Genomic DNA, 56652 nt, shown 5'->3' on the forward strand with positions numbered 1-56652 from the left:
CCAGGGCGGCCGCCGCGCCGTCACCGCCCGACCGGGCGAGCGCCCAGCGCAGGGCGCCCGCCACATGCGGGTCGGACTCCGCCAGCACCGCCTCGGCCAGCAGCTCCGTCGCGCCGTCACCCCCGCCCGCCGGGCCGAGCAGCGTCTGCTGCCGGCGGGCGGGACTGGGCGAGCCGAGGCCCTGCATGAGCGCGACCACGCGCAGCACGTCCCGCCAGTCGTCCGGCTCCGACGCGTCGATCGCGCGGAGCCGGTCGAGCAGTTCCCGCTCCCGCTCCAGGCGGTCCTCCGTCCACCGGATGAGATCACCGACCAGCGCGGACGGCGTGGAGGCCGGGTCCTCCAGCGCCCGCCCGATCTGCTTGAGCGACAGCCCGAGGGACCGCAGGCTCTGCACCTGGAAGAGCCGGCGCACGTCCTCGGCGGAGTACTCGCGGTAGCCGCCGACGGTGCGGCCCGTCGGCCGCACCAGCCCGAGGGCGTCGTAGTGGCGCAGCATCCGGGGGCTCACCCCCGAGTGCCGCGCCACGTCACCGATCAGCATGCCGCGCCTCCGGGGGCAGGGCCCCGGCCTCCGCCGCCGCCCCGCCCGCCCCGGCGGACTTCTCGGCGGCGGCCGCCCGTTCCGGTCCGAGGGCGACGATGCGTTTCGCCTCCTCGACCGCCGCGTCGAACCCCGCCTCCGGGTCCCGCAGGAGCAGCGCGGTCGCACCGGCATGCGTGGCCACCACCGGGTCGGGGTCCGCCGCGGCCTTCTCCAGCGCGGGCCGGATGTCGTCCCCGAGGTCCACCAGGGCCCGGCTCAGGCTCAGCCGCACGTCCCGGTCGCCCCGCCCGAGCTGCTCCACGAGCGCCCCGGTCAGGCGCGCCCGCTCGCCCTCGTCCCACGGCGCGAGAGCCACCGCCGTCCGCCACGCGGTGCGCGCGACCCCGTCGTCGGCGTCGTGCAGCAGCGCACGCGTGATCCAGGCGTACGCCCGCCCGTCCCCGATCTTGGACAGCGTGTGCAGCGCCTGGCCGCGGGCCTGAGCCCGCCCGGAGTCCAGTTCCTCCCGCAGCCGGGGCAGGGTGAGATCCGCCGGGAGGCGGATCAGCGCCCAGGTGAGCATGTCCCGCACGAAGAAGTCCGGTTCCACCGCGCACCGTTCGACGAGCGTCTCCAGCAGCGCCGGGTCCGGTGCCGAACCGGCCGCCATCGCCGCCTGGAGCCGGACCGACGCGGCCTCGGCGCCGAGGGCCGCCGCCACACGGGTTGGCTGCGGGGTTCCGTTGGTCGGATTGATCGAAACCACCTCCAGCACCCAGGGGACACCTTGCCACGATGTCAGGGTCAAGCCGCTCCCGCCTCTGCCCTCACCCGGAGGCCGGGAGCAGGTTTGTTTCCGCAGACACTGTGTCCCCCGCAGGTCGTGTCGCTTTACATGGGGGACGAAGACCTGGCCGGTGTCGCATTCGAACGGTTCACCGTGTCGCTATCTCCAGCACTCCTCGTGACGAACGCCACACTGTAGCGGATTCCGAGGCGCGCCTGGGGTCGATCAGGCGCCTCGGGCTGTGAGTTGGCGTAGCGCGGCTTGGGTGCGGGCGAGGGCGGTGATGCGTTCGTCGATGTGGCGCAGGTGGGCCTCGATGAGTGCGGCGGCGTGGGGACAGGGGGCTTGGCCGCTGTCGCGCAGGGCGAGTACGCCGCGGATCTCGGCGAGGGTGAGTCCGGCGGCTTGGGCGTCGCGGATGAAGGTGAGCCGGGGCTGGGCCTCGGGCGGGTAGTCGCGGTAACCGCCCGCAGTCCGGGGCGGTGCGGGCAGCAGTCCGCTCTGCTCGTAGTAGCGAATGGTCTTGGCGGTCAGGCCGGTGACCGTGGCGAGGGTGCTGATGCGCATGTTTCCAGCCTTGACCTTCCAGCAGGGTAGAAGGTCAAGGCTGGGCGCGATTCAGCAGCAGGACTCCGGGGTCGTCCCGTCGAGGAGGTTTTGGGTGAGGGGGCGGCCGAGCTGGTAGGCGTCGGCGACGGGCAGGACGGTCATGCCGGGGTGGTCGGTGAGCCAGTCCTGGGCGGCGGCTGGGTTGGCGAAGAAGTGGACGTGGTTGCAGAAGGCCGAGCGTACGGAGGTCAGGTCGTCGGGGGTGACGATCGAGACGACGGCGTCGGCCGGGGTGAGGCCGGTAACGCCGTCGGGGGCTGCGGTGAGCCTGATCGGGGTGCCGGTGGCGTGGCAGGGGGATTCGACGTGGGCGGTGCGGCCGAGGACGGCTGGGAAGACGAGGGTGTCCAGGGCACACCAGGTGTACAGCTGCTTGCCGTCGACTTCGAAGCGGTGGGGGGTGGGGCGCTGGGTCAGGCCGCTGCCGATGATGCGGCCGGTCTCGTCGTATTCGGTGTCGGGCATGGCGGCCAGGGCGTGGCGGACGTCGTCTTCGGTGTGGCTGGTGGCGGTGGCGAGCTGGCCGGTGGTGACGGGCCGGCCGGTGGCCAGGAGCTGGAGCAGCGGGCGCCACAGCCAGGGCTGGCCGGTGACGTTTTCGCCGCCGCCCAGGGCGGCGGTCAGGCGGTCGGCGAGCTTCTGGGCGGAGGTGTCCATGGTCGGGATTCCTTGTCGTCGCTTTGCGAAGGTGGCGGGCGGTCGGCCGCCGCGCGTCCGGAGGGGGTGCCTGGTCGACCGTAGGGTCTGCCCCCGGGGACAGAGTCAAGTGCACTGGGCGCACTGCCTCGGATCATCCGCCCACAGGCCGGTTCCGCTGCCTTCGGCGAGTTCGGCCTGGTGGGCGGCTTCGAAGGCGTCGATGCGGCGCCGTGTCTTCTCCAGGTCCGCGATCCTGGTCTCGATGCGCGCCCGGGCGGTGCGCAGGCGTTCGGCCAGCGAGGGGCCGAGGGCCCGGTCGCCGGTTTCCGCGTAGGTGCTGAGGAGGTCGCGGATCTCGGCCAGGGTGAGGCCGAGGCTGCGCAGTTCGCCGATCAGCCGTACGCACCACAGGGCGTCGGAGTCGTACAGGCGGTAGTTGGCCGGGCTGCGGCCCGCAGTGTAGATCAGGCCCCAGTCGGTGTAGGCGCGCAGTGCCTTGACAGTCACGTGGGTGCGCCGGGACAGTTCGCCGATGGTCATCGGCCGTGCGGGCCGCTCGCCGGTCACAGGAACCTCCGGGTTTCTTGCGGTGAGTGTCGGGTGGTGGCCATGCCGATGATTGTCGGGGCGGAGGAGGCGTCACGGCCGCCGGTGGCGCAGGGCCCAGGCGGTCTCGGTGACGGCGGCCACGGCCAGCCCGTAGACGAGGTGGGCGGCGAGGCCGCGCAGGTGCGTGGCGGCGGGGTAGACCCGGTTGGGGGCGGAGAATCCGGCCAGCGGGGTGATGCCCTCGTCCACGATCAGCGACATGGCCGCGCCCGAGGCCAGCCCGGCCGCGACGGGGCTCAGGCCGGTGGTGCGGCGCAGCAGGGCGTAGACCGGTGCCCAGCTGATCGCCAGTCCGTAGTGGAAGGCCAGCCCGGCCCGGTCCAGGGCGCGGTCGCCGGGGTGGATGCCGAGCAGGCGCAGGGTCTTGTCGGCGGCGATCCGGTACGGCGGGCCGGGCCGGGCGGCGTCCTCGCGGGCCCGGTCTGGTTCGGATTCGAGCTGGTAGAGCGTGGTGCTCACCGGCTCCATAGCCTTGGTGGCCAGCCCGCCGGCCACCGGCGCGATGGCGAGGTCCTCGAGCAGGTCCGTGGTCTTTCTTCATCTTCGCGGTACCTCACTCCCAGGGGTGCGGATCGCTGTGCGGTGGTGGGTCAGGAGGCGCAGCAGGACAGTTTGCTCACGTCCCGGGTGTAGGTCTGGGCGGCGAGCTTGAGGCCCTCGGCCATGGTCAGGTACGGGCACCACAGGTCGGCCATCTGGTGCACCGTCATCCGGTTCGCCAGCGCGTAGACGGCGGTGGCGATCACATCACCGGCGCTCTCGGCGATGACATGGGCGCCGAGCAGCCGCCCGGTACCACGTTCGGCGACGAGTTTGATCAGGCCGCGGGTGTCGCGGTTGACCAGTGCCCGGGGTACGTACTCCAGGGGCAGGACGCGGCAGTCGCATGCCATGCCCTGCGCGATGACTTGGGCGTCGGTGAGACCGGCGGCGGCGATGGCCGGGCTGGTGAAGGTGACCCGCGGCAGGTGGTGGTAGTCCAGGGTGCGCTCGGCCCCGTCCAGGGCGTTGTCGGCGACCAGCGTGCCGTGGGCCCCGGCGACATAGACGAACTGCGGATGCCCGGTCACGTCCCCGGCCGCCCAGATCCGTTCGTTGCCGGTGCGCAGGTGCTCGTCCACGACGATCTCGCCGCGCTCCCCGGTCTTGACCCCCACCGTCTGAAGGCCGAGGCCGTCGGTGACCGGGCGGCGGCCGGTGGCGACCAGCAACTGCTCCGCCTTCCGTTCGAAGACGTCGCCCGCGCGGGCGGCGGTGAGCCTGTAGCCGCCGGTGTCGCGGCGCACGGCGGTGATGGTGACGCCGGTGTGCACGCTGATGCCCTCGCCGGTGAAGACGTCCTCGATCATCGCGGAGACCTCGGGCTCCTCGAACGGGGCGAGCCGGTCCAGCGCCTCGACGACGGTGACCTGGGTGCCGAGCCGGGCGAAGAGCTGGCCCTGCTCCAGGCCGATGGCGTTGCCACCCACCACGAGCATCGACTCGGGCAGGCGGTCGAGTTCCATGGCGGTGGTGGAGGTCAGGTAGCCTGCCTCGTCCAGTCCGTCGATGGGCGGTGCCCACGGGGCGGAGCCGGTCGCGATGACGTAGTGGGCGGCCTCGATGGTGGTGGTGCCGCCGTCGCCCAGGGCGACTTCCAGTTCGGGTCCGGGGGCGAAGCGGGCGGTGCCGGCCAGGATCGGCCAGTCGTACTCGGTGGCCAGGTCCTCGTACTTGTCCGCCCGCATCGCCTCCACCATGGCCTGCTTGCCGCTGATCAGGGCGGGGAAGTCCACCGGGCCCGCTTCGGTGCGGATACCGGGGAACGGCTGGGCGAGGGCCACATGGCGGGCCTCGGCGGCGGCCAGCAGCGCCTTGGAGGGCACGCATCCGGTGTTCACACAGGTGCCGCCGGTGGTGCCGCGCTCGACCATCACCACGCTTTTGCCCTTGTTCCGTGCGGCGATCGCGGCGGCGAACGCTGCCCCGCCCGAGCCGATGACCGCCAGATCGAACCGGCTGCGCTGCGTGCTCACAGCCACCACCTCCCTTGGATGGAACGGGTACCGGCCCGCTTTCTATATGCCTTGCCGAATACCCGAACCCCGCCATACTATTCGAGTAGGCGAATAGATGCATGTGGGAGAGGGGCTGTCATGGGCTCCGCACCTGTTCTGGTCCGCACTGAGGCCGCAGCGTCCGCCCGCCAGGCCGACGCCGGGTGTTCGCACACCGACACCGTGGCCCGGTTCTTCCGCGCGCTTGCGGACCCCACCCGGCTGAAGCTGCTGGAGTTCATCCTTCGCGGGGAGCGCACCTGTGCCGAGTGCGTCGGATATGCAGGGGTATCCCAGTCGCGGGTCTCGGTCCATCTGGCCTGTCTGACGGCCTGCGGGTATGTGACCGGCCACCGGGACGGAAGGAGGCTGCGCTACCGCGTCGGCGACCCCCGGGTGGCGGACCTGGTCGTCCTCGCCCGCGCCGTCGCCGCGGACCACGACGGCGTCCCGGACCGCTGCTCTGGTGATCGCGCCCAGCCGGGACCGACTCTCGGAAGGAATCGCCATGCCGACCTCTGACCAGCCCCCACGCCGCGAACAGGACCGGCCCGCCACGGGCGCTGCCCCGGGCATCGGGATCGTCCTGCTGATGATCGTCTGCTGTGCGGGTCCCGTCCTGGTCCTGTCCGGTGCCCTCGCCGGGATCGGCGCCTGGCTCGCCAATCCGTGGGTGATCGCCGCAGCCGTGGTCCTGGCCGTCGCGGCCGTCACCGTCCTCGTACGCCGCCGCGCCCGCCGCGACGACTGCTGCCCGCCCGGGGGCGCCTCCGGCAGCGCCGCAAGGCGACGCCGGGCACCACAGCAGCGAGGCGGCCCGCATGACCGCTGATTCCGACCCCGAGGAGACCGTTATGTATGCCCCTCCCCAGCCCTCACGCCGTCAGCTGCAACGGTCCGGTGACCGCGGTGCCGCAGGCTTCGTCCGGCTGCTGTCGACTGTCCGCGGTGCCGGTCCGTTCCTGCTCGCGGCCGTTGTCCTGGCCGGGATCGGCGCCGTTTTGTCTATCGCGTGGGTGGTCGACGCCGCGGTCGTCCTGGCCATCGCCGCCGTCGTCACCGTGCTCGTGCGCCGCCGCGTCCACAGCGACGCCGCATCCGCGCACGGCCAGGCCGGCCGGCGCCGCAGGCGGTGCTGCTGAACCGCGGGGAGGAATCCACCGATGGCCGCCTGGCTTTGTTCACGAATCGTTTCGAAGGCAGCGGGGGGCTTGCCAGGACGGCATCGGGGCTGCCCCGGAGGCAACGCCAGCCGGGGCAACCCTGAGGAGCTACTGGCCGACCCTGGTCATCTTCTTCCCACAGCAGCAGGTCGGGTTCTGCTGGCCACCACAGGTCGCTGGGGCGCCCTTGGTCACCGTCAGCTCGCACCCACAGTTCTCGTCCGGGCAGCGGTAAACCTCACCCTCACGGAATGGCACCGCGCTCACCTCCTTGTTCTCGCGTTTTTGTCCTACGCGAGCGACGCTAGAACCTGGCCCCTGGGGCAAGGTCAACACTGGAGAGGAGGAAGGGAGCGATCATGGCGTTGCACGGCATGACCATCGGGCAGACTGCCCGCGCTGCAGGACTCACGCGCAAGGCGGTCCGGGTCTATGAGGCCAGGGGCCTGCTGCCTGAGGCAGAGCGCAGCATGGCCGGCTACCGGCTCTACACTCTGGCCGATGTCAAGCTGCTGACCTTCATCCGCCAGGCCCGCGCTCTGGGACTCCACCTTGATGACGTCCGCGAAGTGTTGGAGATTCGCCGCGGTGGCACCCCGCCCTGCGACGCCGTCCGTGACCTCCTCGACGCCCGCATTGCTGAGATCGATGCCACCGTCGTTGATCTCTTGGCCCTGCGGCAGACCCTCACCGAGACTCGCGAGGCCGCTGGCGACCGCCCCACCGGAGAGCCTTCCACGGTCTGCTCGATCATCGAAGAGGCTTGAGGGAGCTGTCACAGACGGCGGGCTGCCCCATGCAGTGAGGTCATTTCTCCTCGTGAACATTCAGGCCGCTGTCGACCGCCAACCGACGCCCGAACCGATGGACAAACGCTGTCGCTTGAAGTGAACGAAGCCAGCCGCCGCCTTGTCCACACCGGCCCGGCAGCGCATAGTGCTGAGCCGGGCCGCTCGGAGACTGCTGGAAGTCACCCTTGCCGGTCTCGGTGCCCTGGCCGCCACGCTGGGCGCGGGGCTGTCGCTGGTCGGCCTCTGCTGTGGCGCTCTGGCCGCGGCGGGTGCGGGCACGGCCGCCACGGGCGCCGCCGTGCTGGGCCCCTGGCCGTGGCTGTTGCTGACGGCCGGGGCCACGCTGATCACTGCCGCGCTGTTCGTGCGGCGTCGGCGGACGGCCCGTCGGGACTACCGCCTGCCGAAGCCCACCCCGCCCGATCACCGCGCCCATGGCGAGGGCGCTATCGGCCAGGATCTCCGCAGACAGGGCGGGCGGGACGCCGGCTGAGTTCAGCCGGCGCAGCAGGAGAGCTTGGCGACGTCCGAGGTGAAGGTCTGGGCGGCCAGTTTGAGGGCTTCGGCCATGGTCAGGTAGGGGTGCCAGGTGTGGGCGAGCTGGTCGACGGTCAGTCCGGCGGTGATGGCGTAGGTCGCGGCGGTGATGATGTCGCCCGCGCCGTCGGCCAGGACGTGGGCGCCCAGCAGCTTTCCGGTGCCGCGTTCGGCTATGAGCTTGACCAGGCCGCGGGTGTCGCGGTTGGCCAGGGCGCGGGGTACGTACTCCAGCGGCAGGGTGCGGCACTGGCAGGCGATCCCGGCCTCGGCCAGCTGGGCGTCGGTCATCCCGACCGACGCGATGGCGGGGCTGGTGAAGGTGACCTTCGGCAGCGCGGTGTAGTCCAGGGTGCGCTCCGCCCCGTCCAGGGCATTGTCGGCGACCAGGGTGCCGTGGGCGGCGGCCACGTACACGAAGTCGGGGTGCCCGGTGACGTCGCCGGCCGCCCAGATGCGGGGGTTGCCGGTGCGCAGGTGCTCATCGACGACGACTTCGCCGCGCTCGCCGGTCTTCACGCCCACCCGCTCCAGGCCGAGGCCGTCGGTGACCGGGCGGCGTCCGGTGGCGATCAGCAGGTGGCTGGCGCGGATCTGCTGCTCGCCGTCGGGGCCGGTGAGGGTGGTGAGAATGCCGTCGCCGTCGCGGTGTACGGCGCTGGCCTGGGTGCGGGTGTGGACGGTGATGCCCTCCTCGCGGAAGACGGCCTCGATGCCGGCGGAGATCTCCGGCTCTTCCTGGGAGGCCAGGCGGGAGCGGACGGCGATGGTGACGCGGCTGCCGAGGCGGGCGAAGAGCTGGGCCTGCTCCAGGCCGACGTAGCCGCCGCCGAGCACCAGCAGGTGCTCGGGGAGCTCATCCAGTTCCATGGCGGAGGTGGAGGTCAGGTAGCCGGCCTCCACCAGTCCGTCGATGGGCGGCGCCCACGGGGCGGAGCCGGTGGCGATCACGTAGTGGGCGGCCTCGATGGTGGCGGTGCCGCCGTCGTTGAGCGCGACCTCCAGGGCGGGGCCGTCGTCGTTCGCCGTGAAGGTGGCGGTGCCGTGCACGATCTGCCAGCCGTACTCGGCGGCCAGATCGGTGTACTTCTCCGCCCGCAACTGCTCCACCAGCGTGTCCTTGCCGCCGATCAGTGCGGGGAAGTCGACCGCGGGCTCGGTGCCCTCCAGGCCGGGGAACCGGCTGGCCGCGCGGGCGCCGTGGCGGGCCTCGGCGGCGGCCAGCAGCGCCTTGGACGGCACACAGCCGACGTTCACGCAGGTGCCGCCGGTGGTGCCGCGCTCGACCATCACCACGCTCCTGCCCTTGCTGCGGGCGGCGATGGCCGCGGCGAACGCGCCACCTCCCGAACCGATGATCGCCAGGTCATAACCGGTGTGTGCCTGAAGCACAGCACTACCTCCCTCAGTGGGGGCCGGACGCTCCCGCCGAACCCGTTTCCTATGCGGCTTGCCGAATGGCAGACGGCCACCATACTATGCGGACAAGCGAATAGCTGCTTGTGGAAAGGCTCTGCCTATGAAAACCCCTGCCCTTGCCGGCTCACCGGACACGGCCGCCGCGGCCGAGGTGCCGTGCATCCATCTGGACACCACAGCCCGGTTCTTCCGCGCGCTCGCGGACCCCACCCGGCTGAAGCTGCTGGAGTTCATCCAGCGCGGCGAGCGCACCTCGGCCGAATGCGTCGAGCACGCCGGGATCTCGCAGCCGAGGGTGTCGGTGCACCTGTCCTGTCTCGTGGACTGCGGCTACGTCACCGCCCGCCGGGACGGCAAGAAACTGCGCTACTCCGTCGGCGACCCCCGCGTCGCGGATCTGATCATGCTGGCCCGGTCCCTGGCCGCCGACAACGCCGCCGCCCTGGACTGCTGCCCCCGCATCCCCGCAAAGGGGGACCCGCGATGACGCGCCCGCCCACCCAGCCCGGCGAGCGCCGAGGCGGTCTGCTCGGCACCCTCGGAATGGTCGGCGTCGTGCTGCTGCCCGTCCTGTGCTGCGCCGGGCCGGTACTGCTGGCCGGCGGCGCTTTGGCCGGACTCGGCGGGGCCCTGGTCAGTCCCTGGCTGCTGGCCCCGGCCGCGGTCCTGCTGGCCGGCGGTCTCCTCTGGTGGCTGCGCCGCCGCCCCACCGGCAGCGGCGATTCCTGCTGCCCGCTGCCCGCCCGCACCGACCAGCACGACCGCGACCTGCTCCGCAAGCCCTGAGCAGGTCGGCGACCGGCACCGCCACGACACGCGTATCCGCCCGCCCGCTCCGCCGCCGACCGGGACAAACTCCCGTCCCGCCTCCGAGGAAGGCCCGCACCACCATGACCTCCCCGTCCCCCACCGCCCGCCGCACCCGCCTGCGCCGCCGCACAGTCCTGGCCCTCGCCGCCGCCACCGCCGCCGTACTCACCCTGTCCGCCTGCGGCACCGCCACCACCGGCTCCACGGCCAAGACTGACACCGTCAGCGGCAGTTCCGCCGCAGCCAAGACGGACACCGTCACCCTCCTCGACGACACCACGCTGGCGGTGCCCGGAAAGAAGCCCGCCGCTCTGTTCTTCTTCTCCGTGGGCTGCGGCGAGTGCGCCGGAGGTGCCAAGTCGCTGGACAAGGCTGCCAAGGCGTTCGGGGACAAGGCCACCTTCCTCGCGGTGGACATGGACCCGAGCGAGTCGAAGACGACCATCATGCAGTTCCTCGACTACATCAAGGCGCCCGGACTGGCCACCACCGTCGACAAGGGCGCCGCCCTGTCCCTGCGCTACCAGGTCTCGGCCCTGTCCACGCTGATCGTCGTCGACCCCCAGGGCAAGGTCACCTACCGGGCCACCGACCCGTCGGCCGACCAGATCCAGGCCGCCTTGAAGAAGGCGGGCGCGTGATGAACGGCCTGCTCACCCTCGCCTTCGCCGCCGGGATGCTCGCCCCGGTCAACCCATGCGGCTTCGCCCTGCTGCCCGCCTGGATCACCTCCGCCCTCGGCGAAAACGACACCTCCCCGCTGCCGGTACGCCTCACCCGCGCCCTGCGCTCCGGCGCCGCCCTCACCCTCGGCTTCGCCGGCACCCTCGCCGCTGCCGGGCTCATCGTCAGCGCCGGGGCCCGCGCCCTGATCCGTGCCGCCCCCTGGCTCGGCCTGGCCACCGGCATCATCCTGCTGCTCCTCGGCGCCTTCATGCTCACCGGCCGCGCGCTCAGCCTGCGGCTGAACCTGCCCACCGGTACCCGCCGGTCGGCGGGCCCGCCGACCGCCCGGCGCATGGTGGTCTTCGGCGCCGGCTACGCCGCCGCGTCCCTGTCCTGCACCTTCGGTGTGCTGCTCGCCGTCATCGCCCAGGCCCAGGCCACCGCCAGCTTCGCCGGGCTCCTCGCGGTCTTCGCCGCCTACGCCGCCGGATCGGCCGCCGTGCTGCTGCTCGTCGCGGTCACCACCGCCGCCGCAGGCGCCGCCCTCACCCGCAAGATCACCGCCTTGGCCCGGCACGGCACCCGCATCACCGCCGCCGTCCTCGTCCTCACCGGCGCCTACCTGGCCTGGTACTGGTACCCCGCCGCCACCGGCGGCCCCGCCACCGCCGCCCCCGGCGGCGGCCTCGCCGCCTGGTCCGCCACCGCGACCGCCTGGATCCAGGGCCACACCACCACCATCGCCGTCACCGCTCTCGTGGTCGTCCTCGCCGTCACCGCCGCCGCCCTGCGCCACCGCAGGCGGCAGGCCGCCCGCAACGCCGCTCCCACCGGGGCAGCCCCCTCTGCCGAGGCGGACTGCTGTGCGCCCCAGCCCGTCCCCACCCCGGCCGCCGCCCCGGACCGCGACAATCCCGGCCACTGCTGCTGACCACGCCCCATCTCTGCGGCCGGGAAACGGATAAAGCCCCGGCCGCAGGCATGCAGAACGGACACTGCTCCATGACCATGCCAGCAGCCCGCGAGACGGCCACCCCAGCCGTGCACAAGAGCAGGCACGCGACGTTCGGCGCCAGCCGGACGCTCGCCCTCCTACTGATCCTGGGCGGCTCCCTCGGCCTGCTCGCCTCGGCCGTGCTCACGCACGACAAGATGGAACTGCTCGCCAACCCGGACTACGTCTCGGCGTGCAGCATCAACCCGGTGCTGTCCTGCAACAACATCATGAAGAGCTGGCAGGCCAGCACCTTCGGCTTCCCCAACCCCTTCATCGGCTGGGCCGCCTTCCCCGCCGTCATCGCCATCGGCGCGGGACTGCTGGCTGGCGCCCGCTACCGGCGCTGGCACTGGCTGGGCCTGCAGGCCGGCACCGTCTTCGGCATCGGCCTCATCACCTGGCTGCAGTACTCCTCGCTGTATGCCATCGGCGCACTGTGCCTGTGGTGCACCCTCGTATGGGCCGTGACGATCCTCATCTTCTGGTACACCACCGTGCACAACATCCAGCACGGGCTCATCCCCGCCCCCGACCGGGTACGCTGCACTGTCGCCGAGTTCCACTGGGCCGTACCCGTCCTGTGGATCGGCATCATCGCGCTGCTGATCCTGACCAGGTGGGGCAGCGCCCTGTGGGCCTGACCCCCAGCCCCCGAAGCCCCGGCCGCCAACCCCCGTGGGAGCCGGGAGGGCGGTCGGCTGCCGCATCCCCCCGAGCGGCAGTCGGCCACACCCTCACCCCTGCCCGCCCCGGCCCCTGGAGTCCAGCCGATGCACACAGCGCCCCCGCCCGGCTACGCCGGGTGCTCGGCCACCTGCTGACGGCCACGCTCGCCGCGCTCGGGGCCCTCGGCACGGCCCTCGGCGCCGGGCTGTCCATGATCGGCCTGTGCTGCACCGGCCCAGCCCTGGCCACCGCCGCCGCAGGCGGTGCAGCCACCGGGGCCGCCGCCTCCGTCACCCCTGTGACCTGGCCCTTCTGGACAGCCGGAGCCGTCCTGCTCACCGCCGCCGCATTGTGGCACCGCCGCCACCGCACCTCCACCTGCCGCAGCCGCCGCATGCCGCCCGGATCACCCGAACAGCCCCGCCCCTCCGGCCCCACCGGCCCGCACGGCTGAGGATCTTCACACGCCCCAGTACGCACCGTCCGCACCGGGCTGGACAGGCAGAGACACAGAAGGAGTCCTCTCATGGCCGAGCGGTACGACACCCTGGTGATCGGCGGCGGCATGGCCGGCCTGCCCCTGGCCCTGCGCGCAGCAAGACACGGCCGGGTCGCCTTCGTGGAGAAGGAGAAACTCGGCGGCACCTGCCTCAACCGCGGCTGCATCCCCACCAAGACGATGATCGCCTCCGCAGCGGTGGCCCACCAGGTGCGCCGGGCCGCCGAGTTCGGCGTCCACGTCCCCGCCCCCAGCGTGGACCTGGCCGCCGTGGTCGCGCGCAAGAACGCGATCGTGGAGACGATCCGCTCCGGCTCATACAAGACGGTCGGCAAGGCCGACCAGATCGACTTCTATCCCGCCGAGGGACGCTTCACCGCGCCCCGGCGGCTGCGCGTGGACCACACCGAGATCGAGGCCGACAAGATCTTCCTGGTCACCGGCCTGCGCACCACCATCCCCGCCATCGACGGCCTGGAGACCACCCCGTACTACACCTCCCGCACCCTGCTCGACCTCACCGACCTGCCCGAGCACCTGATCGTGGTGGGCGGCGGCTACATCGGCTGCGAGTTCGCCCAGATGTTCGCCCGCTTCGGCTCCCGCGTGACGCTCATCCAGCGCGCCGAGCGACTGCTGCCCGCCGAGGACCCCGACATCTCCGCTGCCGTCACCGACGGCTTCACCGCCGACGGCATCACCGTCCTGACCGGCACCACCTGCACCGCCGTCGACGGCCGCCCCGGAAACATCCGGGCCGGCTGCCAGGGCAGCGAGACCGGCGAGATCAACGGCAGCCACCTCCTCATCGCCACCGGCCGCACCCCCAACACCGACATCCTCGGCCTCGAACACCTCGGGCTGGCCCCCGACGAGCGCGGCTTCCTGCCCGTCGACGACCTGCTGCGCACCGCGGCCGAGGACGTGTGGGCGCTCGGCGACATCCGCGGCGGGCCGATGTTCACCCACACCGCCCGCGACGACGCCGACATCGCCTACCGCACCACCTACCGCGGCCAGAACCGCTCCACCAACGGGCGGATCGTGCCGCACGCGGTGTTCACCGACCCCGAGGTCGGCTCCGTCGGACTGACCGAACCCGCCGCCCGCGCCGCCGGACACCAGGTCCTCATCGGCCGCCAGGACTTCACCGGCGTCGTCAAGGCCCGCGCCATCGGCAACACCCGCGGCCTGATCAAATTCGTCGTCGACGCCTCAACCGACAAGATCTTGGGCTGCCACATCGCCGGCCCCGACGGCGGGAACCTCGTCCACGAGGCCGTCATCGCCATGACCTGCGGCGCCACCTACAGCGACATCGCCCGCGCCATCCACATCCACCCCACCCTCGCCGAGGGCGTCAACACCGCCGCCGGCGGCGTCCACCGGGAGATCGGCACCTGACCCTCCGGGCCCGGTGGTGGCAAAAGACCGCCCGCAGCATTGTCAACTGCAAGACCCGTACGGCGCCGGACCACCGCGGGCGGCAGGCAGCCGACGGACGTTGCCGACGGCGGCCGCCTGTTCCCGCAGCCGCTCGATCTCCATCCGCTGGGCGGCGATCTGCGACAGAGCCCGCTCCCTGAAGTCAGTGAGCCCATCGATCTGCGCGTCACGCGCGGCGAGGCGCTCCTTCAGCCCGGAGACCTGTTCTTTGAGGCGCTCGATCTGTGCAGCCCGCGGGTCTGGAATCACGCCCGTTTCCCGAAGCTCGGTCAACCGGCGCTCGAACTCCTCCGCCAGGTGTTGATAGGGACCTGGCCGCGGCGAGCCGTCGCGGTTCTTCTTGGGATAGAAGCCGGTGCGTGCGACCCCGGCTTGGGCCGCGAGGGTCTTGATGTCGCACTTGCTGCCCGCGGGAACGTCACCGGCAAGGAGCCGCTCCATGACGTGCCGAATGGCCGCCTCGTTGTCCCGACGGGTCTCGTCGCTGATGCGGGCCACGTCATGCCCCCGTTCCGGAGCGGGCGTCGATCTCGGCCAGCACCCGTTCATCGCGGGCGAGTTCCGTACCCAGCCGGGCCTTCTCCGTCCGCTGCGCGCGTCCGATGGTGGCGATGAAGACCTTCTTGCTCTCGGCACTGGCCGCCCATACCGGGCGATGCCCGGCATGGTGGGTGGCCTGGGGGCACCGCGCCGAATCGCACATGCCGATCAAGGGCTCTGTCGCCCCGCGGGCGTGGGCCCCTGCGAGCTTGAGGCACAGCGCCTTGGACGGATCGAGGAACCAGCAGTAGTTCGCCGGCCCCAGGTGCAGGGCCTTGGCCCGCTTGGCGAGCAGGTTCGTCATCTCCTGGTCGCTGCGCTTGATGTTCGGCGCCCCGGAGGAATCCAGCTGTTCGTCGACGAACGCGAAGAAGTCCAGGAGGTCACTGGCGCCAGGCCCCGCAGGCCGGATACCGTTCTGGTAGTCGTGGAAAGCGTCGAGGGCGACGCGCAACTTGTGCTCCCGCTCCTCTTGGCCGAACTCGGCCATCAGCACCGACTGGGCCCCACCGGGGCGGTCCGCATAGCCCTCCGTGGTGACCACGGAAATGTGCTTGAGATGGATCTTGGCGGCCAGCAGACCACCGGGCCGGTGCGCCATTTCCACCGCGAGGGTTCTCCGTAGCATCCGCAGACTGACCGGCTCCTCGGGGATCGGCGCCAGCCCAAGGCGACGGCCGTCTGGGCCATTGACCCAGGTCAGGAACCATTCGTACGGGGTGAAGAAGGAGAGCGACTTGAACAGGTGACCGGTGTTCTTCACCGGGTCGGCGAGCGAGGCGGCCACGCCGGCGGTGTCGTACGCCTGCTTGATGGTCACCCACTGATCGTGTTCACCACCCAGCTTCCGGCCCTTGATGACCTTGCCCTTCAGGCGGTAGCGGAGGCGGCCCTCGCCGAGCTGCTCGGGAGGCAGGCGGCAGTCGTGGGTCAGCTCGGCCAGTTCGCTCTTCCGCATCCCCGTCAGTGCGGCGAGCGCGATGACGCACGCTGTGCGGGCCCGGGAGAGCTGCAGTCGGGCCTCGGTGGTGTTCATCGGCAGGGTCCAGGGGACACTGCCCCGTCCGTCCGCGCGTTCGACCAGGGCGGCCGTCCGGCCCCAGCGTTTGGCCAGGCCGACTTCCCGGACGGCCTTCTCCAGGTGGCCGCGCAGGGTGGGCAGCCACCTGGAGTGGAAGGCATGCCGTCCGGTCTCGTGGGCGAGGGAGATCAGATTCACCCGCAGCAGCGGATCGTCCGGATCCCAGCCGTCCGCCAGCCGCTGGGACACGACGTGATCGAGGGCGACATCCAACGGATCGCCCTCTTGTATGTGCCGGTCGATGGCCTGCGCGACCTCGACCCTCCAGTCCGGACGCTCTCGGTTGTTGCGGCCCGGCCGGTTCGGCACCATCTCCTGCAACTGTTGCTGCAGCTCCATGACGTGCGGCGCCAGCACCTCCACCACGTACAGGGCCGCCGCGACGAGCGGTTGGAAGACGTCGTTGCTCAGCGGCGGTGTCGTGTTGCCCGTCCGACGGACCATCCCGGCGACGGAGTACGCCGTGCGTCGCCCCCACGGACGGAAGGCCGACACGTAGCCGTCTGCTGAGAACAATTCCTTGTAGTAGCCCAGCTCCTGGATGACCGCCACTACGTCCATGCGGTAGCCGGGGCTGCTGTCGCGGATCACGACGCCGTGCTTGTCCCGTACCTTCTTGCGAAGCTCCAGGTAGGCAGCACAGTGCTGCTGGGTGACCTCCCCGAGACTGTCCACGCCCTGTTCGGTGAGCCAGTTCAGCCAGCCGGTCAGCACGGTCAGCCGCCCGTGCACCGTGGCAATCAGCACCGGCGTTCGATAGGCGTGAGCAAGTTCCCGCACAGCGCGGTGGTCCGGTGCAAGCCGGGCGAAGACGAACTCCTTCGCGAGTTCCCTCCACTGGGGATTGAGGATCTCGACGAAGGACAAGATCCGCGCGTACCGCGCAAGGTACCGCGGCAGCCCGATGACACCAGTGAAGTCCCAGATTGCGTCGTCGAAGTGAGGATGCGGGCCCGCACCGTGAACCGGCAGACCGGCCGCAGCGCACACGTCTTCACCTCGAAAGACGGAACGCGAAAAGGCAGCCGCGAGGCCCGCGGGCCGGTGCAGGGTGGTCATACGGTGTGCTCCTCAGGTCGCAGGGGAAGCTCGACATCGGAGTCGGTGACCTCGGCAGCGGCTGCCCGCAGCGCGTGCTCGGAGAAGTACCGGTCGGGGGTCAGGATCTCGTCGAGACGGTGGGCGTACGGGCCGAAGACGGGGATGAACTCGGCGGTGGTCATCTGCTCCCACTGACGGGAGAAGAACGCCCGTAGTCGCAGCAGGTTCGGCAGATGGCGGGGGGCGAACAAGGCCAGCGGACACAGCAGGCACACCCACGGACGTGCCGGACAGGGCTTGCCCTTCGGCCCGTGAAGTCCCGACATCTGATCTCCACATGCCGCAGTGAATACGTCGCGCTGCCCGGACAGGAGCTGCGCCAAGGCGTTGTCATCCAGGCCGAGCCGCTTCATGTGCTCGGGATAGTTCTCCACCAGGTCGGCCATTTCAGCGGTGGCCAGCACCAAGGGCGGCAGCGCCCGGCGAACGAGGTCCTCCTGCGCCTGGACGATGATGTCTTCCACCGCCTCACGCTGAGACGGCGTCGTGTTCGTCAGATAGTGATCACCCTCGATGCCGGGGGACCGGTTCGGATCCAGCGTGGACCGGCGGCTGCCGCGCCAGTGCGACCGGTCTTGCAGCGCGTCGTGAGTAGTGCGGATGCGGTGCAGGTGAAGGGCCAGGGGGAGACCGTCGTCACCGGTCATCTGCGCGGGGCGCCCGTCCTCGTCGACGGCCTGGCGCCGCTCCACCCAGGCGCATATGGACAGGCGCGTGGCCGGCTTGGCCAGCCATCGCTCTCCCGCCCATGTGCCACTCGGCGTGAAACGCACCCAGAGCTCGGGGCGCAGTTCCTCGGGCGCGAAGCGGCGGGCCACCGCAGAGTGATCGAGCCACTGCTCCAGCAGGCGAGTGGCCTGACGTGACAGAGCAAGGCTCTCCGCCGCTGTGCGGCCCTTGACGTAGCTGAGGAGGATCTTCTCGTCACCCGCCCACTCGATGTCGTCGAGTCCCAGGTCCGCGATCCCGTCCGGCACGACCCCGGTGTAGGCGCCGAACAGCAGCTGATAGGCGATGATCACGTCCAGGGTCGGGATCAGCGGATCCAGCACCGCGCGAAGACCGACCCCGTATCTCTGCCGGAAGGGGAACGAGCCGCGGTCTGCCATCTCGTTGACGAGCGGGTCGGGCCCGTGGTGAAGCACCAGCCAGTGATGGGCAGTGCGCTCACGGAGCGCAGCCCCTGGCCCGTCAGCTGACGAAGCCTGCTCACGGGCCGCGCAGAACGCGCGGAACGCGCCATCGACCTCGTCGCGGCAGGTACGGATGAGCCGGGCCCATTCGGCCTCGCTGTACGGCTGGTGCGAGCCGTACCGCTCGCCCGTGTTGAACAGCCGGCCATCGACGAACGCGCGCACGTCCGGCGCCAGAATCTGATCCTGGTCGTCGGCGCAACGCAACATCGCCCGCAGCGCGCTCTCCTGGGAGGATCGCACCCCTTGCCGCCAGTACCGGGCGAGGAGCGCGCGCGTCAGGTCGGAGGCCCCGCCGGAGAACCCGAACTCGACCAGCCAGTCGGTGAAGCCGCGGACGGCCGTGAGGTAGAGGTCGATCCCTCCCGCGCTGTCGACCTGCCCGTGCGGATGGACAAGATCCGTAACGCCTTCCAGCAGAGTGCGTGCCAGCCCCGGGAGCTCCACTCGTCGCCGCACACGCAGGGGACGGCGGTACTCCGACCCGTCGCTGAAGACGCAGTGCACACCCAGCGGGTCAAGGGTGACGGTGGCCGGCATCAGACCACCGCCAGTTCGTCGTCGAACTCAGTCTCGAGCTCCAGCTCGGCCTCCTCGTCCAGCAGCCCGTACTCCTTGCCGACCCGCCGATACAGGGAGGTGAACAGGCGGAGCACGTCCAGGCGGTGGAGGTACGCTTCCGTGGTCAGTGAACTGGTATGTCCGAGCAGATCGCGCAGAATCAGAAGCGGCTCTTGGGTCCGCAGGTAGTGCGCCAGGGCGGCATCGTCGTCGGTGTCGCGGACCTGTCGTGCAGCCTGCTCGTACCAGCCACGCATCAGCCGCGCCATGGTCGCCATGGCCATGGTGTGACGTAGCCGGTGCGGATTGACGTGCGGGAAGCGCGGCTCGTAACGCTCGCGGATGCGGTCAGAGGTCCTGGCGAAAACCGTGGCCCATCCGGTGAATGGACGTCCCTGGCCCCACACCGAGAGCAGCATCGAACCGCCCTCCGGGGCGACCAGACGCCGCCGTTCGTCAGGCCCGAGCGAACTCCACTGCACACGGACCCCGTTGACGCGTCCGCCCCGCTGATCGGCGTCCGTCACGAACAGCGGCTCTCCCCAGCGGGCCGGCGGACGCCACGACGATCCGAACGTTGCCGCTGCCCGGTCGAGCGAGATGTAGGAGTGCAGCTCGACCAGCGAGTCGTAGTCGATCCACGACTCGCGGTACTTGCTTCCCTTGGTGATTCCGGAAGGGACTGGGAACGACACTGGCACCGCGGTCCGTCGCGAGGGAAGCAGGGGCACCTCGCAGACCAGCAGGTATGTGTACTCCTGGCTGCGTAGTCCGCTGGAGACGATCATTCGGCCGACCGCCGAGTTCCGGGCCAACTCCCGTCCTCGGTAGCGCAGATCCCGCTCCCCGTCGGGGCTCAGGCCCGCCAACCCCTTCAGGAACATGTCCGTGAAGTCGTCGTCGAGATACTTGATCGTCACATGAGGCTTGGCTTGGCGCCGCCGTGACTGGTTGACCCGTCCGCGACGGACTTGCCCCTTGAAGGCCCAGACCGCCTGCCGGTACGTGAACGGCTCGGAGTCGGCGTACTCCTCATCCTTCGCCCACTTGTAGAACCCCGCCAGAATCCCCATGTTCTGGTTCCACGTGGACGCCTCGAAGCGATGCTTGATGGGGCCCTGGGCGCGATAGACGGAGTACGCGCCCAACGCCGCCTTCAGACGACGCCGCGTGTCGAACAGGGCGACTCCGTGCTCGGATATGAACTCCAGCCACTCACGCACCGTACGCACGTAGTAGGGCCACGAATTCGGCGATGGGCATCCATTCGCTGGCAGCTCGCAGGCCCAGCAGTTGATCACGGTTGTGGGACGGACACCGTTGCTGTCCTCGAAGAGAAGGTCGTCGTCGAACAGCAACGGCATCCCCTCCGGGATCGCCGGCCTGAACGCAAGTCCCCAGGACTCCCAGCCTGCTGATGAGTACGTCGATTGGTGCATGGCCGATGAGTATCAATGCAACCCGGCTGAGTGCAACACACAAACGAGCAGGTCAGGTGGCACATCAGGCAGTAAGCAACACCGTCGTTAAGCGGGAACAAGCAGGTACTCCGCCCACACCGTCTTGCCCGGGCCGTCGCACCGCGGACACCAGCCCCAGCGGGCGGCCAGCCCCGCCACCAGGAGCAGCCCCCGGCCCCCCACGTCCTCCGGCCCCGGCGCCCGCGGCTCCACCCTTTCGGGCGGGGTCCGGTCGCCCCGCGTGTCGGTGACCTCGATCCGCACGGTGCCGGGGCACCCGGTCACCTCCATCCGGAGGTGGAAGTCCCGGCCGCCCACATGACCGTGTCGCACGGCGTTGGCGGTCAGCTCGCCGACGACCACCACGATCTCGTCGTGCGGTCCCGTCCCGTACGGGACACCCCAGGCGTCCAGCCGGTGCGCGGACAGCCGGCGGGCGAGACGGGCACCGCGCGGGGTGGAGGTGAACCGCATCTCGAAGGCGCGGCTCGGAGCATCGGCCGAAGCCGCGGACCGGACGGTGCCGACGGCACCCGGGAGTTGATTCGTCACGCCGTCCACCGTCCCGCCGGTCGCGCAGTGTGACCAGCGGTGACCCGACGACGCGGCCCGTTGTACGCGCGGCGCCTCCCCGCGTACGCGGCGCGGGGCGTGACGCGACCACGGGCGCCGCCGTTGGGCACGGGAGGCGACAGGGGACACCGATGACCGAGGGCACGGAGCCGGGGGGCGAGGCCGTCATGGCCGACGACACGGAGGGGACGACCGCCGACACGTCGGGGCAGGCGGTCGTCGCCGCGTTCGGGCAGACACTGAAGACACTGCGCCTGCGAGCGGGCCTGGAACGCGAGGAGTTCGGACGCCGCATCGGCTACTCGGCCTCCACGATCGCGTCCTACGAACAGGGCCGACGCATCCCGTCTCCGCGGACCATCGAGCGCGCGGACGAGGTGCTGGGCGCGGACGGTCTGCTGACGGTGTGGAAGGAGCAGGTGGAGCGGGCGCAGTACCCGGTGTTCTTCCAGGGGATGGCGAGTCTGGAGAAGGTGGCCATCGAACTGCTGTCGTACGACACGCTCGTGGTCAAGGGCCTCCTCCAGACCGAGGCCTACATGAGAGCCGTACTGGCCATGCGGCGGCCGCCCCTGGACGAGGAGACCATCGAGCAGCGGGTCGCGGCGCGCCTCGCCCGCCGGGACATCTTCGACCGGCCGTCCGCGCCGCTGCTGAGTTTCGTCATGGACGAGTCCGTGCTGCGGCGCCCGCTGGGCGGAACCGGCGTGCTCCGGGGGCAGTTGGAGCACCTGCTCGTCGTCGGCCGCAAGCGCAACGTCGAGATCCAGATCGCTCCGCTCCGCTGCGAGGAAAGCGCGGGTGTGGACGGGCCGTTCACGGTCGTCACGCGTGACGACGGCAGGAAGTTCGCGTACACGGAGGCCCAGGGGACCAGCACTCTCCAGACCGACCCGCAGCAGACGGCACTCGCCGCCGCCCGCTATGGGATTATCCGATCCCAGGCTCTCACCCCGAGAGAGTCCCTGGAGTTCATCGAGAGGTTGCTGGGAGCGCTATGAACACCGCCGAGTCCTCACCCGTCACGCTCGACCTCACCTGGCACAAGAGCAGTTACAGCGGAGCAGAGGGCGGGGACTGCGTCGAGGTCGCCGCCGGTACGGGATCGGTGCACATCCGGGACTCCAAGGCCGTGACGGGTCCCGTCGTCGAGGTGTCGCGCGAGGCGTGGACGGACTTCGTCGAACACGCCTGACACCGTCCCACCCCGCTCCGTCGAAGCGGGAGCCCTGCTCTCCACCCGGAGGGCAGGGCTCCCGGCTTTCCCCTTCACCAACTCCCGGGATTCCATGCCCTCTGGCAGACCGTCCTCCTCGTCACCCCCGCACGTACGGCTGTGGCCCTGCTGCTCGCCCCGCTCGCGGTGACGGCGCTGCTCGTCCTGGAGACCCGCTGGGCGGAGGGGATGCGCACGGCGGGCCGCATCGGGCTCGTCCTCTACGCCTCGGTGGTCATCGCCGCCACGTTCTCGCTGAGCCCCGCGGAGACCGGGGGCGGCGGGCTCTCCTTCGGTTCACTCGGTTACCTCCAGTCCGGAGGCGAGAACCTCGGCAGCATGGAGAAGGACATGATCGTCAGGCAGTCCCTGGCGAACCTGCTGATGTTCGTGCCGCTCCCCGTGCTGATCAGCCTCTCGCGCCCGGGGACACGGGCCTGGGTCACGCTGGGCTCCTGTGTGACCCTCACGTTCGTGATCGAGACGGTGCAGTTCCTCGTGGGCGGAGGCCGGGTGGCCGACGCCGAGGACTTCCTGCTGAACTCCCTCGGCGCGGGCGCCGGCCTCCTCGTCCTCGCGACCGCCCGCAGACTGGCCGCACTGGCCCGTTCGTCCAGTTCGGCGGCACCGTAGACGGCGGACGAGCACACCACCGCGGCCCGCAGCCGAGCACGCCTGCATGGAACAGTGGCAGTGTCCGAGCCGCGGTGTGAGGGTGGGAGGGAACGGGGGACGTCTTCGGAGGAGCACCCCATGAACGTCACCATCGTCGGCGCGGGAAACATGGGCCGCGGCATCGGCACCCGGGTCCTGGCAGGGGGCCACACCCTCCGTGTGCACGACCGCACCCGGGCCAAGGCGGAGGAGCTGGCCGCCGCGCTGCGCGAGGGGGCCTCCGGGGCGGACGCCTCGGCGGTCGACGCCGACGGCGCGGCCGACGCCGACGGCGCGGCCGACGCCGACATCGTGGTCCTGGCCCTGCCCTATCCGGCCGGGCGCGACATCGCCGCCGCGTGGGCCGAGAGCCTGGACGGGAAGATCGTCGTCGACATCTCCAATCCCGTCGACTTCAGCACCTTCGACAAGCTGGTCGTGCCCGCCGACACCTCCGCCGCCGAGCAGATCGCGGCCGCCGCCCCGAAGAGCCGCGTCGTGAAGGCGTTCAACACCACGTTCGCCGGGCCGCTCGCGGCGGGAAGGGTGGCGGGGCGGCCCCTGGACGTCTTCATCGCCGGGGACGACGACGCGGCCCGGCAGACCGTGGCCGACCTGGTCACCGGGGCCGGGCTCCGTCCGCTGGACGTGGGCCCGCTGCACTGGGCGCGCCAGTTGGAAGGCTTCCAGCTGCTGCACATGGCGGCCCAGGACCGACTCGGCCTGAACTGGTCCAGCGCTCTGACGATCATGACGTGACCGTCGTACCCCACGGCCCGACGCGCGTCAGAACGCGTACCGGACCCGCAGCCACGGCGCATGGGTGTCGATCAGCTGCCGGAGTTCCGCCACGGCCCGGCGTTTGACGTCGAGGGCGTAGCGGACGTTGAGGTCGCCGTTCTGCGAGCGCTTGGTCTCCTGCACGTCGGGCCGCCACAGCACCTCCTCCGCGCGCGGGTGCCAGCCCAGGTTGACGTCGTGCAGGGCCTGGTTGTGGGTGAGCATGATGATTTCGGCCGCCGCCTGCTGCTTCACCCGGGCGGGCAGCACGTCGTCGAGGTGGGTGAGCAGCTCGGTCCAGTCCGGTTGCCAGCCGTCGCGCAGGACGACGGGTGAGAGGTTGAAGTGGACCTCGTAGCCCGCGTCCAGGAAGTCGGCCGCGGCGGCGATGCGTTCGGCGATCGGGCTGGTGCGGAGGTCGAGCAGCCGGGAGTCGTCGGCCGGCATGAGGGAGAACCGCACGCGGGTGCGTCCCTGCGGGTCGAGGGCGAGCAGGTCGGGGTTGACGAACTTGGTCGCGAAGGACGCCTTCGCCGTCGGCAGCCCACGGAACGCGGCGATCAGGTCGGCCGTGTTGTCGCAGATCAGCGCGTCGACGGAGCAGTCGCCGTTCTCCCCGATGTCGTAGACCCACGCCTCGGGGTCGCACTGGTTGGGCCCGGGTTTGGGGCCCTGGGCCCGTACGTGGCGCCGGATGTGCGCCACGATCGCCTCGATGTTGGTGAAGAGGGTGATGGGGTTGGCGTAACCCTTGCGCCGGGGGACGTAGCAGTAGGCGCAGGCCATGGCGCAGCCGTTGGAGGGACCGGGGGCGATCCAGTCGGCAGACCGGCCGTTGGGGCGGGTCGTGAGGGACTGCTTGACGCCGAGGACGAGCGTCTCGGTCTTGACCCGCACCCACCGGGAGACGTTCCCGTCGTTGCCGTGCAGGGACGGGATGCGCCAGTGACCGGGGACCTCGGTGACGCGCACCCCGGGAAGCCCGGCGATGATCTGCGCGCCGCGCGGGGTGTCGAGGGCGGCGGGCTCGGCGTAGACCTCCCGGATGTCCAGCATCCGGCGCGCCCGCGCACTGTCCCGGAACGGCTGCCGGGGGGACGGCGCCGGGGCCGTGTCGGCCCACCCGAACAGCGTCGGCTGCTCGGGTTCACCGGGCGCGGGGCCGGGCGGCGTCGGCTGATCCACGTGCCGTTCCTCTCCTCGCCTTCTCGCCCCCCGGGGTGGGGTCGGGCCGGGCCCACCGGGGAAGGGCGGGTTGCTCCAGTATCCCGCTCCCGGTGCCACACTGGACGGGTGGCGGATCCGCAGGAGCGAGAGCTGGACCGGCGCCTGGAGCAGGTCATCCTGGACCTGCTGGCACAGCGCGCGGCCACCGCGTCGATCTGCCCGTCCGACGCGGCCCGCAGGGCCTACGAGGGGGACGAGGGGCACGACGACGGCTGGCGGGCGTTGATGGAGCCGGCCCGCCGCGCCGCCTGGCGTCTGGTGTCGGCCGGGGAGGTCGAGGTGACCCAGGCGGGCCGGCCCGTCACGGAGGACACGGCCCGCGGTCCGATCCGCATCCGTCGCCCGAGGCAGGGGTAGCACGGCACGGGCGGGCGTCACGGCGACCGGCGACCGGAGTCCCCCGTGTCCCCCGCGTCCGCGGAGCCCGGTTCCGCCATGCGCCGGTGCGCCGCCGCCTTGAGCCCGTCGGGCAGCACCTTCCCGGCCAGCCCCTGTGCCTTCGCCTTCAGCGACCCGGTGAGGGCCTTCCGCTCACCCTTGACGATCGCCTCGTACGCCTGCTCGGCGACCTGCGCGGGATCGTCCTTCCTCATGGTGCCGATCCGGGTGTCGTCCTCCATGCCGGCCCGGTCGAAGAACTCCGTGTCCGTGGGGCCCGGCAGGAAGGACGTGACGGTCACGCCGGTGTCCTTGACCTCGTCGGCCAGCGCCTGGGCGAAGGACTCCACGAACGCCTTGGAGGCGTTGTACACGGGCTGGAAGGAACCGGGCGTCGCCGAGGCGACGGACGAGGTGAAGGCGAGCCGGCCCTCGCCGCGGGCCACCATGGCCCGGAGCAGCGGTTTGGCCAGCCGTACCGTCGCGGTGACGTTGAGGTCGATGACCTCCTGGTCGTCGGCGAGGTCGGTGTCCACGAAGGCGCCGCCCTGGCCCACCCCGGCATTGAGGGCGGCCACGTCGACCGTGAGGCCGTCGAGGGCGTCCAGGAGCATGAAGCGCCCCTCGCCGGTCCGCAGATCGGCGCGCACCGTACGGACGTCGGCCCCCGTCTCCCGCAGCTCCCGGGCGGCGGAGTCCAGCGCCTCGTCCTCGGCGTTCACCACGAGGTCGTACCCGTGCAGCGCGAACTGCCGGGCGAGCTCGCGGCCGATTCCGCTGGACGCGCCGGTGATCAGGGCGAGTGGCCGTGTCTCAGTCATGGCGGACGAGTAACCGCCCCGCCCCGTGCCAAGCATCGCCGCGGCCCGCGACGACCCGGCCACCGGTCCGTCCCGACGGGGGGCGACGGGCGAGCTCGGCGCGGGCGACGTTTCGCCCGTATCCGCACGGTTACCCAGGAGGCGTCGCACCCTCGCGCGCCGCCGTGCACGGGCCTGACGCGCCGGGGCGGTCGTCGTCGACGGGATCGGAACGGAGTGTCCATGGCCAGCACCAAGGTGTCCGACTACATCCTCCAGCGGCTCCGCGAATGGGACGTCGACCACGTCTTCGCCTACGCGGGCGACGGCATCAACGGTCTGCTGGCGGCCTGGGGGCGGGCGGACAACGACCCGAAGTTCGTCCAGGCCCGCCACGAGGAGATGGCCGCGTTCCAGGCCGTCGGCTACGCGAAGTTCTCCGGCAAGGCCGGCGTGTGCGCGGCCACGTCCGGCCCCGGCGCCATCCACCTGCTGAACGGGCTGTACGACGCCAAGCTGGACCACGTGCCGGTGGTGGCGCTGGTCGGGCAGACCGACCGCAGCGCCATGGGCGGCTCCTACCAGCAGGAAGTGGACCTCGCGAGCCTGTACAAGGACGTCGCCTCCGACTTCTGCGAGACGGTCATGGTGCCCGAGCAGTTGCCCAACCTGATCGACCGGGCGTTCCGCACCGCGTACGCCGAACGCACCGTCACCGCGCTCATCATCCCCGGTGACGTGCAGGAACTGGACTACAGCCCGCCCACCCACGCGTTCAAGATGGTCCCCTCCAGCCTCGGCCTGAGCCGCTACGCGCCGGTGCCCGCCGACGAGGACGTGCAGCGGGCCGCCGACGTGCTGAACGCCGGGGAACGGGTCGCGGTGCTGATCGGCCAGGGCGCCCGTGGCGCGCGCGAGGAGGTCGAGCGGCTGGCGGACGTGCTCGGCGCCGGCGTGGCCAAGGCCCTGCTCGGCAAGGACGCCCTGCCCGACGACCTGCCCTACGTCACCGGCTCCATCGGCCTGCTGGGCACCCGCCCCTCCTACGAGCTGATGCAGGAGTGCGACACCCTGCTGATGATCGGCTCCAGCTTCCCGTACACCCAGTTCATGCCGGAACTGGACCAGGCCCGCGCGGTGCAGATCGACATCGACCCGCACATGATCGGCCTGCGCTACCCGAACGAGGTCAACCTCGTCGGCGACGCCCGCGAGACCCTGCGCCGCCTGCTGCCCAAGCTGCACCGCAAGCAGGACCGGACATGGCGGGACACGGTCGAGAAAAACGTGGCCCGCTGGTGGGAGGTCATGCAGCGCCGGGCCGCCGTCAGCGCCGCCCCCGTCAACCCGGAGTACGTCGTGCACGCCCTGGACGGCAAGCTGCCCGACGACGCGATCCTCGCCGCCGACTCCGGCTCGGCCGCCAACTGGTACGCCCGCCACCTGCGGTTGCGCGGGCGCATGCGCGGCTCCCTGTCCGGCACCCTGGCCACCATGGGCCCCGGCGTGCCGTACGCCATCGGCGCGAAGTTCGCCCACCCCGACCGGCCCGCCATCGCCCTCGTCGGAGACGGCGCCATGCAGATGAACGGCATGATGGAGCTGGTCACGGCCGCGAAGTACTACCGCGAGTGGTCCGACCCGCGGCTCGTCGTCGCCGTGCTGAACAACGGCGACCTCAACCAGGTCACCTGGGAGATGCGCGCCATGTCCGGCGCCCCCCAGTTCGAGGAGTCCCAGCACATCCCCGACCTCCCCTACGCCGACATCGCCCGGAGCATCGGCCTGGACGGCGTACGGGTGGAGAAGCCCAAGCAGGTCGAGGCCGCCTGGGACCGGGCCCTCGCCGCCGACCGGCCGTTCGTGATCGACTTCCGCACCGACCCGGCCGTCCCGCCGATCCCGCCGCACGCCTCGCTGGACCAGATCGAGGCCGCGGCGGCCGCGATCCTCAAGGGCGACAGCGACCGCGCCTCGATGGTGAAACAGGGCCTCAAGGCCAAGGTGCAGGAGATGCTACCCGGCAGCCGCCACCGGGACGACCACCCCGGCGCGGGGCGGCACGACAGCTCCGAGAAGAACTCTTGACGAGGGCCCAGCCTGAAGCGGTTACGCCGGCGCCCACCTCTGCCCTGCCGTGACGCCCGCTCCCCCAGCGGAGCGGGCACACCAGTGTCCGGCGCACGCACCTGGACGCTCCTCACGCCACGCCCGCACGGCCGTTACAACACCGGAAAGCCTCCCGCCCGAGGGTCCGGCTTCGAGAAATTCCACGGAGGTCGGGCCGGGCCACCACTGCCCGACCACGTCCACGGTTATACGGGATCGAGCACAGGCTTCTCGGGGAGCCCGCCATTCCCCTCACAACGCAGTTCCTTGGCCATGGCCAGGGCGACGGAGTGAGCGACCGTCGCATATGCGTCCTTCAACGCCTTTACGTCCCCTTCAAACTCCCTCGGCACGGCCCAATGCTGCACCATGACAATGAGGTGCGCCAATCCCAACGAGTCGGGCAATCTAGTTCCACGGCAAGAAAAGAACACCATCGCCTTATCCGCCGCCGCCACCGTCCGCTCCCCCATTCTCAGCTCGGTGAATTTTGACGCCGGGGAACCTGTCGGGGGGGACGGACTCGCATCCCAGCTAATCTTGATCTCGAAACTGGGTTTTCCAATCGGAGTGTAGACACCACAGATGTCCTGTCGGCCGACGTTAAGATCGGGATACGCATTGACAACGTCATCTGCGGCCCGGGCGATGGTGTACTCCTCAGCCGAAGCTTCGAACCGAGACTCCCCCGTGATCAACTCCAGCGCCCGTGACGCCTCGACAGAAATAGCATTTCCACCGCAAAGCTCTGTCCCCGCCACCACTTTGTAGTCCTTCGGAATTTTCGGATCCCGACTTTCCTCTCGACCCTCACTGCAACCTGCGGATCCAAGGCACAACAATCCGGCTAGCACACCGCTGAGAAGCCGCCCACGAACCGGCCCGAGATTGAATACAGAAAACCTCTTCATGTTCTCTTTCTCGCTAGAATCAACCCGTCTCCGGTTCATTTCCTACCTGCTGCGCCCGATCGTTGCCGGCCCCGTAACCAATCAGCCTCGAATTCACCAAATCCTCCCGCAGCGCGCTGCCGTACGAAATGCCGTGGCGCGTCATAAAGTTCTCCAACGGACCTTCGGTCATCTCCTCCCCGGCAGCATAGATTTTCTTCCTCTCCTGTTCGACAAGGTCTTCCACCTTTTCCTTGTGCTCGTCCACGGACTTGTCCGAAACGTCCCCGACCAACTGGCTGATGGCCTGCTCAACCGCGCCACTGGCCGTATCAGTCGCCAATGGGATGAGCACCGCGGCCGTACCGACGGCCGCGGTTGCAGGCAAGAAGGCCACACCGGCGGCGAGGGTCGCAGTAGCTCCGAACTCGACCCAGCCCGCGCGTCGCGCGACCGCCTTCTCATAGTCCTCATGGGTCTTGAGGTGAGTCGCTTTCACCTGGTCGGCCCGTGACTGGTCCAGCATCCCCTGCACCTCGGCGCCCACACGCACGGCCGCCCTGGCCGAACCCTCCTTGATCCCGTCCGGGCCCACGGTCCCCTCCAGAACGCTGCGGGTGTACGCCTGTTCCGCGGTCGAAAGCGTCGCGTAGGCATCGGGATGCTGGCCCAGAGTAGTCAGGAAACCTCGGACAATGCTCCGCCCGTCCCCGTCCTCGGTGTCCGCGAAGTCGATGCGCCCCTCCGCGTTCCCGCCCGGTGCGAACACGCTGTCCCGATGGTTCTTGTCCAGAGCCCAGTTGATGTCGTCGATGTACCCCGCGCCCATGATGCCCAGGCTGTCCGCCATCGCCTCGTGCTGCTTCAGCAGAGCCGGGTCGGCACCGTACTTCTCCATGACCTGCTGCATGATCGCCGCGTTCTCCGCGTCGCGCACCACGTGCGGGTCCGGGACTCCGGCCGGGTAGCCGAGGGTCGCTGCTTCCAGGGCATGACCGAGCGCGTCCGGCATGTGGTCGAGTGATGCCTCGAGTTCCTTCTCGTCCACCGAGTTGACGTCGCCGAAGGACTCCCACTCCTCGTTGCCGAAGAAGTCGAGGTAGTTCTCGATGTCCTTGCCGTTCTTGTCCTTGCCCAGGTCGGCCGTGGCGCCCCGGTTGACCGTGCCGTCCTCGTTGTAGGCAGTGGGAGGGTCCGTGAAGAACTTCTTCGCGGCTTCCGGGCTGTTGCCGAGCGCCTCCAGCATGGCGGTCGTCGGGTCGTAACCGGCCCCGTTCACGCCGGAGGGGTTGAACGGGTTCTTGTACGGGCCGTTCACCTGCTTGTTTCCGGCGAACAGGCCCGGATCCTTCTGGTGCAGCTGCGCCACGTGTTCGGCGATCGGGTTGAGGAACTTCGCGTCGTAGTTCCCGTACCGCATGATCCCGCCCAGCAGCTGGTACCCGAACGGGCCGCCCTGGTCGTACTTGCTCAACGGAATGCGCTCCGTGCCCAACTTGCGCAGCTCCGGGCCCCACTTTTCGGTGAAGTCCTTGTCCTGGGAGGCGGTCGCCAGATTGAGGCCGAGGTTTCTCTGGAGGTCCTGGACGTCCTTGAGGCGTTGCGGGTCGACCTTGCCGAAGTCGTGTGTGTCCGTGGCGAGCTGGCCGAAGAACGCCAGCGCCTTCTCCGGTCCCAGCCTGTTGTAGAAGACCTGGGCGAACTCGGCCGACTTGCTGTTGTCCTTCAGCAGTTCGTTGAGCTGCTGAAGCTGCGCGTGCGTGAGGTCCGGGCCCTTGGAGGCCAGTGCAACCGCGCGGGCGGCTTCCTCCTGGTCCAGCGTGGTGTACCTCGGAGCGCCGAAGTCCTTGCGGTCGGTGACGTTGGCCTCGAGGGAGTTCTTGAGAGCGAGGTCGGTGTCGTTGCAGTTGTCGACGATGAGGTCGATCCGCTTCTGCCACTGCTCGACCGCCTGCCGCTCCTTGCGCAGAAGCTGGTCGTAGTCGGGTTCGTTCCGAGCTCCCTTGATCTCGGACAGCGGTTCCCGCGGCGTCACCTTGCCCTTGCCGTCCACGCGAACGCCGGCCGCGGGCCCCTCGTCGTCGCGGATGGCGATCAGGTCGGCTCTGGCCTTCTTGATGGCCGCGTAGCCCTCGTTCAGGATCCGGTGCACGCCCTTGGCCTCGGTCACGGCGTCCGCGAACTCCTTGGCCGTCTTGCCGATGAACTCCTTGGTCACGCCTGCGTTGACGCCCTGCCAGGCCGCCCTGTCCGCCTTCTTCTTCATCCCGTCACGGGCATCGGCGGCGAGTGTCTCCAGCTTTCCCGCCATCTCGGACCAGTCGTCGACCGCCGCCTTCAGCTTGGCCAACGGCGCATCGATGATGTCCTCGAACTTCAGCACGTCGCTCCCCCGAGCCCTACTTCATGTACTCGCTGAGCACCGAGATCCTCAGCAGTTCACCCTCGACCTTCGCCTCGTCCTTGGCGTGCTGCGCCTTGCTGAAGTCGAGGTGGTTGGAGATCCGCGCGCAGGCGTCCAGCAGGGTCTTCAGATGCGTCTGCCAGCGGTCGTGGACCTTCAGCACGGCTGAACCGCTCACGAAGTTGCCGTTGGTCAGCGCCGTTGCCGCATCGAACGTGGCGGGACGGGCGATGTCGCCCTCCTTCGTCAACCGCCCCAGCAAGTCGTAGGCGTCGTTGCCGATGGCGCCCAGGTCGTCACGGTTGACCACCAGGTCGTACTCGCCGTCGGCCGGGCCGCTGTTGATCTGTGTCGCCGTGCGATCGGCAGCAGCAGCGCGCAGCTCTGCCCATTCCTTCTCGAATGTCATACAGATCCCCCGAAGTCCTCCTACCGACCGACCGCTGCACGATATGCGGGCGATCACCGGCCTCTTCACCGGTCGTCTTGTCTCACCATTCGTCCGCGGGTGGCAACAGCGGCACCCGCGGAGCCACTCTGGCACTACCGGCTTGACGTGGCAGGTTCACTCGAACGAGACCCGGCCCGCACGTGGCCTCGGACCAGTCGACGTCGAGCGCGCAGCACGACCCGCGGTGCTGAACCATGGGATCACGACCGGCCGCCGGATGCAGGAGAACACTCCGGAGTGGCTGATTGGCACATCGCCGCACGAAGGAATGACCGAACAGAGGAAACGGTGGCGGCCGTCGTCGATGGAGTTGCTCCCGCCCCCTGGCGGACAAGACGGCGGCCGGCTGCGGCCCCCGTCGTAGGACGGACGGAGCCCGCAGCCGGCCGTATGCCGGGCGGAGGTCAGCCGCTGACCGTGATGCTCGAGCTTCCGCTGCTCTGATAGCCCTCGGTGGCCATGATCATGTAGTACTGGAACTGGCCGAGATTCATGCCTGCGCGCGCCCAGGCGTCGAAGTGGTTCCCGGTGGTGATGGTGCCGGAGCCGATCACCTTCGACTGGCGGACGCTCCAGTACTGGTCGAAGGTGCGCGTGCCCTCGACGGAGGGGGCGTTGTACCGCGTCGTCTTGTAGATGTCGTACGTGCCGCCGTCGCTGTACACGGTGCCGCGGTACTCGCCGGTGGGCCGGTAGCTGCCCCAGTTGTCGACGATGTAGTACTCCACCAGCGGGTTCGACGTCCAGCCGTAGAGGCAGCCGTAGCCGTTGCCCGAGGGGTTGAAGTAGCCGCTGTAGCGGACCGTCCTGCGCCCGCCGTTGCCCCAGCCCTTGCCGGCGACGAAGTTGCCGCAGTTGGTCCACTGGGTGCTGTAACTGCCGCCGCCGTTGAGCGTCATGGAGACGGAGCCGCCGCCGTCCGTCCAGAACGAGTAGTACATGCCGTCGTAGCCGGTCTGGTTGGTGGTGATGGTGGTGGCGGCGTGGGCCGTGCTGGGCAGCAGCAGTCCGGACGCGGTCGCGAGCGCGACGGTGCCGGCGCCGCCGAGGAAGCCTCGTCGGCTCAAGCCGCTGAAGGGGGCGGGGTTCTGCTGGTTCTGGTCCTGCCGCTTACCGTCCTGCTGCATGCGTCCTCCCGATGAAGGCTGGTGGGGGGCGGGCGGCTTCTGCCGCCCGTGGCCTTGCATGGAACTCGACGGGGGTCACCCGTCGTCGCGCCGCGACGACGTGACCGGTCGCAGTGCCGGTCACGGCACGAGGAGCGCGACGTCTCCCGTCTGTCGGTGGCCACAGTTCTCGCAGAGCGCCATGACCCTGTCAACACTTTCGACACTCTTTCGGAAAGTCCGGCGCGACGGAAACAACCGTGAGGCGCGCGTCTGCCGAGGTCAACCCACCTCTCAAGGCTACCGCCGCGAGCACGAGAAGGAGATCGACGGGAGGATGGCGCAATTCTATGCATCGCGATCGAATGTTTCGAACCACTGCATGGCACACCTGACGCCTCATCGGTACCGGCGTCTCCCCCCGTCCGGCTTCCGCGGCGCCGCCGATCCCTTCCGCCGCGCGCGCTCAGCCGTCGGCGGAGAGCTGGCGGGCGAAGCGGCGGACGGCGTCGGTGAACGCATCCGGGTCGTCGAAGTTCGCCAAGTGCCGTGCTCGCGGGATCACTTCGACGCGAGCGTGCGGATGCGCGCGGGCGAAGTCCGCCTCTCCGGCCCGGAAGGCGGTGTCCTTCTCGCCGTTGAGAACGAGGACCGGAGCCTTTACAGGCTCGAATCCGGTGACCGCGTAGATGGCGACCACGGGTGGACCGCCCCGTTCCGCCCTTTCTGTGACGTCCAGGCCACAGCGCTCAAGGACGTCCGGCCCATCGGGCGCCTGGGTGGTCGCAGGGGCGGGGCCATGGCCCTGGGCTGGTCTTCGTTCTCTTTCACCGGTTCCCGTAGTCCTCCACGTAGGTGGCGATCAACTCCAGCAGGGCGTCGGCCCGGTGCCGGTCCTCGCGTTGCTCGCGCAGGTCCCTGTCGGTGGACTGGAGACGGGCCAGGGCGGCCGGTTCGCCGTCGACCAGGCCGTCGACCACCGGCACCACGGTGACCAGATCCAGGCATTCGGTCAGGAGGCGGCGGGTGGCCGGGACGGGAGGAGCGGGGTCGGGGGCGGCGAAGCCGGCGGTCAGGTAGCGCGCGGGGTCCGTGATGCTCCAGCCGACGACAGTGCCGTGCTGGACGAGGAGCGCCACGTCCGGGGCGATGCCGATGCGGGCCTCCAGAGGCTCGTCCAGGACGTCGAGGTCACGCAGGCAGGTCAGCACGGCGTCACCGGGAGCGCGGCACAGCACCGTGCACACCTCGTGCCGGAAGTCCTTGACCTCGTCCGCCTGCAGACCGCCCGGGCGTACTCCGGGCATGTCGGGAACGCGGCCCGAGTCCTCGGCCGAGGCGGCCTCTTCCGGAATGCGGAACTCGGCTCCGACCAGCCTCCGGCCGCCCGGGGCGAAGCGGAAGACCTCGGGGAGGTCCCACAGCCAGTCCTGACTGCCGAACGTGTCCGCGAAGAACCTCTCCCGTTCCACCCGGTCCGTATAAGGGGACACGATCAGGGACATGCCGATGAGACGAGGGACGAGGTCGAGCGGTTCGCCTGTCACCGCCGCGGACCAGCTGCCGTCGAACCCGAGTCTCGCCGTCATCGACGTCTCATTCCTCATTCTGGACCCGGCCGTCGTCATCCTGCCGGTGGTTCACGGCTCCCGCCCGGTTGGCCGGTCGGCGTAGTCCTCGACCAGGTTGCTGATGAGCGCGAGGAGGGAGTCTGCGCGGTGGCGGTCCTCGCGCTGGTCGCGCAGGGCCTTGTCGGCGGCCTTGAGGCGGGCCAAGGTGGCCGGGTTCCGGTCCATCACTTCGTAGAGCAGTGGCGTGGTGATCAGGTCCAGGCACTCGGTGAGCAGCCGACGGGTGGCCGGGGAGGGAGGGTGGGGGTCTGGGGCTGCGAACCCGGTGGTCAGGTACCGGACCGGGTCGGTCAGGCTCCAGCCGACGACCGTGCTGTGCTGGACGAGGAGCGCCACGTCGGGGGCGATGCCGATGCGGGCCTCCAGCGGCCCGTCCAGGGCGTCGAGGTCGCGCAGACAGGTCAGCACCGCATCACCGGGAGCGCGGCAGAGTTCCGTGGTCGGCTCCAGGCGGAAGTCCCGGGCCTCGTCCGCCAGGAGCCCACCCGGGCGGACCGTCGGCGTGCGGGGAACGCGGGCACAGTCCTCGGCGGAAGCGGACTCGGAGGGCAACCGGAACCCGGCGCCGACCAGTTCCCGGCTGTCCGGGGCGAACCGGAGCTCGTCGGGGTCGTCCCACAGCCACTCCTGGCTGCCGAACGTGTCCACGAGGAACTGCTGCCATTCCGCCACGTCCGCGTACTCCGCGATGCGCACAGATTGGCCCGGGAAGTCGAATCGCGGGGCGATGCCCAGCGGACCGTCCGTCACCGTCGCATGCCAGTCGCCGTCGAGGGTGAGTCTCATGGTGAATGCCGCCTCATCGAATCTGCACTCCAGGAGCCATATAGCCGTCCTTGGCCGGAATCCTGCCCTCCACCACGTCCGTGTGGGTGATCGGCCCACCGGGGTCGGTGGGGAGGCCGCCGAGCGCTCGCACGCCGGAGTCGCCCCTGATGCCGGACGGACCGTACGCCGTGATGACATTTCCTGCCCCGGCGCCGCGGCCCTCCGCCACCACGATGTCCTCCCCGTGCCGGAAGATCAGCCTTCCGCTGCCCGCCGTCGAGTGGTACACCGCGTCAGGGCTCTTGAGGATCTCCAGGACCCGTTCGTCGCTGAAGCCGTGCATGGAATCGGCGTGGTAGTTACCGGCCTTCCTCATCCGATCGCCCTGGGCTCTCTCGACGACCTCGTCCGCGGTCTGGATGGCCTTTTCCCTGGCCTGCTGGGCCTTCTCCTCCTTCGTGTACTTGGGCATGAGGCCCAGCGGGTCGCACCCGCTGTACGGGTTGTCCACGTACGCGACGGGGTTCGGGGCGGGAGCCAGGCCCAGCGGGTCGGGGGAGGTGTAGCGGCCGGTCTCGGGGTCGTAGTGGCGGAAGTAGTTGTAGTGGAGGCCGGTCTCGGGGTCGTAGTACTGGCCGGGGAAGCGGAGCGGGGTGTAGGCACTGCTGTCACGGGCCCAGGCCGTGGTGCCCCAGAGCGTGCTCCGGGTGCGCCAGGCGATGTCGCCCGTCTCGTCGATGAGCTCGGTCGGCGTGCCGATCAGGTCGGTGGCGATGGCGAAGAACCGCCGGTCGATCTCCTCCTGGCGGTCGTCGGCCGTGAGGATGCGCTCGGTCTGAGTGAGGGGCACGTCGGCGCGATGTTCCCAGGTGAGGGCGACCGTGTGCGGTACGTCAGGCTGGTGGCTGGTCTGTTCGCACAGGGTGAGGCCGTCCCAGGTGAACCGGGTCTCCTCGGCCACACTGGTGCCGTCGGCCGCCAGGCGCTGTTTCGCGATGCGGCGGCCCAGCGGGTCGTAGCGGTAGGTCCAGCGGGTGCCGTCGGGGGTGGTGACGGAGGTGAGGCGGTTCTCCGTGTCCCACGCGTAGCGCCAGGTGTCGGGCTTGCGGGAGAGGCGGGTCTTCTGCCGCAGGGTGACCCGGCCGAGGGCGTCGTACTCGAAGCGGACGTCTCCGGCACGGGTGATGCGGGTGCCGCTGTAGGTCCGCTCCCCGGTCGCCTCACCGCCCGGATGCCGGTCCGGCCAGGTCGCCGAGGTCTGGTTGCCGGCGTCGTCGTAGGCGTACCGCTCCGTCCAGCCCTGGGCGTGGACGGCGGTGACCCGGCCCACCCGGTCGAGGTCGAAGGTGCGGCTGCCCGACAGACCGTCCGTGACGGAGGTGGGATGCCCGTCGGCGCGGTAGGAGTAGGCACGGTGGTTGACGACGCGAGCCCCGGCGGTGACGTGCTGCGCGGCGAGCCGTCCGGCCTCGTCCCAGGCCGAGGTGATGGTGATCGTGTCGCCGAAGACGCGGGTGAGTTCCCTGCCGGCGGCGTCGTGGGTGAATGCGATGCGGTACCCGCCGCTGGTCAGGCGGTGGGGCTGTCCGTCGGTGCCGTAGGTGTAGGAAGTGACGTGACCGGTGGGGGTGGTGCGGCGCGTGCGGCGGCCCAGGGCGTCGTAGGAGTAGGAGACGGGGCGGCCGTCCACCAGTTCGGTCTTGATCTTCCCCCGGCGGTCGTACTGGTAGCGGAGTTCGCTGTCCGGTCCGGCCGCCTCCAGCAGGCGGCCCGCCCTGTCGTAGGCGTAGGTCGTCACCCGGCCGTCGATGTCCTTGCGGACCACCTGGCCGAGCTGGTCACGCTCGAAGGAGATGGTCCCGCCGAGCGCGTCGGTGCGGGCGGCGAGCCGGCCCGCGGCGTCCACCCGGTAGGTGAGTACGCGGTCGTCGAAGTCGGTCTCGGAGACGATGTCGCCGGCGGCGTTGTACTCGTAGGTCCAGGTCAGTCCCTGCGGGTTGATGACGCGGGTGAGACGCAGTTCGGCATCGTGCTCGAACGCGTAGCGGGTGCCGTCGGGCCGGGTGCGACCGACCAGGAGGTCGAAGTGGGTGTACTCGAAGCGGGAGACACCACCGGACGCATCCGTGTGGGTGAGAACGTTGCCCTCGCCGTCGTAGGTCCACGACTCCGTGGCTCCATCGGGGCCTATGCGTCGGGCGAGTTGCCCGTCGGCGTGCCATTCCAGGCGGGTGACGCCGCCCACCGGGTCGGTGATGCGGACCGGCCTGCCGAGGGCGTCCCGTCGCGTGCGCGTGCCGGCGCCGCCGGGACCGGTCACCTCCACGGGCAGCCCCGCCGCGTCGCACACCACGCGCGTCACGGCTCCGAGTGCGTCCGTGACCGAGGTGAGGCGACCGGCGTGGTCGTAGGTGTAGCGGGTGGTGGCGCCGGCCTGGTCGGTGACCGCCGTGCGGTTTCCCCGCTCGTCGAACTCATGGACCATACGGGCGCCGTCCGGCCCGACGACCTCCACCGGCAGGCCGAACCGGCCGCGAACGGTCCGCAGTTCGCTTCCGTCGGGGCGGGTGGCGGCGACGACCCGGCCGTCCTCGTCGTAGAAGAACGCGGTGGTGTGTCCCAGCGGGTCGGTGCGGGTGAGCAGGTTGCCGTGGGTGTCGTAGGTGAAGCGGGTGGTGTGGCCGAGCGGGTCGGTGGTGGCGATCACCCGGCAGCGGTGGTCGATCAGGTGGCGGGTCGCGTGTCCGGCGGCGGTGGTGAGGGTGGTGGTGCGGTGGCCGGTGTCCGGGTCGGGTTCGGTGTAGGCCAGGGTGATCTGGACGTGGCCGGCTTCGCCGCCTTCTGCGATGACGCGGTCGCGGTCGTCGTAGACGTAGTCGTAGCGGCTGCCGTTGGAGTCGATCCAGGCGGTGACGCGCCGGCGGTCGTCGTGGACGAACGTGGTGGTCGCGCCGGAGGGTTTGGTGACGGTGGTGAGGTTGCCGTCCTCGTCGTAGCCGTAGGACATGAGTGGCAGGTCGGCGCCGTCCTCGCCCCCGCCGGCCAGGTGGAGTGCGGTGATCAGGCCGTCGGCGGTGGTCAGCTTCAGCTGATGGCCGGCCGAGTGGACCAGGGCCGTGGGCAGTCCGTCGGCGGCGCGGTCGACGGTGATGGTGTGGCCGTTGCGTTCGGTGACGCAGGCCAGCCAGGCGGTTCCGTCGCCACCGGGTTCGGCGTCGGGCGGGGCGGTGAAGCGGCGGGTCAGTCCGGTGTCGGGGTCGGTGAGCGTGTAGTCGCCGTCCGCGTCGCGGGCCAGCAGGGTGCGGGCGGGGCCGGACTCGGGACGGGTGGGGGTGCCGGGGGCGGGGTGCGGATACGTGATCAGCAGCCCGTCGGCCGTGACGTGGACGATGCCGACCGGGTCGACCTCCAGGCGCTCGTCGACGGTGGAGGTCCAGGACCGCCCCAGGAAACGGCCGGCCGTGCAGCCCGACTCGGTGCGGCGGGTGAACACCAGCGGCAGGATGCCGGGAATCTCCACGTCCGTCTGCGGCAGGAACATACGGCCCGAGGCGAGGTCGACCGGGTCGGTGCCGTCGGTCGTGCGGTCTCCGTCCGGCCGGTTGTGGGTGCCGCCGGGCGCGTCGTCGACCAGCCGGCGCACCCGGGCCGCGTCGGCCGCGTCGGCGGCGACGCGCATGCCCTTGACGGCGGCGCCACCCCCGCCCGTGGCCACGGTCAGCGCCACGTCCGGCAGCAGACGGCCGAAGCCCTCGTAGGGGTCCTTCATGAAGTCGCTGACCATCTGCTTGCCGGTGCCGACCGGGTCGTTGGCGGCCAGCACCAGCCCCGCGGCCAGGCTGTTGAGGCTGGTGGCGTACTCGGCCGGGTGGGTCAGGTTGTACGGGTCGAGGGGGTTGATGCCGCGCACGAAGTTGAGCAGCCCGGCGGTGCCCTTGATGACGCCGCCGCCGACGTGGTCGCCCATGATCTGCAACTCCTGCAGACCGTCGCCGAGTTGCTCCGTGTACGACGGCTTCTCCGGAGCCATGTCCCGGGCTGCGCGCACCGCTGTGCGGGCCGTCTCGGCCGCGGTGTTGCGCTGCTTGCGGGCCTCGGCCAGGATCTCCTGCGCCTCCTTCATCAGCTTCTTGCCCGGGTCGTCGAACGTCGGGGCCGGGCAGGGCGGAAGCGTGGAGGGGTCGCGTTTGTCGGCGGGCAGGGCGTTGTAGCGGTCGACGGCCTTGTTGTAGGAGTCGACCTTCTTGCGGTGGGCGTCGGCGGCGTCCTCGGACGCCTTCACGCCGTCCTTCCACTTCTCGATCGCCGTCTGCGCCTGCCCCTGCGCCCAGGTCACGGTGGAGGCGAACGACTCCAGCGCGGCGGCCGCCTTCTCGCAGGCGTCGGCGCCCTCGAACCACTTCGGCGGCTGGGTGCTCACCGCCTTGCGCAGCGCCTCGGCCGTCTCCCCCTTCAAGCGGGCGGGGTCCAGCCCCTTCAGTCCGGAGCCGGCGTCGTCGAACGCCTTCTGGAAGCCGCGCAGTTTCTCCGCGGTGGAGCGGATCTTGTCGGGGCTTCCGTAGACCAGCTTCGTCTTGTCCTCGGTGTCCCCGAGGTCCATCTCGTCGACCTCGGCGCCCATCCGGTTCGCGACCGAACGGGACTGCTCGCGCACCCAGTCCGCGCCGGACTCCCAGCCGACGTCGTCCAGCCGGTCCGCGGTCCAGTTGCCCGCGCCCTCGACCTTGTCACCGAGCCACTCGACACCGTCCTCGACCACCTCCTCGACCGAGTCGGGGGTGATGTCCTTGATGAAGTCGCCTATGCCCACGCTCAGTTGCCCCCGCCGTCACCCGGACCGCCCTGCTGCTGCGCCTGCTGGGCGCGCTCCTCGGGCGACGGGCCGAACGCCTCGTCCAACGCCCGGTTCCACTCGTTCTCGTCGATGCCCAGCCGCTCGTTGAGCCACTCCGACTGCTGTCCGCCCCGCCCCTCCGTGAGCAGCGAACGGCCGGTGTCCTTCCAGGTCTGTTCGATCTCCTCACCGGCCCGGTCGAACGACTCGCGGCTCCAGTCCGGGTCGAAGGCGTCCGGCGTGAACACCTCACCCCAGCCCTGCTGGGCGATCTCCTCCTCGGAGGCGTGCGGGTTGCCGCCCATCAGGGCGTTGACCCCCACCTTCAGCGATCCGGCCACGTACTGGTCGTGCTCCCACAGCGTGCCCGCCGCGAGGCCGAGGCGGTTCGCGATCTGGCTGGCGTCGTTGACCAGGGCGCGCACGCCCCACTCCCAGCGTTCGCAGAAGTCCTCGAAGTCGGTCGACAGGCCGTGGTGCCCGGCCTCCATCCCGGTCATCGACAGCCCGGAGAAGCCCTTGCCCATGATCGAGCCGGTGGCACCGCCCAACTCCCCCAGCCCGTCGATGGTGGCGCCCACTCCCTTGGTGAACTTCGCCACCGACGCCGCATCGAGATTCAGGTCCACATCGTCAGCGGCCACGCCCGTCCCCCTCCCCGTCCGAGCCGGCGTCCACGGCGGCTTCGTCGGGCACGGCGTCCACGGCAGCCTCGTCGGGCACGATCCCCGTGACCGGCGGGAAGAACATCGACCCGTCCTCGGTCGCGATGTCCACCGCCAGACCGGCCGGCTCCCCCAGCCCCGGCACGATCTCGTCCACGATCCGGGCCCCCAGCAACGCCGCGTAGTCCAACGGCCGTTCCGTCATCCCGCGTTGCTCCGCGAACCGGGCCAGCGCCGTCTCGTCCGTGAAGGCACACACCCACCGCACCCCGCCCGAGTGCGCGCTCCACAACCGCCCGTCCACCGACGGCACCAGCAGCACCGACCGGCGCATCTCCCCCACCAGGGCCCGCGGATCACCGACCCCGGCCCGTTGTTCCGCGATCCGCTCGGCCAACGCCGTCCTCGCGTGCTCCACGAACCCCTCCTCGCTCCGGTGTCCTGCGCGACCGTGGCACCGTAGAACACGACGTGCCGGGAGGGGTCAGTGGTTCTGTGGAAGATCCACGGCTCCTTCACCGGACTCCCCGAGCCGAGCTGAGCCGAGCTGAGCCGAGCTGAGCCGAGTGAGCCGAGCCAGCTGGTCCCGCGCGAGGCAACGCCGACCGTTCAGCGAGGACCGGCGGTCGGCTGTTCCAGCGACCGGCCGCGCGCGACGCGCAGGGCGGGATCCGTTTGCGTACGAGGCTGTCCAGCGCGCCACCTTCTTGCGTTCCACGCAACTACGTATGCCCCTCATGCAATACCGGCCTAGCGTCGGCGGCAGATGTTCCACACGGGAGACGTACGAAAGGAGGCGCACCATGCCTGCGCAGACCAGCGGCAACCCGCGCAACGCGCCCGTGTGATCGCGCTCGACGCGCCGCCCTGCCTCACTTCTTGCGACCGGATCCGTTCCGGCGCTGAGCCCCCATGCCCTTACGGAAGGAAGACATGAGCACCGATCAGCCTCACCGGACGGCGTCCCTGCCGCCGAGCGACGAGGGTGCACCGGACCCGCGTCAGCTGCGCGCGATCCTGATCGCCGTCTCCATCGCGCTGATGGCCGTCATCGCCTCGGTGTCCGGATTGAACGTCGCGCAGACCCACATGGCCGTCGAGTGGGGCGCGTCCCAGACCACCATCCTGTGGATCATCAACATCTACACCCTGGCCCTGGCCGCCCTGCTCCTGCCGCTCGGCGCGATCGGGGACCGGCTGGGGCGCAAGCCCATGCTGATCACCGGGCTGATCATCTTCGGTGCGGCCGGCGCCGTGGCCGGGCTCGCCCCCTCGGCCGCGGTCATGATCGGCGCCCGCGTGGCCGCCGGCGTCAGCGCGGCGATCATCATGCCGATCACCCTCTCCGTCATCACCTCCACCTTCCCCGAGGAGGAACGCGGCAAGGCCATCGGTGTGTGGACCGGTGTCGCCGGCGGAGGCGGCATCCTCGGCATGTTCCTCTCCGCACTGCTCGTGGACGTCGCGGACTGGCGGTGGCTGTTCGTGCTGCCGGTCGCCCTGGCCGCCGTCGCCCTGGCCATGACGCTCAGGTCGGTCCCCGACTCGCGCGACCATGCCACCCACCCCTTCGACACCGTCGGGGCGCTGCTCTCCTCCCTCGCAGTCATCGGGCTGATCTTCGCACTGCAGGAAGGCCCCGAACGCGGCTGGGGCGACCCCGTCACCCTGACCGGCCTCACGATCGGAGTGATCGCCTCCGCCGTGTTCGTCGGGTGGGAACTGCGCCGCCGCGACGCCTCCTTGCTCGACGTACGCCTCTTCCGCGAGCGCGGACTGGCCGGCGGCTCCCTCACCCTGCTGGTCGTCTTCGGCGTCCAGGCCGGCATCGCCGTCGTCCTCTTCCCGTTCTTCCAGGCGGTCCTCGGCTGGTCGGGTCTCCTGTCCACCCTGGCGATGATGCCCATGGCCGTCATGATGATGATCACCTCCGGCCTGGCCCCCAGGATGGCCGCCGCGACCGGCGCCCGCTCCACCATGAGCACCGGCATCACCCTGTCCACCCTCGGCCTCGCCCTGATGGCGCTGTTCGTCTCCGTGGACGGCGGCTACCTCTCCCTCCTGCCCGGCATGCTCGCCATGGGCATCGGCATGGGCCTGGCGATGACCCCGTCCACCGAGGCCATCACCAGCTCCCTGCCCCGTGCCAAGCAGGGCGTCGCCTCTGCTCTCAACGACGTCACCCGCGAACTCGGCACCGCGCTGGGCGTTGCTCTCCTCGGCGCCCTCGTCGCCGGCGGCTACCGCAGCGCCATCGACGGCAAGCTGGCCGGCATCCCCCAAGAAGCCGCCGACACCGCCCGCGAGGGCATCGCCAACGCCGTCGAGGTCGCCCCCGCCACCGGCACCCACGCCCCGAGCCTCGTCGACGCCGCGCAGCAGTCCTTCGTCGACGGCTGGCAGCAGGCCATGTGGGCCGGCGTCGCCGTCATGGCCGCCCTCCTCGTATACGTCGCGCTGCGCGGCCCGAGGAACACGGCGCCCCGACCGGCCGACGACGAGCCGGCCCCCGCGGCGACGGCCACCGAGAACGCCGCTGCCCGCTGAGCCTTGGGCAGGCCGGGGATCGCGATGGCCGGCTCCAGGACGGCCGTGCTTGGAAGGCCGTCGACCGACGGCTCCCGTCCATCCGATCGAGTCGGTCGACCGTCACCGGGCCTGGACGCGCATGACCGAGCTCGCCGGCCTCGCATCACCACCACGGCCCGGTCGACGGATGCGGAACCCGCACTTCAGGCCAGATCCTTCCGTGCTCCGGCGACGGGAGCCGGTCAGGCGGGTCCGGCGTTGAGGAGGCGCCCGGCGGGGCTGCGGGTGTGGAGCCAGGCGGGCAGGGCGGCCAGTGCCGCTACGGCAAGGAGTACGGCCGGGGCGGCGGCCGCGAGCCAGGTGCCCGGGGGTACCACCACGACCGCGCTGAACAGCGAGAACAAGCCGAGCCCCAGGGGAATCCCCACCGCGATCCCGCCGACGGCGGGCAGCAGTTGGGCGATGCAGAGCGCCGCGACGACCTGGCCGGGGGTGGCGCCCAGGGCGCGGGTGACGGCCAGCGCACGCCGCGCCTGCACGGCGGTGCTCCAGCTGACGAAGACGGTGTTGAGCACGGACAGCGCCAGCAGGGCCATCGTGACACCGAACATGACCTGGCCCGTCAGGGCGTTGCGGATGTCCTCGAAAGCTGAAGTTCCCCGAGCGATTTCCGCGTCGAGCGACACCCGGAAGGTGAGGGCCGCGGTCACCATGACCGTGGTGGCGGCCGTGCCCACAGCGCTCAGGGCCGCGCGGCCGGGACGGCGTGCCACCAGCCGTACCCCGATCAGGAGCGGCGTCGGGAGATGGGCCGTCATGGCCGGCAGCCGAGAACGGTCCGCGGGCAGGCGCGCCGGGTCGGCCAGGTTGTCGATGGTGCTGGAGCGCCCGGTGCGCAGGACCGGGCCGAGGGTGCCGGTCAGTGCCACCGTTACGGCGAGCAGGGTGGCGGCCACGACGATGCCGGTGGTCGGCGGGCTGACCGTGTTGAGCAACCCGGCGCTGGCGTCGGCCAGTTCGGGCGCGGTCAGGCATCCTACGGTGACTCCGGCAGCGGCGGCCGCCACCGTGAGGAGCAGGTACTGCGCGAGCAGCAGCGCGGCCACGGTACGGGGTGTGGCGCCGACTGCCTTGAGAAGGCTTGCGCGCCGGTGGTCCCGCGGGGCGCGTACGGCGGCGAGCGAGGCGAGGGTGACGAGCGAGGCCGCCGCGAGCAGTCCCGCGCCGATGACCAGGGCGGGCTGGACGGACCTCAGCAACCGTGTGTTCCCTTCGATGAAGCCCTGCCAGGGATGGGTGTTGACCCAGTTGCGGCCTTTGACATCGTCGGTGAAGAGGGTGTCTGCCAGGCGCTGTGCCGCGTCGGGGTCGGACAGCTTGATGTTCAACAGGTGCAGGGGGGACGCGTCGTCGGCTGCCGCGCGGGCGTCGTCGGTGGTGAGCCAGATGCGGCCGCCGCCATCGGAAGGCCCCGGGCCCGTGGCCCAGTTGCTGTTCGGGTACACGCGGGTGGCTGCGCTGATGGCCGTACCGACGACCGGGTAGTCGCGCCCACCGATGGTGACACTGTCTCCGACACGCACGCCAAGTGCCTGGGCGAAGCCGCGTTCGAGCACCGCGCCACCGCTGCGGACCCACGTGCCGGAGGTCACCAGCGGCCGGTCCACGGCGGCCGCCGCGTGCTCACGCCCTTCGACCGCGGTGTTCTCCGTGCGCCCGTGTACGCGGACGGTGGTGGAGAACCCGGGGACCGGGTCGGCGACCGTGTCCACGCCGGGGGCGTCCGCGATGCGCCGGGCCAGAGCGGCAGGGTCCGTGGCGGTGGTGACGGCCGTGATGTCCGGGCCCGCGGTGGCCTGACGGGTCTTCACGTACCCGGCGGCCACGGCATCGTCGGTGGCCAGTCCCAGGGTGAGGGAGGCGGTGGCGGCGGTGACCACGACAAGGAACATGACGGCCTCACCGGGACGGCGCCGCAGGTCCCGCGCGATGAGCCGCCAGATCAGCAGCAGACGGCCCATGGTCACTCCTCCCAGCCGAGGAGCGCGCCGAGGTGCGAGCCGTCCACGGCCACGGACGTGTCCTCGGCCGACGCCCCGTCGCGAAGGGAGACGACCCGGTCCGCGGTGGCGGCGACGCGTTCGTCATGGGTGACGAGTACGAGGGTCTGTCCGGTGGCCCGCAGGTCGGCGAAGAGGCGGAGGACGTCGTGGGTCGCGGCGGTGTCGAGATTGCCGGTGGGTTCGTCGGCGAGGACCACGAGCGGCTCGTTGACCAGGGCGCGGGCGATGGCGACCCGCTGCCGCTGCCCTCCGGACAGCTCGGACGGCAGGTACCGGCCCCGGTCCGCGAGTCCGACGCGGTCGAGAAGGGCGGCGGCGCGTCGGCGGGCGGTGCGCGGCGTGTCACCGGCGAGCAGCGCGGGCAGCTCCACGTTCTCGGCGGCGGTCAGTTCGTCCATCAGATGGAAGTCCTGGTGCACGAAACCGACGGCGCGGCGCCGCAGTCGGGCGAGCGCGCGTTCGCCGAGCAGGTCGATGCGCTGCCCGCCGAGCCACACCTCACCCTCGTCGGGCCGGTCGAGGCCGCCCAGCAGATGGAGCAGCGTCGACTTTCCGCAGCCGCTGGGACCGGTCACGGCCAGTGTCTGCCCGGAGGGTACGTCGAGGTCGACCCCGTCGACGGCGACCACCGTGCTCTCGCCCCGCCCGTAGACCCGTGACAGACCGACGGTCCGCAGCACCGGACCTGCCGCCACGTCCGCGCTGTCGCCGCGCCCGGACAGCCGTCTGCCCCGCCGACCGCCTCGTGTCGTCATCCGTGCCCTCCACCTGTTCCGAACGGGGTGCGGGCGGACCAAGTCCGTTCGCACGCTTCCAGCCAGCGCAGATCGGCCTGTAGCCGGAGGGCGACACCCTCCAGGAGCAGTCCGGCCTCCGAGTGCGTGTCGTGAGCGAGGACGGCGTGCTGGACCTCGGCGAGGCTGCGCCGCAGCTCGCGGCGCCGTGCCTCGACGAGCGCGAGCGGATCGGCCATGCCCGACTCGGCGGCGGCCACCAGTTTCAGGTGGAACCCCGCAACGTCCGCCCGGGCCTCGGCGGGCTCGGCCAGCCACCCGGCCACCCGCTCCCGTCCGGCCGCGGTCAGCGCGTACACCTTGCGCCGCGGACCGCGCGCGGATGCGTCCTCGCGTTCCCGTACGACCAGACCCGCCTTCTCGAGCCGGGTGAGTGTCACGTACACCTGCCCGGCGTTGAGGGTCTCTCCCAGTGGCCCGAGCGCGGCCAGCAGCCGTCCGCGCAGGTCGTACCCGTGCGACGGCCCCTTGACCAGCAGCGCCAGCACCACGTCCTGCACGGACGGCCCTCCTCCTCCACGACTCACCAATAGCTAACGGTTAGCCAAATGCGGCGTCAAGCCGGTGATCCGTCGCCGCCGTCCTCGGAGCGCCCAGCAGCGGTCGGCCGAGTCCTCTGCCGCCTCGACGCGAAGGTGGCCCTCAGCGAGATCACCGAGGATGTCGTCGATGCCGGTGTTGGGAAGCGCTCGTCGGCCGGAGCGCCCGGTGGAGGCATCGCGCAGCCGGTACCCATGACCGTTGACGGGTCTGCCGGTCGGCCCGTCAGCGGTCGATCGCGAACTCGACGGGCTGGGTGCAGCCCGAGTGGTGTTCCCGGCGGCCACGCTCCCGAGGGGCCGACCCGGCGGGGAGCAGCCCCAGCGGGCCGGCCTGCGACCCCCGAGGGCATGGCGTACCGCGTCGCCCCCCGTGAGCGGAGGGTTCGCGGGCCCGGTCGTCGTCGCGGTCGCCGGCCAGGTCGAGCACTTTCTGACGCCGGGCGGGGAGGTCCACCCGTTGGCGGCGAGGCCCTGGCAGGCCGACTTCAGGTTGTCCCGGCCGGCGGACCGCTACCCGGAGGGAAACAGGTCGAGCAACTCACCCGGGCGACAAAAGCACAGGTCAGGATCCCTTGCCCGCAGGCTCGAGAATCGCCACGCACTCCACGTGGTGCGTCATCGGGAACAGGTCGAACACCCGCAGCGTCCGCACCCGGTATCCGCCCTCGCGGAAGTACGCGAGGTCGCGGGCCAGGGCCGCCGGGTCGCAGGCGACGTAGGCGATCCTGCGGGCGCCCAGGGAGGAGAGGTGCTCGACCGTCTTGCGGCCCGCTCCCGCGCGCGGCGGGTCGAGGACGACGAGGTCGACCTCCGTGATGCCGGTGCGGGGCAGGACGGACTCGACCTTGCCCTGCTCGATGCGGACGCGGGGGAAGTCGGCGAGGTTGTGGCGGGCGTCCTCGACCGCGCGCTTGGTGGACTCGATGCCGAGGACGGCACCCGCTTCACCGACCCGGTCGGCGAGGGCCCCCGCGAACAGGCCGACTCCGCAGTACAGGTCGAGGGCCATGTCGCCCTTGCGGGGCAGCAGGCCCTGCATGACGGCGGTGACCAGGGTGTCGGCGGCCTTCGGGTGGACCTGCCAGAAGCCGCCGTTGCCGACGCGGTGGGTGCGGCCGTCGGCGCGTTCGCGGACGAAGGGGCGGCCGTGGACGCGGTGGACCTGGCCGGAACGCTCGTCGATGCGCATGACCGAGACGGGGCGGTCGAGTTCGACGAGCGGGAGGCGGGCGCCGGGCTTGGGGGTGAGGATGAGCTGGCGGTCCTGGGAGCCGGTGGCCGCGATCGCCTCGACGGAGTCCATGCCCGTCCAGTCGCGCTTCTCGATGCCGAGTTCGCTGACACCCTCGGCGGCGATCATGCAGTGGTCGATCGGCTCGACCTCGTGCGAGCGGTGCCGGCGCAGCCCCGCGCGGCCGTCGGCGGTGACGGCGTACTGCACGCGCGTGCGCCACGACGGGACCTGGCCGGCGGGGACCTTGTCCCCCTCGGCGGGCATCACGGTGCCGTCCCAGCCGGCCTCCTCCGGGGTGAGCCCGGCGAGGCGCTCCAGCTGCTCGGCGACGACCTCGCCCTTGAGGCGGCGCTGCGCGCCGGGCTTGGCGTGCTGCCAGTCGCAGCCGCCGCAGCGGCCGGGTCCGGCGAACGGGCAGGGGGCGTCGATCCGGTCCTTGGAGGCGTCCAGGATCGTCACGGCGTCGGCCCGCAGGAAGCGGGCGCCCTCCTCACCCTCGGTGACACGGGCGACGACGCGTTCCCCGGGCAGCGCGTGCCGCACGAACAGCACCTGGCCGGCGGACGTGCGGGCGATGCAGTGGCCGCCGTGTGCGACGGGGCCGACCTCGACCTCGTACTCCTCCCCCACCAGTGATTTCCTCGGTTCTGCCTGCATGGCGGGGTGACTCCACAACATCGAGAGCGGGTGGGCGGACCGGTCGGTCCGCGACAACAGCCCACCAGTCTACGGGTGCGGGGACGTGTCCTTCGCCCGCTCCTTCGGACCCCGCCGTACCGCGCCCGGCGCGCTCCAGTTCTGCCGCTTGCGGGCACGCCGCCGGGCGACCTCCGACGACTGGAGCTGGTACGGCACCGACGTCACCATCACGCCCGGGGTGAACAGCAGGCGGCCCTTCAGCCGCAGGGCGCTCTGGTTGTGCAGCAGGTGCTCGTACCAGTGGCCCACGACGTACTCCGGGATGATCACGGACACGACGTCGCGGGGCGACTCCTTGCGCAGGTTCTTGACGTACTCGATCACCGGCCGGGTGACCTCGCGGTACGGGGAGTCGAGGACCTTGAGGGGGACCTCGATGCCGCGCCGTTCCCATTCGTCGCGCAGCGCCTTCGTCTCGGCGGCGTCGACGTTGACGCTCAGGGCCTCCAGGCTGTCGGAGCGCATCAGCTTGGCGTAGGCGAGGGCGCGCAGGGCGGGCCGGTGGATCTTGGAGATGAGCACGACGGAGTGGACGCGGGAGGGGCGCACCATGTCGTCGCCCGGGGTGTCCGGGGCGGCGATCTCCTCTGCGACGCGGTCGTAGTGGCGGCGGATCGCGGTCATCGTCGCGTAGAAGATGCACATGCCGAGCAGGGCGACCCAGGCGCCGTGGGTGAACTTGGTGCTGAGCACGACGAGCAGGACGAGGCCGGTGAAGAAGGCACCGAAGGCGTTGATGACCCGCGAGCGCATCATGTGGCGCCGCGCGGTCCGGTCCCGTTCGGTGGCCAGCAGGCGGTTCCAGTGCCGGACCATGCCGATCTGGCTCAGGGTGAAGGAGACGAAGACGCCGACGATGTAGAGCTGGATCAGCCGTGTGGAGTTGGCTCCGTAGATCCACACGAGCAGCCCGGCGGCGCCGGCGAGCAGCAGGATGCCGTTGGAGAAGGCGAGGCGGTCGCCGCGGGTGTGGAGCTGGCGGGGGAGGTAGCGGTCCTGGGCGAGGATCGAGCCGAGCAGCGGGAAGCCGTTGTAGGCGGTGTTCGCCGCGAGGAAGAGGACGAGAGCGGTGGCCGCAGCCAGGATCATGAACAGGATGCTGCCGTGCCCGAAGACCGCCTCCGCGACCTGCGAGATCACGGGGTCCTGTACGTAGCCGGGGCCGAGCGGGACACCGTCGTGGACCAGGTCCGTGGCCGGGTTCTCGGCCATCCGGACGTGGGTGGCCGAGGCGAGGGCGATGATCCCGCAGAACATGGTGACGGCCAGGAGGCCCATCATGGCGAGCGTGGTGGCGGCGTTGCGCGCCTTGGGCTTGCGAAAGGCGGGGACGCCGTTGGAGATCGCCTCGACACCGGTGAGCGCCGCGCAGCCGGAGGAGAAGGCGCGCAGCAGGAGGAAGATCAGGGCGAAGCCGGCCAGGCCGGGGTGCTCGGGCCGGATCTCGAAGTCGGCCGTGGGGGCGCGCATGTCGTCGCCGAGCACCAGGCTGCGGAACGCGCCCCAGGCGATCATGGTGAAGACGCCGAAGACGAAGACGTAGGTGGGGATCGCGAAGAGCGTGCCCGACTCCCGGACGCCGCGCAGGTTCATCAGGGTCAGCAGCACGATCACGCCGATCCCGCAGGCCACCTTGTTCTCCACGACGAACGGGATCGCGGAGCCCAGGTTCTCGATGCCGGCGGAGATCGACACGGCGACCGTGAGGACGTAGTCGACGAGCAGGGCGCTCGCGACGGTGAGCCCGGCGCGGGGGCCGAGGTTCGTGTTGGCGACCTCGTAGTCGCCGCCCCCGCTGGGGTACTCGCGGACGTTCTGCCGGTAGGAGGCGACGACGGTGACCATCAGCACGACGATCGCGGCGGCGATCCAGGGGCTGAAGTGGTAGGCCGACAGGCCCGCGATGGAGAGGACCAGCAGTACCTCACCGGGCGCGTACGCCACGGAGGACAGCGGGTCGGAAGCGAAGACGGGGAGTGCCACACGCTTCGGCAGAAGCGTTTCCCCCAGCCGGTCGCTGCGCAGTGCGCGCCCGATGAGAATCCGTTTGGGCACGTCGGTCAGTTTGGACACAACAGAGCATCGTAGGCCGTCGGGAGCGGACCCGCCCAGCCGCCACCCCTCCTCCGCCCGGCCCTCCGCCGGGCCCTCCGCCCGGCCTCCTCCCGTCGTCCACCGCCCGTCCGGATTCCGCCGCCTCCCGTCCGGATTCCGTGTGCCCTCCGTCCGGATTCCGTCTGCCCTCCGGGTGAATCGGGCGGCGGGACGGGCACGGATCGCACCGGCCGCGAGGCTTCCATGCCTATATGACTAAGCCCGGATCCGGTTCCGGGGCCGGTCGGGGCGAGGTCCCGGCTCGGCCGTGCCGGAACGCGCCGCGATCCGGCCCCCGTTCGACCTCGTTCGACCTCGTTCGACCTCAGTTCGGCCTGGGGTCGTCCTGCGCTCGTCCGCTGTTCGTCGTCTGTGCCGCCTGTTCCGCTCGTCCCGCCCCGCCTGTCCTACTCCCCCCGTTCTCGTTCCCCCTGTTCCCCGATGTCCGGCCCCGCCGCGCTCCGTGGAGGTTCCATGCATGCGACCGCAGAACTGATCGGCGCCGCAGCCGCCCTCGTCGGCGTGGCCCTGCTGGCCCTGGCCAGCGTGCGCAGCATCACCCGCCGCTGACCGGGGCCGGGGAGGCGGCGCGGGCCAGCAGTTCCTCCCGTCCGATGCTGTCGACGCGGGTGGCCGGCACCGTGCAGGCGTGGGCGCCCGCCACCGCGCCGTAGCGGGCACAGCGGAGCGGGGGTTCGCCGTGCAGCCAGCCGTACAGGAACCCGGCGGCGAAGGCGTCCCCGGCGCCGTTGGAGTCCACGACCGGCGCGGGGGGCGGCGCCGCGGGGACGTGGGTCAGGCGGCCGTCGGCCAGGACGTACGCGCCCTCCGCTCCCGCGGTGACGACGACCACCCGGGCCCGTCCGCGCCCGGCGATGTCGCGCATGGTGGCTTCCGGGTCGGACAGCGCGGCGGCGGACAGGAAGACCAGGTCCGCGGTGAGGGCGAAGGGCTCGTGGTAAGGATTCCGCCCGTCCCAGTCGTGCAGGTCGGTCGAGAGGGTCACCCCGGAGGCGCGCAGCAAGGGCAGGGCGTCGGCGCAGGGCTGGGTGATGACCACGTGGACGTGCCGGCTGGTGGCGGCCAGGGCGCGGACGGTCTCCTCGGGCAGCCGGTCCTGTTCGGCCCAGCGGGTCGCGTCGTAGAGGGAGAGCCGCCGCCCTCCCGGATCGACGAGGTTGACGGCGCGCTTCGTGCCGCGGGGCTGCGGCACGGCGGTGAGGGCGATGCCGTGCTCGCGGTGCAGCGCGCGGACGAGGTCGCCCTCCGGGTCGTCGCCGAGGAGGTCGATGTGGTGGGTGCGCAGCCCGAGGGCGCGGGTGCCGAGGGCGACGAAGTCCCCGCTCTGTCCCGCGCGGGTGACGATGCCCGGGCGGATCATGTGACTGTCGGCGAACGGCAGCGGCAGTTCGGGCACATGAACGATGGTGTCCACGCCCGCGCCGCCCAGCACGAGCACGTCGATGTCTGTGGTCATACCGCTTCCCCCATACCGGTTCTCCTGCCGATTCCTGCCGCTCCTGCTGATTCCTGTACCGACCCTCGAACCGTTCCTCGTACCGGTTCCCATACCGGCCCCGTACCGGTTCCCATACCGGCCCCGTACCGGTTCCCCTACCGGCCCCGTACCGGTTCCCATACCGGCCCCCCGGGTTCTGGGCGCCCTGGCGTGCCGACCCGTCGATCTTGTCGGACGTCCGGGCGCCCTGTCGACGGCTGTGGACAACTGCCCGCACGACCGCTGTGGACAACGGCCCGGACGCCCCGCCGGACCCGGCGGCACTGCCATGATCCGCCCGTCCGTTCGGCCCTCCGTCCGCCCGTCCGTTCGGCCCCCGCGGGCCGGAGGGATACGTTGGACGGGCGGGCCCTCCGGTGCCGCGACCATGTCCGACCCGACGGGCCGTGCCCCGAAGGGCGTCAGGATCCCGATCCCCCGGCATGATGTTGCCCTGCGGTCCGCTGCCGGGCCGCGGACGTGTTGCCTGGCGAGCCGAAAGAGGGACATGAGCACCAGAGTCGTGAAGGCCGCAGGGCCTGCAGGAAGCGCGGTGTGAAGTAATGCATATCGTCATCATGGGCTGCGGAAGGGTGGGCTCCGCCCTGGCCCAGACCCTGGAGGAACAGGGTCACACGGTCGCCGTGGTCGACCAGGACCCCACCGCCTTCCGCCGCCTGGGCTCCTCGTTCGGCGGCCGCCGGGTCACCGGGGTGGGCTTCGACCAGGACACCCTGCGCGAGGCGGGCATCGAGGACGCCGGCGCCTTCGCCGCCGTCTCCAGCGGTGACAACTCCAACATCATCGCCGCGCGGGTCGCCCGCGAGACGTTCGGCGTCGAGAACGTCGCCGCCCGCATCTACGACCCCCGCCGCGCGGAGGTCTACCAGCGCCTCGGCATCCCCACCGTGGCGACGGTCCGCTGGACGGCCGACCAGATGCTGCGCCGGCTGCTCCCCTCGGGCGCCGAGCCGCTGTGGCGCGACCCGACCGGCGGGGTGCAGCTCGCCGAGGTGCACACCTCGCCCGCGTGGGTGGGGCACCGGATCAGCAGGCTCCAGGACCAGACCGGGGTCCGCGTGGCCTTCCTGACCCGGCTCGGCGAGGCCATACTGCCCAGCTCGCAGACGGTGCTGCAGGAGGGCGACCTGGTGCATGTGATGATGCGCACCGACGAGATCGACCGGGTCGAGGCGGCGTTCGCCAAGGGACCCGACGAGGAGGGCGGTCACTGATGAGGGTCGCCATTGCCGGGGCCGGGGCGGTCGGCCGCTCCATCGCGGGCGAGCTGCTGGAGAACGGCCACGAGGTCCTGCTCATCGACAAGACGCCGACCGCGATCTCGGTCGAGCGCGTTCCGCAGGCGGAGTGGCTGCTGGCGGACGCCTGCGAGATCACGTCGCTGGACGAGGCGGCGCTGCAGCGCTGCAACGTCGTCATCGCCGCCACCGGCGACGACAAGGTCAACCTGGTGGTCTCGCTGCTCGCCAAGACCGAGTACGGGGTGCCCCGGGTCGTGGCCCGGGTCAACAACCCGAAGAACGAGTGGCTGTTCAACGAGTCGTGGGGCGTGGACGTCGCCGTCTCCACCCCGCGCCTGATGTCGGCGCTGGTGGAGGAGGCGGTCAGCGTCGGCGACCTGGTCCGTCTGCTGCGGTTCAGCCACGGCGACGCCAACCTCGTCGAGCTGACACTGCCGGAGGAGTCGGCGCTGGCCGGCACCCAGGTCGGCGACGTGCAGTGGCCGCAGGACACCTCGCTGGTCACGATCATCCGCGGCACGCGCGTGCTGACGCCGACGCGGGAGGACTCCCTGGAGGTGGGCGACGAGCTGCTGTTCGTGGCCGCCCAGGCCCGTGAGGAGCAGCTGGAGGACCTGCTGTCGGTGCGCAAGGGCGACGCGGGGCGCTGAGACGGCTCCGCCCGGCACACGCGTGAGGGGGCGGCCGGGAGAATCCCCCGGCCGCCCCCTCACGCACGTACGGGCAGCGGTTCCGCGGCGACTGCGGGGCTGCGGGCTACCGGCTACCGGCTACCGGCTACCGGCTACCGGCTGCGCAGGCTACGCGCCCCTGCGGTGCCGTCCGGTGGTCGTGGCCGTGCCGGGGTCCTCGGGCCCGGCGTGGGCTCCGGGCCCGGCGTGGGCTCCGGGCGTCTGCGCGGTGCCGGCGGCCCGGGCCGCCTCGCGCTCCTTCTCGGCGCGCTCCTCCGCCTCCATCTCCGCGAACACGTCGATGGGCGGCGGAGCCTTCGCCAGGAACACCCAGGTCAGGTACACCGCCAGCAGGAACGGCGGAATCTTCAGCGCGACCAGCACCCAGCCCAGCTGGGTGGTGTCGGCCCACCAGTACAGCGGGAAGAGGATCGCGCTCTTGCCGAGCAGGATCAGACCCCAGGCGTAGCTGGACTTGGTGTACGCCTTCTTGCGGCCGGGATTGCGGGTGCGCCAGGAGAGGTTCTCCCGGAAGATCGGCCCGAGCATCAGACCGATCAGCGGGACGCCCGCCATCGCCGTGATGATGTACGCGAGGGCCAGGCCCAGCGTGTAGAGCATGCCGGGCAGGTAGAAGTCCTTGGCGTTGCCGGTCATCATCGCGAAGACCACACCGAAGCCGACGCCGAAGACGCCGCTGAAGGCGTGCTTGACGGTGTCCTTCATGGCCAGCCGGACCACGACCAGGACCAGCGACACGGCGAGCGCCGCGATCGCCGACATGTGCAGGTCCTTGTTGATCGTGTAGATGCTGACGAAGAGGAGCCCGGGCAGCACCGTCTCGACCATGCCCCGCACTCCGCCGAACGCCTCGAACAGGGCGGCTTCGGTCACCGCCCGGGCGTCGTCCGCGGATGTGTCTTCGGTTGTCGGCTTGTCGAGCGACGTCACCGGCTACTCCCGTCCCAGGGGTCTCAATTCGTATTTCGGGTTGAACAGCACCCGGCGGCCCCGGCTCATCGAGATCCGGCCCGATGCGATCAGCTTGCGCCCCGGTTCGATCCCCATGATGGAGCGCCTGCCGAGCCACACCACGTCCAGGGCGGCGGAGCCGTCGAACAGCTCGGCCTCCAGGGCCGGGACTCCCGCGCGCGGGCGCAGCGTGACCGTGCGCAAGGTACCAGTAACCGTGACGACCTGCCGGTCCTGGCAGTCTCCTATCCGCGTGCAGCCCGCGATGTCGGCGTCCTCGCGCAGCTCCTCCGACTCCAGCTCCTCCTGCGAGGAGGAGAGCCGGTCGAGCATGCGCCGGAACCGACCCGCCGGCTTCTCGGGACGAGGAACAGCACTCATGTCTGAAGCGTACCGGGGTGCACTGACGGTTACGTACCCGTGGAGCCGACGCCCCGAACCGGCCGGTGCCCGCCACCGCCGGGGGCCTCTCCGCCGCGAGGCGGGGGTCCGTGGTGGCGGGTGCCGGGCGTCACTTCTCGAAGCGGTATCCCATGCCGGGCTCGGTGATGAAGTGCCTGGGGTGCGACGGGTCGGCCTCCAGCTTGCGCCGCAGCTGTGCCATGTACACCCGCAGGTAGTTGGTCTCCGTCCCGTAGGACGGCCCCCACACCTCCCGCAGCAGCTGCTTCTGCGCGACCAGGCGGCCGCTGTTGCGGACCAGGACCTCCAGCAGGTGCCACTCGGTCGGCGTCAGCCGCACGTCCTTGCCGCCCCGGTTGACCTTCTTCGCGGCCAGGTCGACGGTGAACTCGCCGGTGTCCACGACGCCGTCCTCCTCGCCCCCGGCCGGTTCGGCGCGCCGCACCGCCGCCCGCAGCCGGGCCAGCAGTTCGTCCATGCCGAAGGGCTTGGTGACGTAGTCGTCGGCGCCCGCGTCCAGGGCCAGCACCTTCTCCTCGGAGGCGTGCCGGGCGGACAGCACCAGGATGGGCACGCGGGTCCAGCCGCGCAGTCCCCGGATCACCTCGACGCCGTCCATGTCGGGCAGCCCGAGGTCGAGGACGACCACGTCGGGGCGGCGGTCGGCGGCCAGTCGCAGGGCGCCGGCCCCGTCCTCGGCGGCGTCGACGTCGTACGAGCGTGCCTTGAGGTTGATCACGAGGGCGCGCACGATCGCCGGCTCGTCGTCGACCACCAGCACACGGGTCATGGAAACTGCCTTTCGGGTACCGCGGGTTCTGCGGGGCGGGCGGGCTCGGGGACGGCTCCCGCGGCGCGGAGGGTGACCGTCATGGTCAGGCCCCCGCCGGGGGTGTCCTCGGCCTCCAGGGTGCCGCCCATCGCCTCGGCGAAGCCCCGCGCGACGGGCAGGCCGAGGCCCACACCGGCACCGCGCGGGGCATCACCGTAGCGCTGGAAGGGCTCGAAGATGCGGGCCTTCGCCTGGTCGGGCACCCCCGGGCCGCGGTCCACCACACGGACCTCGACCCGGTCGCCGAGGGCGCTGGCTGCCACCAGTACGGGTGTGCCGGCGGGACTGTACTTGACGGCGTTCTCCACCAGATTGGCCATGGTCCGCTCCAGGAGGCCGGGATCGACGGCGACCATGGGCAGGGTTTCGGGGACGTCCAGGGCGACCTCGCCCTCGGGCACGCCGCCGAGCGCCATCGGCACCACCTCGTCGAGGTCG

55 protein-coding genes and 1 pseudogene (1 of these 56 only partly in view) are annotated in these 56652 nt (G+C 70.9%); 20 read left to right on the top strand and 36 right to left on the bottom strand.

Annotated elements, in window-relative coordinates; all coding sequences use genetic code 11:
* The 7 genes from G3I53_RS02250 to merA (G3I53_RS02280) all read right to left on the bottom strand — a co-directional run.
* Positions 1–544, bottom strand: a 544-nt coding sequence (locus G3I53_RS02250; protein WP_164437983.1) for a MerR family transcriptional regulator, incomplete at its 3' end; no start/stop codon positions are given.
* The gene (locus G3I53_RS02255; RefSeq protein WP_164437984.1) at positions 531–1301 is read right to left on the bottom strand and encodes a HEAT repeat domain-containing protein; all 771 of its coding nucleotides are present in this window, start codon (positions 1299–1301) and stop codon (positions 531–533) included. The genes G3I53_RS02250 and G3I53_RS02255, both read right to left, overlap by 14 nt.
* 237 nt (positions 1302–1538) lie before the next feature.
* Positions 1539–1880 (bottom strand): heavy metal-responsive transcriptional regulator, encoded by a 342-nt coding sequence (locus G3I53_RS02260; RefSeq protein ID WP_006143059.1) that lies wholly within the window; start codon positions 1878–1880, stop codon positions 1539–1541.
* Between the two features lie 51 nt (positions 1881–1931).
* Entirely contained in the window at positions 1932–2579 is a 648-nt protein-coding gene (gene merB / locus G3I53_RS02265; protein ID WP_030379238.1) for an organomercurial lyase MerB, read from the bottom strand.
* A gap of 105 nt (positions 2580–2684) precedes the next feature.
* Positions 2685–3128, bottom strand: coding sequence for a MerR family transcriptional regulator (locus G3I53_RS02270; RefSeq protein ID WP_006143057.1), 444 nt, complete (start codon positions 3126–3128; stop codon positions 2685–2687).
* Positions 3129–3200: 72 nt separating this feature from the next.
* A complete protein-coding gene (locus tag G3I53_RS02275) occupies positions 3201–3638 on the bottom strand; it encodes a hypothetical protein (protein WP_006143056.1) in 438 nt (145 codons plus the stop codon).
* Between the two features lie 122 nt (positions 3639–3760).
* Entirely contained in the window at positions 3761–5185 is a 1425-nt protein-coding gene (gene merA, locus G3I53_RS02280; RefSeq protein ID WP_006143055.1) for a mercury(II) reductase, read from the bottom strand.
* 120 nt (positions 5186–5305) lie between these two features.
* On the opposite strand from merA (G3I53_RS02280), the gene G3I53_RS02285 reads away from it, so the two are divergent.
* Positions 5306–5728: a metalloregulator ArsR/SmtB family transcription factor gene (locus tag G3I53_RS02285; protein WP_006143054.1), complete on the top strand. Its 423-nt coding sequence runs from the start codon at positions 5306–5308 to the stop codon at positions 5726–5728.
* Positions 5715–6038 (top strand): hypothetical protein, encoded by a 324-nt coding sequence (locus G3I53_RS33135; RefSeq protein WP_006143053.1) that lies wholly within the window; start codon positions 5715–5717, stop codon positions 6036–6038. The genes G3I53_RS02285 and G3I53_RS33135 overlap by 14 nt, the downstream gene beginning before the upstream one ends.
* A gap of 43 nt (positions 6039–6081) precedes the next feature.
* On the opposite strand, the gene G3I53_RS02295 is transcribed toward G3I53_RS33135, so the two are convergent.
* A complete protein-coding gene (locus G3I53_RS02295; RefSeq protein ID WP_164437985.1) occupies positions 6082–6291 on the bottom strand; it encodes a hypothetical protein in 210 nt (69 codons plus the stop codon).
* A 437-nt stretch (positions 6292–6728) separates the two neighbouring features.
* Between G3I53_RS02295 and G3I53_RS02300 the strand changes: the two genes are divergently transcribed.
* Together G3I53_RS02300 and G3I53_RS02305 are read left to right on the top strand one after the other, a co-directional pair.
* The gene (locus G3I53_RS02300; RefSeq protein ID WP_030379244.1) at positions 6729–7136 is read left to right on the top strand and encodes a MerR family DNA-binding protein; all 408 of its coding nucleotides are present in this window, start codon (positions 6729–6731) and stop codon (positions 7134–7136) included.
* Between the two features lie 142 nt (positions 7137–7278).
* Positions 7279–7653: a hypothetical protein gene (locus tag G3I53_RS02305; protein ID WP_063738086.1), complete on the top strand. Its 375-nt coding sequence runs from the start codon at positions 7279–7281 to the stop codon at positions 7651–7653.
* A gap of 2 nt (positions 7654–7655) precedes the next feature.
* Here G3I53_RS02305 and merA (G3I53_RS02310) read toward each other — a convergent pair whose 3' ends face one another.
* On the bottom strand, positions 7656–9089 hold the full coding sequence (gene merA / locus G3I53_RS02310; protein WP_006143050.1) for a mercury(II) reductase: 1434 nt from the start codon (positions 9087–9089) through the stop codon (positions 7656–7658).
* A 127-nt stretch (positions 9090–9216) separates the two neighbouring features.
* On the opposite strand from merA (G3I53_RS02310), the gene G3I53_RS02315 reads away from it, so the two are divergent.
* From G3I53_RS02315 to G3I53_RS02345, 7 genes are all read left to right on the top strand, one after another.
* Entirely contained in the window at positions 9217–9603 is a 387-nt protein-coding gene (locus tag G3I53_RS02315; RefSeq protein ID WP_006143049.1) for a metalloregulator ArsR/SmtB family transcription factor, read from the top strand.
* Positions 9600–9902: a hypothetical protein gene (locus tag G3I53_RS02320; protein ID WP_006143048.1), complete on the top strand. Its 303-nt coding sequence runs from the start codon at positions 9600–9602 to the stop codon at positions 9900–9902. Before G3I53_RS02315 ends, G3I53_RS02320 begins: the two co-directional genes overlap by 4 nt.
* 104 nt (positions 9903–10006) lie before the next feature.
* On the top strand, positions 10007–10567 hold the full coding sequence (locus tag G3I53_RS02325; RefSeq protein ID WP_006143047.1) for a thioredoxin-like domain-containing protein: 561 nt from the start codon (positions 10007–10009) through the stop codon (positions 10565–10567).
* Positions 10567–11523, top strand: a complete 957-nt coding sequence (locus G3I53_RS02330; RefSeq protein ID WP_030379246.1) for a cytochrome c biogenesis protein CcdA — start codon at positions 10567–10569, stop codon at positions 11521–11523. Before G3I53_RS02325 ends, G3I53_RS02330 begins: the two co-directional genes overlap by 1 nt.
* Before the next feature lie 71 nt (positions 11524–11594).
* Positions 11595–12230: a vitamin K epoxide reductase family protein gene (locus G3I53_RS02335; RefSeq protein ID WP_040896642.1), complete on the top strand. Its 636-nt coding sequence runs from the start codon at positions 11595–11597 to the stop codon at positions 12228–12230.
* A 161-nt stretch (positions 12231–12391) separates the two neighbouring features.
* On the top strand, positions 12392–12709 hold the full coding sequence (locus G3I53_RS02340) for a hypothetical protein (RefSeq protein WP_006143044.1): 318 nt from the start codon (positions 12392–12394) through the stop codon (positions 12707–12709).
* Positions 12710–12781: 72 nt separating this feature from the next.
* A complete protein-coding gene (locus G3I53_RS02345) occupies positions 12782–14158 on the top strand; it encodes a mercuric reductase (protein ID WP_006143043.1) in 1377 nt (458 codons plus the stop codon).
* 42 nt (positions 14159–14200) lie between these two features.
* Here G3I53_RS02345 and G3I53_RS02350 read toward each other — a convergent pair whose 3' ends face one another.
* The 5 genes from G3I53_RS02350 to G3I53_RS02370 form a co-directional block, all read right to left on the bottom strand.
* The gene (locus tag G3I53_RS02350) at positions 14201–14698 is read right to left on the bottom strand and encodes a hypothetical protein (RefSeq protein WP_006143042.1); all 498 of its coding nucleotides are present in this window, start codon (positions 14696–14698) and stop codon (positions 14201–14203) included.
* 1 nt (position 14699) lies between these two features.
* Entirely contained in the window at positions 14700–16880 is a 2181-nt protein-coding gene (locus G3I53_RS02355) for a site-specific integrase (RefSeq protein ID WP_006143041.1), read from the bottom strand.
* Complete coding sequence (locus G3I53_RS02360; protein ID WP_006143040.1) at positions 16877–18655, bottom strand: hypothetical protein; 1779 nt, start codon at positions 18653–18655, stop codon at positions 16877–16879. The genes G3I53_RS02355 and G3I53_RS02360 overlap by 4 nt, the downstream gene beginning before the upstream one ends.
* On the bottom strand, positions 18655–20040 hold the full coding sequence (locus G3I53_RS02365; protein WP_006143039.1) for a site-specific integrase: 1386 nt from the start codon (positions 20038–20040) through the stop codon (positions 18655–18657). Before G3I53_RS02365 ends, G3I53_RS02360 begins: the two co-directional genes overlap by 1 nt.
* A gap of 162 nt (positions 20041–20202) precedes the next feature.
* Complete coding sequence (locus tag G3I53_RS02370; RefSeq protein WP_164332789.1) at positions 20203–20610, bottom strand: ATP-binding protein; 408 nt, start codon at positions 20608–20610, stop codon at positions 20203–20205.
* Positions 20611–20876: 266 nt separating this feature from the next.
* Between G3I53_RS02370 and G3I53_RS02375 the strand changes: the two genes are divergently transcribed.
* From G3I53_RS02375 to G3I53_RS02390, 4 genes are all read left to right on the top strand, one after another.
* Positions 20877–21710, top strand: coding sequence for a helix-turn-helix transcriptional regulator (locus G3I53_RS02375; RefSeq protein WP_164332790.1), 834 nt, complete (start codon positions 20877–20879; stop codon positions 21708–21710).
* Positions 21707–21904, top strand: coding sequence for a DUF397 domain-containing protein (locus tag G3I53_RS02380; protein WP_164332757.1), 198 nt, complete (start codon positions 21707–21709; stop codon positions 21902–21904). Before G3I53_RS02375 ends, G3I53_RS02380 begins: the two co-directional genes overlap by 4 nt.
* Before the next feature lie 141 nt (positions 21905–22045).
* Positions 22046–22558 carry a VanZ family protein gene (locus G3I53_RS02385; protein ID WP_164332758.1) on the top strand — a complete coding sequence of 171 codons (513 nt, stop codon included), beginning with the start codon at positions 22046–22048 and terminating at the stop codon, positions 22556–22558.
* Positions 22559–22678: 120 nt separating this feature from the next.
* Positions 22679–23338: an NAD(P)-binding domain-containing protein gene (locus G3I53_RS02390; RefSeq protein ID WP_164332759.1), complete on the top strand. Its 660-nt coding sequence runs from the start codon at positions 22679–22681 to the stop codon at positions 23336–23338.
* Positions 23339–23365: 27 nt separating this feature from the next.
* Here G3I53_RS02390 and G3I53_RS02395 read toward each other — a convergent pair whose 3' ends face one another.
* A complete protein-coding gene (locus G3I53_RS02395) occupies positions 23366–24544 on the bottom strand; it encodes a spore photoproduct lyase family protein (protein WP_164332760.1) in 1179 nt (392 codons plus the stop codon).
* Between the two features lie 108 nt (positions 24545–24652).
* Here G3I53_RS02395 and G3I53_RS02400 point away from each other — a divergent pair, with 108 nt between their 5' ends.
* Complete coding sequence (locus tag G3I53_RS02400) at positions 24653–24943, top strand: DUF3253 domain-containing protein (protein ID WP_164332761.1); 291 nt, start codon at positions 24653–24655, stop codon at positions 24941–24943.
* Between the two features lie 17 nt (positions 24944–24960).
* Here the strand turns inward: G3I53_RS02400 and G3I53_RS02405 are convergent, their stop codons facing one another.
* The gene (locus G3I53_RS02405; RefSeq protein ID WP_164332762.1) at positions 24961–25785 is read right to left on the bottom strand and encodes an SDR family NAD(P)-dependent oxidoreductase; all 825 of its coding nucleotides are present in this window, start codon (positions 25783–25785) and stop codon (positions 24961–24963) included.
* A gap of 222 nt (positions 25786–26007) precedes the next feature.
* Between G3I53_RS02405 and G3I53_RS02410 the strand changes: the two genes are divergently transcribed.
* Positions 26008–27852, top strand: a complete 1845-nt coding sequence (locus G3I53_RS02410) for a thiamine pyrophosphate-requiring protein (RefSeq protein ID WP_164332763.1) — start codon at positions 26008–26010, stop codon at positions 27850–27852.
* Positions 27853–28079: 227 nt separating this feature from the next.
* Here the strand turns inward: G3I53_RS02410 and G3I53_RS02415 are convergent, their stop codons facing one another.
* From G3I53_RS02415 to G3I53_RS02460, 10 genes and pseudogenes are all read right to left on the bottom strand, one after another.
* Positions 28080–28784: a hypothetical protein gene (locus tag G3I53_RS02415; protein ID WP_203591504.1), complete on the bottom strand. Its 705-nt coding sequence runs from the start codon at positions 28782–28784 to the stop codon at positions 28080–28082.
* A gap of 19 nt (positions 28785–28803) precedes the next feature.
* The gene (locus G3I53_RS02420) at positions 28804–31146 is read right to left on the bottom strand and encodes a hypothetical protein (protein ID WP_164332764.1); all 2343 of its coding nucleotides are present in this window, start codon (positions 31144–31146) and stop codon (positions 28804–28806) included.
* A gap of 16 nt (positions 31147–31162) precedes the next feature.
* Positions 31163–31576 carry a hypothetical protein gene (locus tag G3I53_RS02425; protein ID WP_164332765.1) on the bottom strand — a complete coding sequence of 138 codons (414 nt, stop codon included), beginning with the start codon at positions 31574–31576 and terminating at the stop codon, positions 31163–31165.
* Positions 31577–32022: 446 nt separating this feature from the next.
* Positions 32023–32745 (bottom strand): glycoside hydrolase family 11 protein, encoded by a 723-nt coding sequence (locus G3I53_RS02430; RefSeq protein ID WP_164332766.1) that lies wholly within the window; start codon positions 32743–32745, stop codon positions 32023–32025.
* A 445-nt stretch (positions 32746–33190) separates the two neighbouring features.
* Positions 33191–33388 (bottom strand): annotated as a pseudogene (locus G3I53_RS02435) (alpha/beta hydrolase); the annotation flags it as partial.
* A 163-nt stretch (positions 33389–33551) separates the two neighbouring features.
* Entirely contained in the window at positions 33552–34313 is a 762-nt protein-coding gene (locus G3I53_RS02440) for a hypothetical protein (protein ID WP_164332767.1), read from the bottom strand.
* A 51-nt stretch (positions 34314–34364) separates the two neighbouring features.
* Positions 34365–35141 carry a hypothetical protein gene (locus G3I53_RS02445; RefSeq protein WP_164332768.1) on the bottom strand — a complete coding sequence of 259 codons (777 nt, stop codon included), beginning with the start codon at positions 35139–35141 and terminating at the stop codon, positions 34365–34367.
* A 13-nt stretch (positions 35142–35154) separates the two neighbouring features.
* Positions 35155–39933 (bottom strand): RHS repeat domain-containing protein, encoded by a 4779-nt coding sequence (locus G3I53_RS02450; protein WP_164332769.1) that lies wholly within the window; start codon positions 39931–39933, stop codon positions 35155–35157.
* Positions 39934–39935: 2 nt separating this feature from the next.
* On the bottom strand, positions 39936–40601 hold the full coding sequence (locus tag G3I53_RS02455; RefSeq protein WP_164332770.1) for a hypothetical protein: 666 nt from the start codon (positions 40599–40601) through the stop codon (positions 39936–39938).
* Positions 40591–41040 carry a hypothetical protein gene (locus G3I53_RS02460; protein WP_164332771.1) on the bottom strand — a complete coding sequence of 150 codons (450 nt, stop codon included), beginning with the start codon at positions 41038–41040 and terminating at the stop codon, positions 40591–40593. Before G3I53_RS02460 ends, G3I53_RS02455 begins: the two co-directional genes overlap by 11 nt.
* A 515-nt stretch (positions 41041–41555) precedes the next feature.
* On the opposite strand from G3I53_RS02460, the gene G3I53_RS02465 reads away from it, so the two are divergent.
* On the top strand, positions 41556–43169 hold the full coding sequence (locus G3I53_RS02465; protein ID WP_164332772.1) for an MFS transporter: 1614 nt from the start codon (positions 41556–41558) through the stop codon (positions 43167–43169).
* A 224-nt stretch (positions 43170–43393) separates the two neighbouring features.
* On the opposite strand, the gene G3I53_RS02470 is transcribed toward G3I53_RS02465, so the two are convergent.
* The 6 genes from G3I53_RS02470 to G3I53_RS02495 form a co-directional block, all read right to left on the bottom strand.
* Positions 43394–45172: an FtsX-like permease family protein gene (locus tag G3I53_RS02470; RefSeq protein ID WP_164332774.1), complete on the bottom strand. Its 1779-nt coding sequence runs from the start codon at positions 45170–45172 to the stop codon at positions 43394–43396.
* A 2-nt stretch (positions 45173–45174) separates the two neighbouring features.
* Positions 45175–45969 (bottom strand): ABC transporter ATP-binding protein, encoded by a 795-nt coding sequence (locus tag G3I53_RS02475; RefSeq protein ID WP_164332775.1) that lies wholly within the window; start codon positions 45967–45969, stop codon positions 45175–45177.
* Positions 45966–46508, bottom strand: coding sequence for a PadR family transcriptional regulator (locus G3I53_RS02480; RefSeq protein WP_164332777.1), 543 nt, complete (start codon positions 46506–46508; stop codon positions 45966–45968). Before G3I53_RS02480 ends, G3I53_RS02475 begins: the two co-directional genes overlap by 4 nt.
* Positions 46509–47112: 604 nt before the next feature.
* Positions 47113–48441 (bottom strand): class I SAM-dependent RNA methyltransferase, encoded by a 1329-nt coding sequence (locus tag G3I53_RS02485; protein ID WP_164332778.1) that lies wholly within the window; start codon positions 48439–48441, stop codon positions 47113–47115.
* A gap of 69 nt (positions 48442–48510) precedes the next feature.
* Entirely contained in the window at positions 48511–50556 is a 2046-nt protein-coding gene (locus G3I53_RS02490) for an APC family permease (protein ID WP_164332780.1), read from the bottom strand.
* Between the two features lie 577 nt (positions 50557–51133).
* A complete protein-coding gene (locus tag G3I53_RS02495; RefSeq protein WP_164332781.1) occupies positions 51134–52054 on the bottom strand; it encodes an adenosine kinase in 921 nt (306 codons plus the stop codon).
* Between the two features lie 584 nt (positions 52055–52638).
* Here G3I53_RS02495 and G3I53_RS02500 point away from each other — a divergent pair.
* Positions 52639–53310 carry a TrkA family potassium uptake protein gene (locus tag G3I53_RS02500; protein ID WP_164332782.1) on the top strand — a complete coding sequence of 224 codons (672 nt, stop codon included), beginning with the start codon at positions 52639–52641 and terminating at the stop codon, positions 53308–53310.
* Entirely contained in the window at positions 53310–53987 is a 678-nt protein-coding gene (locus G3I53_RS02505) for a TrkA family potassium uptake protein (RefSeq protein WP_164332783.1), read from the top strand. The genes G3I53_RS02500 and G3I53_RS02505 overlap by 1 nt, the downstream gene beginning before the upstream one ends.
* A gap of 150 nt (positions 53988–54137) precedes the next feature.
* Here G3I53_RS02505 and G3I53_RS02510 read toward each other — a convergent pair whose 3' ends face one another.
* The 4 genes from G3I53_RS02510 to G3I53_RS02525 form a co-directional block, all read right to left on the bottom strand.
* Positions 54138–54959 carry a DUF3159 domain-containing protein gene (locus tag G3I53_RS02510; protein ID WP_343240540.1) on the bottom strand — a complete coding sequence of 274 codons (822 nt, stop codon included), beginning with the start codon at positions 54957–54959 and terminating at the stop codon, positions 54138–54140.
* A 3-nt stretch (positions 54960–54962) separates the two neighbouring features.
* A complete protein-coding gene (locus G3I53_RS02515; protein WP_164332785.1) occupies positions 54963–55361 on the bottom strand; it encodes an OB-fold nucleic acid binding domain-containing protein in 399 nt (132 codons plus the stop codon).
* A gap of 130 nt (positions 55362–55491) precedes the next feature.
* A complete protein-coding gene (locus tag G3I53_RS02520; protein ID WP_164332786.1) occupies positions 55492–56172 on the bottom strand; it encodes a response regulator in 681 nt (226 codons plus the stop codon).
* Positions 56169–56652, bottom strand: the final stretch of a protein-coding gene (locus G3I53_RS02525) for a sensor histidine kinase KdpD (protein ID WP_164332788.1). Its footprint extends 2069 nt past the window's final position; the window shows 484 of its 2553 coding nt (coding positions 2070–2553); its start codon lies beyond the right edge, outside the window; it ends in the stop codon at positions 56169–56171. The genes G3I53_RS02520 and G3I53_RS02525 overlap by 4 nt, the downstream gene beginning before the upstream one ends.

The sequence above is a fragment of the Streptomyces sp. SID14436 genome, from assembly GCF_010548465.1.
Classification (GTDB): domain Bacteria; phylum Actinomycetota; class Actinomycetes; order Streptomycetales; family Streptomycetaceae; genus Streptomyces.

Coding starts and splice junctions, on each gene's coding strand:
- G3I53_RS02260 (WP_006143059.1), bottom strand. CDS start 1,880: ATGCGCATCAGCACCCTCGCCACGGTCACCGGCCTGACCGCCAAGACC.
- merB (WP_030379238.1), bottom strand. CDS start 2,579: ATGGACACCTCCGCCCAGAAGCTCGCCGACCGCCTGACCGCCGCCCTG.
- G3I53_RS02275 (WP_006143056.1), bottom strand. CDS start 3,638: ATGGAGCCGGTGAGCACCACGCTCTACCAGCTCGAATCCGAACCAGAC.
- G3I53_RS02285 (WP_006143054.1), top strand. CDS start 5,306: ATGGGCTCCGCACCTGTTCTGGTCCGCACTGAGGCCGCAGCGTCCGCC.
- G3I53_RS33135 (WP_006143053.1), top strand. CDS start 5,715: ATGCCGACCTCTGACCAGCCCCCACGCCGCGAACAGGACCGGCCCGCC.
- G3I53_RS02300 (WP_030379244.1), top strand. CDS start 6,729: ATGGCGTTGCACGGCATGACCATCGGGCAGACTGCCCGCGCTGCAGGA.
- G3I53_RS02315 (WP_006143049.1), top strand. CDS start 9,217: ATGAAAACCCCTGCCCTTGCCGGCTCACCGGACACGGCCGCCGCGGCC.
- G3I53_RS02320 (WP_006143048.1), top strand. CDS start 9,600: ATGACGCGCCCGCCCACCCAGCCCGGCGAGCGCCGAGGCGGTCTGCTC.
- G3I53_RS02325 (WP_006143047.1), top strand. CDS start 10,007: ATGACCTCCCCGTCCCCCACCGCCCGCCGCACCCGCCTGCGCCGCCGC.
- G3I53_RS02330 (WP_030379246.1), top strand. CDS start 10,567: ATGAACGGCCTGCTCACCCTCGCCTTCGCCGCCGGGATGCTCGCCCCG.
- G3I53_RS02335 (WP_040896642.1), top strand. CDS start 11,595: ATGACCATGCCAGCAGCCCGCGAGACGGCCACCCCAGCCGTGCACAAG.
- G3I53_RS02345 (WP_006143043.1), top strand. CDS start 12,782: ATGGCCGAGCGGTACGACACCCTGGTGATCGGCGGCGGCATGGCCGGC.
- G3I53_RS02355 (WP_006143041.1), bottom strand. CDS start 16,880: ATGACCACCCTGCACCGGCCCGCGGGCCTCGCGGCTGCCTTTTCGCGT.
- G3I53_RS02360 (WP_006143040.1), bottom strand. CDS start 18,655: ATGCCGGCCACCGTCACCCTTGACCCGCTGGGTGTGCACTGCGTCTTC.
- G3I53_RS02365 (WP_006143039.1), bottom strand. CDS start 20,040: ATGCCGTTGCTGTTCGACGACGACCTTCTCTTCGAGGACAGCAACGGT.
- G3I53_RS02370 (WP_164332789.1), bottom strand. CDS start 20,610: ATGCGGTTCACCTCCACCCCGCGCGGTGCCCGTCTCGCCCGCCGGCTG.
- G3I53_RS02375 (WP_164332790.1), top strand. CDS start 20,877: ATGGCCGACGACACGGAGGGGACGACCGCCGACACGTCGGGGCAGGCG.
- G3I53_RS02380 (WP_164332757.1), top strand. CDS start 21,707: ATGAACACCGCCGAGTCCTCACCCGTCACGCTCGACCTCACCTGGCAC.
- G3I53_RS02390 (WP_164332759.1), top strand. CDS start 22,679: ATGAACGTCACCATCGTCGGCGCGGGAAACATGGGCCGCGGCATCGGC.
- G3I53_RS02405 (WP_164332762.1), bottom strand. CDS start 25,785: ATGACTGAGACACGGCCACTCGCCCTGATCACCGGCGCGTCCAGCGGA.
- G3I53_RS02410 (WP_164332763.1), top strand. CDS start 26,008: ATGGCCAGCACCAAGGTGTCCGACTACATCCTCCAGCGGCTCCGCGAA.
- G3I53_RS02415 (WP_203591504.1), bottom strand. CDS start 28,784: ATGAAGAGGTTTTCTGTATTCAATCTCGGGCCGGTTCGTGGGCGGCTT.
- G3I53_RS02425 (WP_164332765.1), bottom strand. CDS start 31,576: ATGACATTCGAGAAGGAATGGGCAGAGCTGCGCGCTGCTGCTGCCGAT.
- G3I53_RS02430 (WP_164332766.1), bottom strand. CDS start 32,745: ATGCAGCAGGACGGTAAGCGGCAGGACCAGAACCAGCAGAACCCCGCC.
- G3I53_RS02440 (WP_164332767.1), bottom strand. CDS start 34,313: ATGACGGCGAGACTCGGGTTCGACGGCAGCTGGTCCGCGGCGGTGACA.
- G3I53_RS02445 (WP_164332768.1), bottom strand. CDS start 35,141: ATGAGACTCACCCTCGACGGCGACTGGCATGCGACGGTGACGGACGGT.
- G3I53_RS02465 (WP_164332772.1), top strand. CDS start 41,556: ATGAGCACCGATCAGCCTCACCGGACGGCGTCCCTGCCGCCGAGCGAC.
- G3I53_RS02470 (WP_164332774.1), bottom strand. CDS start 45,172: ATGGGCCGTCTGCTGCTGATCTGGCGGCTCATCGCGCGGGACCTGCGG.
- G3I53_RS02475 (WP_164332775.1), bottom strand. CDS start 45,969: ATGACGACACGAGGCGGTCGGCGGGGCAGACGGCTGTCCGGGCGCGGC.
- G3I53_RS02485 (WP_164332778.1), bottom strand. CDS start 48,441: ATGCAGGCAGAACCGAGGAAATCACTGGTGGGGGAGGAGTACGAGGTC.
- G3I53_RS02495 (WP_164332781.1), bottom strand. CDS start 52,054: ATGACCACAGACATCGACGTGCTCGTGCTGGGCGGCGCGGGCGTGGAC.
- G3I53_RS02500 (WP_164332782.1), top strand. CDS start 52,639: ATGCATATCGTCATCATGGGCTGCGGAAGGGTGGGCTCCGCCCTGGCC.
- G3I53_RS02505 (WP_164332783.1), top strand. CDS start 53,310: ATGAGGGTCGCCATTGCCGGGGCCGGGGCGGTCGGCCGCTCCATCGCG.
- G3I53_RS02515 (WP_164332785.1), bottom strand. CDS start 55,361: ATGAGTGCTGTTCCTCGTCCCGAGAAGCCGGCGGGTCGGTTCCGGCGC.
- G3I53_RS02520 (WP_164332786.1), bottom strand. CDS start 56,172: ATGACCCGTGTGCTGGTGGTCGACGACGAGCCGGCGATCGTGCGCGCC.